The organism is Fervidicola ferrireducens (assembly GCF_001562425.1).
GTDB lineage: Bacteria > Bacillota > Thermosediminibacteria > Thermosediminibacterales > Thermosediminibacteraceae > Fervidicola > Fervidicola ferrireducens.
This window is the reverse complement of the sequence record NZ_LOED01000010.1, coordinates 1-57274: the sequence shown is the minus strand read 5'-3', so window position 1 is coordinate 57274 and position 57274 is coordinate 1. Positions and strand designations below refer to the sequence as shown.

Here is a 57274-nt window from a genome sequence, read left to right as displayed (position 1 = left end):
TTCCTTTTTTACTGCTGGCACTGGTTGCAGAAAAAATTACGAGTATAATGCCCAAAATTCGCCGCGGTATGCCTCTTTTCCAGAAAGCAGCGGGAGGCATCCTGATATTGATGGGGGCAATTTTGTTTTTCGGATTACTTTAGCGGAGGTGTGACAATTGCCTTCAAAAAAGAAAAAAGCCCTGCTTTTTCTGGTCCTAGCATTCCTCACCGTTTTCAGCCTTGCAGGGTGTCAGACGCTAAAAGATGAAAACGCAGATACCAAAACCGAAACCAACCCTTATGAAGGCTACCCTGCCCCCGATTTTGAACTGAAAGACTTATCCGGCAAAACGGTCCGCCTTTCGGACTTCAGAGGGAAAACGGTGGTGCTCAACTTCTGGTCGCTCAACTGTTCCTTTTGCCTCGCCGAAATGCCCGACTTCGAAGAATTTTACCGCTCAAAGCCCGAGAACGTGGAGGTCCTTTTGATAAACCTCGATAGAAACGCCGACAAAGTCCAAACTTACATTGAAAACAAGGGATACACCTTTAAGGTTTTACTGGACGAAAAGGCCGAGACCGTCCGGTCCTACCTCATACGGGGGGTCCCCACGACGTTTTTGGTGGGCGAAGACGGAGTAATTAAGTCCCGCGTCGAAGGCCAGGTCACCAGGGAGGTCCTGGACTCGATGGTCCAAAGTGCCTGCGGCACCGAAAACCCCTCTTGACGCTACCTTTGAAGATATCGTCGATATCTAAATTTTCCTTTTCAATTGATCCTGGCGCTTTCAAAACTATTTTTTCTAAAAAATACGATTGAGGAGGGAAATAAGTGAAAAGGTTAAGCATTACCACAAGAATTTTAATAGGCCTTGTACTCGGTATTATCGTCGGCCTCTTTTTCACTTCCTCTCCCGGGACCGCATCAACTTACATCAAGCCCTTCGGGGACCTTTTCCTCAACTTAATCAAAATGATAATAGTGCCCCTGGTGCTCTCATCGCTGGTGGTGGGTGCCGCCAGCACCGGCGATGTAGGAAAACTGGGCCGAATCGGAATCAAGACCCTTGCTTACTATCTTCTGACGACGGCATTTGCCGTAACTTTGGGATTAATATTGGGAAATATTTTAGACCCCGGATTGGGGATGACTTTGCCGCACGATGCCAAGGTGGAAGTGAGCAAAGCCCCCTCTATCGTTGAAACCCTGCTGGGAATCGTCCCCACCAACCCGGTAAAGGCCATGGTGGACGCAAACATGCTGCAGATTATAGTTTTCGCCATATTCATCGGAATAGCCATAACCTTTGTGGGCGAAAAGGGTAAGCCGGTCTTAAACTTCTTCGACAGCCTTGCCGAAATCAGCTACAAAATAGTAGCAATAATCATGGAATACGCGCCCATCGGCGTATTCGCCCTCATAGTGCCGGTAGTAGCTGCAAACGGGCCGGCTGTTCTCCTTCCACTCTTGAAGGTTATTATCACGGTATATCTAGGCTGCGCCCTTCACGCCGGGCTGGTTTACTCGACTCTGGTCTGGTTGTTTGCGCGGATGAGCCCGATTAAATTTTTTAAGGGTGCAGCTCCGGCAATGGTTATGGCCTTTACCACCAGCAGCAGTTCGGCAACCCTTCCCGTCACCATGGAAAGTTCCGAAAAGAACCTGGGGGTTTCTAAATCCATTTGCAGTTTTGTGCTGCCGCTTGGGGCCACCATCAACATGGACGGCACGGCCCTCTACCAGGGGGTTTGCGCCCTTTTCGTGGCCCAGGTGTTCGGGATAGACCTTACGCTTTCCCAGCAGATGGTGATAGTGCTTACCGCCACATTAGCTTCCATAGGAACTGCCGGAGTTCCCGGTGCGGGCCTCATAATGCTGACGATGGTATTGCAGTCGGTAGGACTTCCTCTGGAAGGAATAGCCATCATCGGTGGAATAGACCGCATCCTCGACATGGCGAGAACCTGCATCAACGTCACCGGCGACATTGCTGGGTCCGTGGTGGTGGCCGCAACGGAAGGGGAACTCAAAAAAGAAGTTGCCTGAGAGGAGTTACGTAAGTAAAAACCCCATTCCCTGCCCGGGAATGGGGTTTTATGATTCCTTTTTCCTTTTTGCCGGCTTGCACAGTATCTCGGAAATCCATGTATCGAAAATGCTGGCGGCGTGGGAGGGTCTGATGATTATGGCGGTGTCCGCCCCCGTCCCGGTTCCGCCGACGGCGATTACATCCTCGCCGTAAGGTATCATCCCCGCGTCCAGGGCCATCGTCGCTATCTCAACGCAGACTTTAACTCCCTGGCCGAACATCCTCAAAGTATTGGCTATAATCTCCACCGGATAGACCCCGCCGAACCTCCGGCTGATACCCCTTTCTGCTCCCGAAAGCACGTGGGTGGTGGTGAGGACCTTCACTCCGGAATTTAACAGCCTTTGCCTCAAATCCTCGGGAAACTCCATTTCACCGGGCCTGGAAAATCCGCACACATGGGTGACCACCACCAGATTCACTCCCAAATTTGCCTCGAAGAAAGCCTTAGCGGTGCGGCCTTCCGTGGATGCCACCACCACGTGCCTTATATTCCTTTCTTTTACCGCTTTTTTCACCACGGCAAGGGTATTTTCAGTATTTTCTTCTCCCGGAAAATCCCAGTACATTTACAAAGCCCTCCAATCGTAAAGTGCGTTCACTTCAATTTTATCACAACTCGAATTCTTCGTGCAGTGCGGTTATAGCCCTTTCTGCGTTCTCACTGCGCACAAGACACGATATGGTGGAGTTTGAATCCGAAGTCTGAAGAATCTCTATGTTTTCCCTTTCAAGGGCCTTTACTATTCTTGCCATCACTCCCGGAACCCCCCGCATTCCTACTCCCACTACGGTTACCTTGGTGAGGCTTTTCGTGACCTGCGGAATTATACCAATCTTTTCAAGTTCTTCCACCGTCCTTTTTACCTGATCTTCTTTTATGGTAAACACTTTTAGCCCCGGAAATACGTTGATGAGATCTATGCTGATGCCGGCCTTCGCAAGGGTATCGAATATTTTTTCCTGCTCATCCCGGTCCTGGGAAACCTTTATCACTACCTGCGCAAGATGGGGGATATGTGCTATGCCTGTGACAAGCCTCTCGGAAATCCAGCAGGGCTTGCAGGTGATGAGCGTACCGGGGGAGTCGCAAAAGGTGGACCTGACCCTCAATGGAATGTTGCGCTGCATTGCTATTTCCACCGCCCTGGGGTGTATTACCCTTGCACCGTTGTAGGCCATTTCCGTAACTTCCTGATAAGTAATCGTTTCCAGGATGTGAGCTCCCTTCACTATTTTGGGGTCCGCCGTCATAATTCCTTCCACATCGGTAAAGATATCAACCCACTCCGCTCCGAGGGCCGCACCCAGAGCCGCTGCGGTCGTATCGCTGCCGCCCCTTCCCAGGGTCGTCACATCACCGTTTTCGGTGATACCCTGAAAACCGGCAATAACGGGGATGCATCCCTGCTTAATAGCATCCAGCAATGCATCCGCTTTTACCTCTTTTATCATGGCATTCCCGAAATTGTCGTCGGTTATTATTCCGGCCTGACCTCCTGTAAAAGCTCTGGCTTTATATCCCCTTGCAGCAAGCAGCGACGCGATGAGTGCCGCCGAAATAACCTCGCCGCAGGAGATGAGAAGGTCCTTTTCCCTGCCGGGCGCATATCCTCCCGTCTCATCCAGAAGGGAAAGAAGCGTGTCTGTGGCGTAGGGGTCTCCCTTTCGCCCTATGGCCGACACCACAACCACCGGTGAATATCCTTCTTCTTTCGTCTTTATGATGCGCTCTACCACCAATTTTCTCGCATCGCGAGTGGCCAGCGACGTGCCGCCGAATTTCTGAACCACTATCCTCATTTCAAGCCACCTCTTGTCAGCGTTTTATATAAGATTATATTCCACCAGGCATTCGGCTATTTTTACCGCATTGTAAGCCGCACCCCTTCGCAGGTTGTCGGCCACAATCCAGAGGTTAAGGCCGCAGGGAACGGTAAAATCTTCCCTTATCCTGCCGACGAATACCTCATCTTTGCCCGAAAGGTAGGCGGGCATCGGATATATTTTGTTTTTCGGATCGTCCATGACCACCACTCCGGGAGCTTTGGCAAGAATGGCCCGGGCTTCTTCAGCTGTAATTTTCTCGCAAGTTTCTATGTTCACCGATTCCGAATGGCAGTTAAAAACGGGGACTCTCACCGTGGTAGCCGTAACGGCTATGCTGTCATCGCCCATTATCTTTTTAGTTTCTCTCACCATCTTCCATTCTTCCAGGCTGTAACCGGAATCGTCGAACACGTCGATGTGCGGAAGAAGGTTGAATGCTATTATATGGGGATAAACCTCCGGGCTGGGGCTCAGGCCTTCCAGAACCTGCTTGGTCTGGAGTTTCAGCTCTTCTATGGCTTCGAGTCCCGTTCCGGAAACCGCCTGGTATGTGGAAACCACAACCCGCTTTATCCGGGCTCTATCGTGAATCGGCTTTAAAACCATCACCATCTGGATTGTGGAACAATTTGGATTGGCTATTATGCCCTTGTGCTTTTTAAGGTCCTGGGGATTTACTTCGGGAACTACCAGGGGGACCTCCGGCTCCATTCGAAAGGCGTTGCTGTTATCTATCACCACAGCACCTCTTTTTACGGCTTCCGGTGCCAGATTCAGGCTTATGTCCTTTCCGGCCGAAAAAAGGGCTATATCGATTCCCTCAAAGGCTGAAGGTTTTGCTTCTTCAACTTCATAGGTCTTTCCCGAAAACTCTATTCTCTGTCCTGCCGACCGGGATGACGCAAGGGGCAAAATGTCTTTCACGGGGAAATTCCTCTCCTCTAGAATTTTCAGCATAGTTCGTCCCACCGCGCCGGTAGCACCCACTACAGCTACATTGTAGGTTTTCATTTTGCATTCCTCCTTGAATCTAATTTCGTTACTTTGATGAACAGCGCTGCTCATCACATTGATTAATATTAAGAGTATTGTATTTTAAATAAAAAATAGTGTCAATATACATTTTATGCTCCGCCTCAACTGACTGATATCATGATGACGACAATTTGTTCAAATTGTCTTCTATATACGTACATTTGTTGTTTGTATGTGAACATTTATGGTTTTACTATATTCTACACAAAATCTGAAATTCCTTTTGTCTAAATTTTTTTATTTTCTTCCTGGGCAAAAAAATTAGACCCGCCCTTCAAAGCCGGATCTACCAACCTCATAAGGGGAAAACTCCGGATTTCTTTTAAACATATAATAAGATATAATAAATACTACAGCAACATACGGAAGGTGATGAAAATGATTCCACTAAGGGATAACATCGAAAGCAGGCGACCGCCTCTCGTAACGGTCCTGCTCATAATCTTAAATTCACTGGTCTTTTACATCTCCGCCGGAAACCACCCCGTGGTTTTCGCAAAAATCTTATACAAATACGGGCTCATACCGGCCAAAATAACCAAACTATTCGTAACCGGGGCTGCGCTTTCCTTAGACGACCTTTATCCATTCATCACGAGCACCTTTCTACACGGCAATTTGTGGCATCTTATAAGCAACATGTGGATTCTGTGGCTTTTCGGCGACAATGTGGAGGACCGAATGGGTCATGTAAGGTTTTTGATATTTTATCTCATCAGCGGGATCATCGCCGGTATCACCCACCTTGTCTTCAACCCCCTCCTGCCCGTCCCGGTGGTGGGTGCCTCCGGAGCTATCGCCGGTGTAATGGGTGCGTACTTCGTGCTTTTCCCGACGGCCAGGATAATAACATTGATCCCCACCTTTTTTATATTGCCCTTATTCGTTCACATCCCTGCCGTCGTTTACCTTTTCCTCTGGTTTTTGACCCAGCTCTATTACGGCACCGCATACTCCGTGATAGGAGGCACGGCGGTTTCCGGAGTTGCCTGGTGGGCGCATATAGGCGGGTTTGTCGGCGGCGTGATCTTGAACAGGTTCTTTATAAGAAAACGATATTAGGCGATTCCTAACATTTATACAGGTGGCAGGCCACCTTGTGCCCCGGTGCGCTTTCCAAAAGTTCCGGTTCTTCATGCCTGCATATATCCATCACATAGCGGCATCTTGTCCAAAACCGGCATCCTTCCGGCGGATTGATGGGACTCGGCACGTCACCCTCCAGGAGTATCTTTTCCCTTTTCCTTTTGGGGTCGGGGATGGGAATCGCGGAAATAAGCGCCTGGGTGTAGGGATGAAGCGGATTTTTATAAATTTCCTCGCTATCCGCTATCTCTACTAACTTCCCGAGGTACATCACCCCCACCCTGTGGGATATGTGTTTTACCACATTAAGCCCGTGGGCGATGAAAAGATAGGACACGCCCAGCCTTTCCTGAAGGTCCTCCAGTAGATTTAATATCTGGCTCTGGATTGAAACATCCAGGGCCGAGACTGGCTCGTCGCAAACAATAAGGTCCGGGTTCGTGGCCAAGGCCCTTGCTATGCCTATCCTCTGCCGCTGTCCCCCCGAAAACTCGTGGGGGAACCTTTTTATATGCTGGGGAGAAAGTCCCACCATCTTTAAAAGTTCCCCAACCCTGTCCTCCAGTTCCCTCCCCCGGGCGATACCGTGAAAGGTGAGGGCCTCGCCTATTATTTCCTTGACGGTCAGCCTCGGATTTAGGGAACTGTAGGGGTCCTGGAAGATGACCTGCATCCTGGGCCTGAGTTTCCTCATGCTCTCCCTGTCGAATTTCATAATATCCTTTCCTTCAAAGAATATGCGACCTTTTGTCGGTTCCGTAAGCCGGAGCATGCATCTGGCGGTGGTGGTTTTGCCGCATCCGCTTTCCCCCACAAGGCCTAAAGTTTCGCTCCTTTTTATGGAAAAACTCACTCCGTCCACGGCCTTGACGTAACCTGCCACTTTCTGCAATATACCGACTTTCACGGGATACCACTTGACGAGGTCCTGCACTTCAATTACGACCTGCTCTTTCAATCGCCAGCACCTCCTCGGGGAAAGACCCTCTCATGAAGCACCTGACCTTTCGGTTTCCTTCAACTTCCACAAGGGAAGGCATCTTTTCCCCGCAGATTTTTTTGGCCTCAAAGCACCTCGGGTGAAAGCGGCAGCCGGAGGGAAAATTAAGGGGGTTGGGGACGTTGCCTTCTATAACGTGGAGCCTGGATTTTTTTCCTTCAAGTTTGGGGATGGACTTCAAAAGCCCGGCGGTGTATGGGTGAAGCGGATTTTCAAAGATGTCCTCGCACGGCGATTCCTCCACCACCTGCCCCGCGTACATCACCACGACCCTTTTTGCCATTTCAGCGATAACTCCAAGGTCGTGGGTTATCATGAGCACGCTCATACCCACCTTTTCTTTTAACCTTTCGATGAGGTCCAGTATCTGGGCCTGGATTGTCACATCCAGCGCGGTGGTAGGCTCATCGGCGATTAAAAGCTTCGGACTGCAGGACAGGGCCATGGCGATCATTACCCTCTGGCGCATGCCTCCCGAAAGCTGATGGGGATATTCCCAGTATCTTTTTTCGGGATTCGGTATGCCCACCAATCTTAGCATTTCTATAGCCCTTTCCCTGGCCTCTTTTTTCGAAAGCTTCTGGTGTAAAACGATCGCTTCGGAGATCTGGTGACCTATCGTAAAAACCGGATTCAAGGAAGTCATGGGTTCCTGAAACACCATGGAAATAAGGTTGCCTCTAATCCTTCTCATTTCGGCTTCGGACTTTGAAAGCAAATCCTCCCCTTCGAAAAGTATCTTTCCAGATGTGATTTTAGCAGGAGGGGAGGGAAGAAGACGCATTACGCTCAGTGCCGTGACGGATTTGCCGCAGCCCGACTCCCCGACCACTCCCAGAGTTTCTTCCTTTTCTATGTCGAAAGACACCCTTTCCACCGCATTAACCGTCCCGTCTTCTGTGAAAAATTTTACCGTAAGGTCTTTAATTTCTAAAAGTTTCCTTTTTCCCACACAATCACTCCCATCAGGGGATTACCCTTCTAGCCCCCAGATACTTTTGGTCCAGTACCGGCGAGTATTCGGGATCTTTTGGGTCAAAGCTGTTAACTGCTACACCCGAATTGCCCGAATGAATGAATTTCATATCACCAATGTAAATTCCCACATGGGAAGGCCCCGGCTTGTAGGTTTCGAAAAACACTAAATCCCCCGGCTTTAGGTCCTCTCTCTTCGATACCGGCTCCCCCTGCGAAAACTGCATATCTGCATCTCTCTTCAAAAAATACCCGCCCATTTTAAAACAAAACTGGGTGAAACCGGAACAGTCAAAGCCGTAAGAAGTGGTACCTCCCCAAAGATAGGGAAGGCCAATGTACTCTCTTGCTACGGAAATCACATAATCCGCTCCCTTTTTCCTGGAAAAAACTTCTTCTCTAGAAGAAAATACCTGTACATCCCTAGCCCTTACGTAGACGTCTCCGCCTCCGGGCACCATGAGCCGCGCAAAGTCCCCTTCTTCAGTTATAAAAGGCAGCACGGAGCCCCGCACTAGGTCCTCTCCGAAAACCCTTCCCCCTTCCGCGCTTGAAAGAGGAGCAGTTTTTTTAGCCGTTATCAGTGCAAATTTCCCTGAAAGGTAGTTCGAAAGGGAATCTTTGTCGACCATCCACAGTTTGCCGCCCTCCGCCCATCCCAAGTATCCGTCCTCCATTTTTGCAAGGTACCAGCCGTCCTTTTCGTCCAAAAGCTTCAATATATCTCCCATCCGGGCCTGGGTGACCGTATTTTTCCCATCCGCCGACCCCGGTTTTACCCCCAGATTCATCACAGGTACCTTCACAACCGCATATACCCTTTCACCCATGGTTTCGGGCGGCAATAGTTCTATATTATCCTCCACCGTGACCCCTCTTATTCCGGAAAGCCTTGATAAAAGCTCGTTCTTTAGTTGACCGTCGCTTGCCCTGCCCTCGACTTTCAACCGGCCTCCGCTTACGACCAAGGTAACCTCGTAAACCGTTTCCCTTGAGTCTACTTTAAATTCCCTCCGGATTTCCTCCACGATTTTTTCCGCCTCTTGAAGCACCTGTTCATCGTTCAAAACCCTTTCACCGCTCAATTTTCCACCACACCCCCCTGCAATAAGCATTGCTGATATAAATACGAGCATGAGAAGAACTTTTCCTTTCATAACAACCCGCCTTTTAACGCTTTAACCTGGGGTCCAAAGCGTCGCGAAGGCCGTCCCCCAGTAGATTGAAGGCGAACACAGTCACCATTATTGCGATACCCGGCCATACTGAGTACCAGGGATTTGAAAGCATGTACGCCCTGGCGGCGTAAATCATGTTGCCCCAGCTGGGAGTTGGAGGCTGTACCCCGAGCCCCAGGAAGGACAAAGTGGCTTCTGAAAGTATGGCCCCGGGAATCCCCATAGTGACGGATACGATGATGGGCCCCATGCAGTTCGGCAGAATGTGCCTCAATATTATCCTGGCATCGGAAAGCCCTTGAGCCCGGGCGGCCTCCACGTATTCCATCTCCCTGAGGTAGAGCACTTGGCTACGGACCAGTCTTGCCACCCCCGCCCAACCTATCAACGCAAGGGCGATGAAGATGTTGTAAATACTTGGGCCTAAAGCGAACATTACCCCGATATAAAAGAGCAGCTCCGGAAAAGCAAAAAGGATATCGGCAGTTCGCATGACCAGCATATCCATCATGCCGCCGTAATAGCCCGCCAGCGCGCCCATGGTGACCCCGATTACCGTGACAATGGCCTGGGATATTATGCCCACGCTCAGAGAAATCCTCGTTCCGTAAATTACTCTGGAAAGTATGTCCCTGCCAAATTCGTCGGAGCCTAGGATATAAACGCCGTTTTTGCAGATGGCCGATGGGGCACCCGGAGGTTTGAGCCTGTTGGGAAGGTCGGTCTTTATCGGGTCGGCCGGAGAAATTACCGGCGCCATAACGGCAACAATGATTAAAACTATTATCACCACGAGGCCGGCGACGGCGGGCCTGTTTTTCTTAAGACGGCGCCACGCATCGCCCCAAAGGGAGGCACTTTTTGAATGCAAAGTTTTGTCCATTGTCCTTCCCCCTCACTGCAGCCTGACCCTCGGGTCCAAAAAAGCGTAAGATATATCCACAATAAGGTTTCCGATTACGAAGACCACCGCCGTAAAAAGCACGATACCCTGCACTAGAGGAAAATCCCTGTTGGACAAAGCCCAGATAGAAAGGCGACCGAGGCCTGGGATTGCAAAAATGGTTTCGGTGAGCAAAGAACCGGTCAAAAGCCCGCTTATCTGCATGCCTATTATCGTAACCACGGGTATCATGGCATTTTTCAGGGCGTGGCCGAAGATAACAGCTCTTTCCGCCAATCCCTTGGCCCTCGCGGTCCTTATAAAGTCCTGCCTTATAACCTCCAGAAAGGCACTCCTGGTGTAACGGGCTATAGATGCGGCGAACCTGATTCCCAGCACCACCGCCGGCAAAATCATGTGCTTCGGCGATGAATACCCGGATATGGGAAGCCATTTCAGCTGAAGGCCGAATACGAGCTGAGCCACCACCGCAACCCAAAAAATCGGGGCGCTGATTCCGGCAAGGGCCGTTATCATCGCGGCATGGTCAAAAAATGAGTACTGCTTTACTGCCGAAATTATCCCTACGGTAATACCTAAAACTATCGCAACGAAAGCCGAAGAGAGGGCCAGCTTCACCGTCGTTGGAAAGGTATCCATTATCATTTGCGTCACCGGCTGGCCGGTCTTAAAAGATTTTCCCAGGTCTCCTCTTAACGCATTAAACAAAAACCGGCCGAACTGGACGTAAAGCGGGTCGTTGAGCCCCAGCTGCTCCCTTACCTTTTCCAGGGTAAGGGGGTCCACGTGTTTTCCCATCATCTCCAAAACCGGATCGCCGGGGACGACATTCAAAAGGATAAAGGTGATGAGGGATACTCCAACCAGCACAGGCAAGGCCATGATGAGCCTTCGCACGATATAACCTGCCAAGTTTGCACCTCCTCTTTAAAAGCAGGGGAAAGATGGGATTTCCTCATCTTTCCCCGCTTTTTGCCCTTTACAAGAACTTACATTCTATTCCTTGTAAGCGTAGGTGTAGATGTTGACCCCCGTGGGGTGCAGAATGATGTTTTTCACGTTCTTTTGGGTGGCAAGCAAGTTCTTTAAATGGAAAAGCGGTACTATCGCTACGTCTTCCCTGATTATGGTGTCTTCTATTTTCCTGTAAAGCTCATTCCTCTTTTCCATGTCCACTTCGTAGCGCGCCTTTTCCAAAAGGTCCTGGATTTCTTTGTTTTTATAACCTGAAGACATCTGGTTGGTCCTGGCAAAGAAAGTATAAAGGTAATTGTCGGGGTCGGGAATGTCCGCCCACCAGTTGCCGTAGGATGCCGGTATCTTTCCTTCACTCCTTGCTTGTCTGAATGCAGCACTTTCCATGATGGTTATTTCAAGGTCAAGCCCGACCTCCTTCAACATAGCCTGGATTGCCACGTTCGCGTCGCTTATCCGTTCGCCGCCCCACTGCCACGCCTGGAGTTTTCCGACATTTCCCAACTCTTTTACAAGTTTTTTAGCTTCCTCAGGATTGTACTCGTAAGCTGGTCCCGTCCCCTGCTCGTAGGCCCCTGGGATTCCCGGGGTAACAAAACTCTTGGCCACGGTACCCCTCGGACCGTATAAGGCTTCAACCAATTTTTCCTTGTCTATGGCCATAGCCACCGCTTTCCTCAATCGCACATCGGACCACATGGGGTCGCTCAGGTTCATGATGAAGTAATAGGTGTTGAGGGCAACGCCTTCTAAAATTTCGTACTTACCCGAATCCTTTATCCTCTGATATTCGTTGACGGGTATGAGGCATACGTCAAGGGTCCCGTTTTCGAATTCCATGAGCGCCGTGGTGGCATCGGGAACGATTCTGTAATGGATGCCTTCAAGGCGCGGCAGGCCCTCTTCGAAATAATACGGGTTTTTCTCCAGCACTATTTCGGTGTTCGGAACGTAGCTTTTCAGTTTGAAAGGCCCGGTTCCAACGGGATTCAACCTCCAGTTGTCTCCGGCGGCTTTCACCAGTTTTTCCGAGTATATCGAAGCCGCCGGTACGGCGAGATTGTGCAGGAAGGGCGCGTAGGGCTTTTCCAAAATAATCTGGAATTTATAGTCGTCTATCTTTTTGAAGCCTTCAATGGAGCTTGCTTTGCCTTCCATAAAAGCTTTTGCACCCAAAATGGGCTCGAAGAGCCACTTGCTCATCCCTTTTCCTTTGGGGTCGAGCATGCGCTCGATGGTGAACTTCACGTCATCGGCCACAAGCTCCGTGGTGCCGTCGTGGAACTTTATCCCCTTTTTCAGTTCGAAAGTGTAAGTCTTCCCGTCGGGCGAAATTTCCGGCATCTTGGCGAGAAGCTCCGGTTCGAGTTCCAAGGTATCGCCCTTGTACCTCAAAAGTGTGCTGTAAATATGGCGTGCCAGGTGGTACGACACTATGAGCGTGCTTTCCTGCACGTCAAAACCATTGGGGTCGCTTTCAAAATAGTCGTTCAAAATCCCCCCGCTTTTTTCTCCTCCGGCACCTTCTTGGGGCGTTGACTGGTTCTTAGGACCGGAACAGCCGGCCAAAACTGCCGTTATCATCAACACCACCAGCAAAAAAGCGAGGACCTTCTTTTTCATCCTGGAAATCCTCCTTCCAAACCCTTTAAATATTTTGGTTTTCTGGTAAATAATATTCATCTTTCAACTTCCCTATGCCGAGCCCTTCACCGCCGGTAAATAAGATTTCCGGACCGCGGTACACTATCCCCCGGGCACATAAGCCCGGGCATGGGGTGCGGCACATGCATTTCCCGATGCCCATGGGGAAAGTCTCGCAAGCGATAAAAACAGGGCTTCCGTTTTTAACGGAAGCCCGATTCGTTTACCGTATCCATGCCCTCCGCTGCATTATATGAGCTCCGGACCAGCGGGCCCGACGCCACGTATTTGAATCCAAGATCGTAGCCGATCTTTCGGTACCTCTCGAACTGTTCCGGTGTAACGTATTCCACCACCGCTATGTGGCTTGAGGAAGGCCTGAGGTATTGGCCTATCGTCATCATATCGCAGCCAACGCCAATTAGGTCCTTCATAAGGCCGATTACTTCTTCTTCGGTTTCCCCCAGCCCCACCATTATTCCTGACTTGGTGTAGATCGCTGGATCGAGCTCCTTGACCTTTTTCAAAAGGAACAGCGACCTTTCGTAATCGGCCATAGGTCTTACCGCTGGGTAAAGCCTGGGTACTGTCTCAAGATTGTGATTTATAACATCGGGTTTGGATTCAACCACCGTCCTTATAGCCCCTTCATCTCCCCGGAAGTCGGACACAAGCACTTCTACTGTAAGGCCAGGGATCTTCTTGAGTTCCCTAACGGTCCTTGCAAAATGCGATGCGCCACCATCGGGTAGGTCATCCCTGGTCACACAAGTTACCACCGCATGCCTCAACTTCAGGGCTCTGGCAGCTTCGGCAACTCTCCTGGGCTCATCCTCATCGAGGGGGGCAGGATGCCCTTTTTCAACCGCACAGAACCTGCAATTTCTCGTGCAGATATTCCCCATTATCATGAAGGTGGCGGTTCTTCGGGAAAAACACTCTCCCATATTGGGACAGTGGGCGCTCTGACACACGGTGTTTAGTTTTACCGTTTTTAAAAATTCCTCCATATGCTTCAATTCCGCCGGGTTTACCTTGACTTTCAGCCATTCGGGTTTTTTCATTTTTCCAATCCTCCCGCCATTGATTCAAGCCTGTTTTGGTCGATTTCTTCAAACCTCACGCCGAACACTTCCTCGAATTTACCGATCAACCTCTCTCTCACCTTTTCCAGATCTTCTTTAATCCCCAGCTTTTCCAGGGATGTTACGCCGAATTCCTTTATTCCGCAGGGGAATATCCTGCCGAAATACGTAAGGTCGGTGTTGACGTTGAAAGCGATGCCGTGCCATGTCACCCAGCGCCTAACGGCGATGCCTATCGCGCATATCTTCTCATCGCCCACCCAAACGCCGGTGTACTTCGGCTTCCTACCTGCCATTACTCCGTAATCGGCCAGCAGCCTTATCACGGCCTCTTCCAATCTGTCCACAAAAAGGTGGACATCTTTCTCCCACTTATTCAGGTTCACCACGGGATAGGCCACTATCTGCCCCGGCCCGTGAAAGGTAATATTGCCGCCCCGCTCTACCTCATACACTTCAGCAATCTTCTTAAGCTCCTCCAGCGGCACCAGCAGGTTTTCGTAACCGCCGGCCCTGCCTATGGTGTAAACCGGCGGGTGCTGCAGGGTTATCAGGATCATGTCGGCAAGCCCCGACTTTACGGCTTCCACGGCTTTGAGCTGGAGCTCCTTGCCTTTTAAATATGGCACAAGTCCCAGTTTTAATAACCTAGCATTCATTTTTTTTCACTTCCAAAATTCGAAAATTATATTTTATCGATAACGCCATAGAGGACTCTTACGAATTTATCCCTTACCTTCTCGGATACTTCAAGGACCTCCCCGTGGGACAGGGGTTTATCCAGGATCCCGGCTGCCATATTGGTGATGCATGAAATCCCCAGGACCCTTATTCTCATCTGCCGGGCTGCGATGACCTCTGGAACAGTAGACATGCCCACCGCATCGGCCCCTATTGTTCGGAGCATCCTTATCTCAGCTGGCGTCTCGTAGGAGGGGCCTTTCATGAAGGCGTACACCCCTTCCTTGTATTCTAGGCCGGCCTCTTTGAACACCAGCCTTGCTTTTTCCCTAAGCTCCGCATCATAGGCGAAAGTCATATCAAAGAACCTGGGCCCTAGTTCGGGGATTTCTTCCCCAGCCGCCGGGTTTTCCCCCGTCATGTTTATATGGTCCTTAATCACCATTAGGTCTCCCGGGCTCAAATTTTCCGATATTCCCCCTGCAGCATTGGTCACTATCAGAACCTTTATGCCCAGAAGCCCCATTACCCTTACACCGAATACCACCTTCTCCACCGGATAACCTTCGTAAAGGTGAAACCTGCCCTGCATCACCGCCACGGTCCTTTCGCTTACCCTGCCGAAGACCAAATTCCCCTTGTGCCCTTTTACCGTAGAGACCGGAAATCCTGGTATTTTGGCATAAGGTATCACCACCCTTTCCTCCAGCCCGTCGGCAAAATCCCCAAGGCCGCTGCCGAGTATAACGCCGATTTCGGGCTGCAACATCACGCGGGATTTTATGTATTCGGCTGACTTTTTGAGTTCACCGTAGTAACTCATAAGTTATTCACCTCCGCTTCTCAAGCCCAGCCAACAGCCAACCAGCCGAGCTCGAACCTGAGCTATTTTCCCTGCTTTTTTCAAGAAGCGCCTATTCCCAGCAGGCGGTATTTAAGCACCTGTTTCCCATATGAAAATCCGATCTATCCCGTTAGCTCAAAACTCCGCCTCCTCAATATTTGACTCAGTATCGGCTATTTCAAAATCTTAAGGTATATAGGAATCAGCAATAATTTTCCCCTTAAAACTCCTTCCGTTGGGGAGCTTTTCGCACCCCAGGAGGTCGGCTACGGTCTGGCCGATATCCGAAAATGTCGAAAGGATGCCTAGATTCACTCCCTTTTTAATCCCGTCTCCGGCAACTAAAACTGGCACGTATTCCCTAGAATGGTCGGTGCTCGGCGTTGTCGGGTCGCAGCCGTGGTCCGCCGTCAGGATGAGCACATCGTCGCTTTTGAGTTTCTCCATAATCTCCGGCAGCCTTCCGTCGAAGTCCTGAAGAGCCCTGGCGTACCCCTGCGGGTCGTTCCTGTGGCCGTAAAGCATGTCATAGTCAACGAGGTTTGCTATGACAAGTCCCCGCTCCATCTCGTCCATGGCCTGGAGCACCTTGTCAACTCCGTCCATGTTCCCTTCGGTGTGGTATTCCTTTGTAATCCCCTGCCCCGCAAATATGTCCCATATCTTCCCCACGGCGAAAACATCCATCCCGGCTTTTTTCACCTTGTCGAGCAGGGTTTCCTGCGGCGGTTTCAGAGAAAAATCCCTGCGGTTGTAGGTCCTCACAAAGTTTCCGGGAGTGCCGACGAAAGGCCTTGCTATGACCCTGGATACCGCATGGTCGCCCTTTAATATTTCCCGGGCAATCATGCACATTTCGTACAGCTTTTCAAGCGGTATAACCTCTTCGTGGGCGGCTATCTGGAAAACCGAGTCGGCGGAAGTGTAAACGATGGGATACCCGGTCTTCATATGCTCCTCGCCGAGCTCGTTTATTATCTGCGTACCGGAAGCCGGCCTGTTACCTAATGTCTTTGTGCCTATCCTCCGTTCGAATTCTTCCATCACTTCGGGAGGAAATCCGTGGGGATAAACGGGGAAGGGTTTTTCCAAGATTATCCCCGCAATTTCCCAGTGGCCTGTGGTGGTGTCCTTTCCGGCGGACCTTTCCGCCGCCTTGCCGTACGAGGCCTCCGGTTCTGCCACTGGCGGCACTCCCTCAATCTCGATTATATTTCCCAGGCCCATTTTTTGCAGATTAGGCAGATCCAGTCCTCCGACAGCTCTTGCCGTATTGGCCAAGGTATTGCTGCCTTCGTCGCCGTATAAGGCAGCGTCGGGAAGCTCTCCGGCTCCGACGCTGTCCAGCACTATAAGTATCGCCCTTTTTACCGCCATCTTCCATCCCCCGCTTTTCAAAACTCCTCCATATTTTCTGCAGTAATCCTCGCCCATATTAGCTTTCTCTTTTCCACCTTTTCAGGAGAAAGCCGGAAAGCTTTCCGCACTTCCTCCAATGCCCATCCGAGCTTTTCTTCATCGTTGGCGTATACCACCGCAAGGGGTTTTCCTCTTTCCACCCGGTCTCCGACTTTGCCACCGAGCCATATCCCCACCGAATGGTCTATTTTGTCGTCCTTTTTCTGGCGGCCGGCGCCGAGTTTCATGGCAGTAAGTCCGAGTCTTAAAGCGTCTATGCTTTCTATCCAGCCTTCCTCTCGGGGCATTACCTCGTGCCGGAATCTAGCCTGGGGAAGCAGCGAATAATCTTCCGCTACTTCCGGGTCGCCTCCCTGCCTTTTTATTATTTCCTTGAACTTTTCAATAGCTTTTCCGCTTTTTATGCTTTCGTTGAGTTTTTCTTTGGCCCTTTCTCTATCGGTTTCAATTCCCGAAAGCACCATCATCTCCGCGCCGAATTCCAGCGAAAGGTTCAAAAGGTCCTCGTGTCCCCGGCCTTTCAAGGTTTCCGCCGCTTCTATGATTTCCAGGGCATTTCCAATGGCCATCCCGAGGGGCTGGTCCATGTCCGTAACGTACGCCACCGTAGGCTTTCCAGCGAGATTCCCTATTTTCACCATGGTCCTTGCAAGTTCCACGGCATCCTCGTATTTTTTCATAAAGGCGCCTTTGCCGAATTTTACATCAAGGATTATCTTATCCGCACCGCCTGCTATTTTCTTGCTCATGATGGAAGATGCAATGAGCGGTATGGAATCCACGGTAGCTGTCACATCCCTGAGGGCATAGAGCTTTTTGTCCGCCGGGACCAGGTCTTTCGACTGACCGCCGATGGCTGCACCCACTTCGTTTACCATCTCAACAAATTCTTCTTTTGAAAATTCAGTCCTGAATCCCGGTATCGACTCCAGCTTATCTATGGTCCCGCCGGTGTGGCCGAGGCCCCGTCCGGAAAGCTTCGCTACTTTTACCCCGACCGACGCGGCAAGGGGAATCAGCACCAGGGTGGTGGTGTCGGCTATCCCGCCGCTGGAGTGCTTATCCACCTTTATTCCTTCTACGGCCGAAAGGTCCACCATTTCCCCGGACCGGGCCATCGAAAGGGTAAGTTCAGTCACTTCCTCCTCGTCCATACCCCTAAAGTACACCGCCATCAAAAAGGCGGCCATCTGATAGTCGGGAATTTCTCCTTTTACGTACCCTTCCACCAGGTAGCGGATTTCTTCTTTTGAAAGTTTTCCTCCGTTTCGCTTTTTTTCAATAAGTTCTGGGACGAAAAACATAGGGGCTCCCTCCCTTCAAAATCAGAGTTTAAAGCCGTACGGCAGGAGTTCCCCTGGGCCTGTGCGCATCACTTTCGAACCATCCCTGTTGGAAAGTATAACGAGAGCGTCGGGCGAAAGTTCCATCATTACCTGACGGCAGGCGCCGCAGGGCGAAACCGGCTCATCCACGTCCGCCGCCACCGCCAGGGCAATTATATCCCTCTTCCCCTCGGAGTACGCCTTAAAGAGCGCCACCCGCTCGGCGCACACAGTAAGCCCAAAGGAAGCGTTTTCTATGTTGCAGCCCGTAAATTCCGTGCCGTCGGAAGTTAAAACGCACGCCCCCACCTTGAATCCGGAATAGGGAGCGTAGGCGTTTTCCATGGCTTTTACAGCCTTTTTTATCAAAAGCTTTTCATCCACCGCAAAAAACCTCCTATTTTCTCCTGCGAACAATGTAAAACCTGAATTTTTCAGGCGAAAAGAAATTGGAGGAATAAAAAATGGGATTGTCATTTTCATCGTAGTGGAGTTGTTCTAAAAGCAGAACCACGGCTGACCTGGATTTCATGTTCAGCTTTTTATGCACGCCGGCCACCTTTGCCTCCACCGGCAGTATGTCCGAGACGGCGTAGGATATATATATGCCGAGGTCTTCCTGGAGGTAATCGAAAAGCGATTCCTTTTCCAGCTTGAACTCTCCTTTTACGAACCTGGCGGGTATCCGGTCTATGCAAAAGAGCACCGGAACTCCGTCGGCGGTCCTGACCCTTTCAACCCTGTAGATTTCTTCTTCCTGGGAAATACCCATCATGGCAGCTTCTTTTTCGCTAGGCCGGACCTTTTTTATGACTACATCGGTGGTACCGGGTTTCATGCCCTGCCTTTCGATGAGCTTGGTTATACTGGCGAGTTCCTCCATCCCGCTTTTTATGAATGGTATTTTGGAAACGAAGGTTCCAACGCCGTGGTACCTTTTTATCAACCCCTCGTCCTCCAGGATGCGGAAGGCTTCCCGGAGGGTTGCCCGGCTTACGCCGAGCGTCCTTGAAAATTCTATTTCGGAGGGAAGTTTTTCGCCTTCCTTCAATTCTCCGTTTAATATCATTTCTTTGATTTTTTTAACGGCAATTTCGTATCTCGTGGGAACACATTTATCCTCCATTTTATTTCAACCCCCTCTCGTAAGGGACTCCGCTCGCCGCAGGGCCGGTGGATTTTTTGACAACACCGGTCAGCACCAGGAGTGTCAATACGTAGGGGATCATTTTTACGAATTGGTATGGTACCACTCCCCCTTCTACCACTCGGAAGCTCAATGCCTCGGAAAAACCGAAAAGCAGTGAGGCCCAAAGCACTCCTTTCGGTTCCCAGTTGCCGAAAATCATGGCTGCCAGTGCGATAAATCCCTGTCCCTGGGTCATCCCCTCCACATACATACCCGTGTGCTCGAGGGCCAAGTACGCACCGGAAAGGCCTGACAGAATGCCGCTCAAAAGCACGCCGGCATATTTCATTTTGAAAACATTAATGCCCAAGGTATCAGCCGCCAGGGGATTTTCCCCCACAGACCGGAGTCTGAGGCCGAACACCGTCCGGTTTATGACAAAACTCGAGATTGGGACTAAAACCAAAGCCAGTATTATAACGGGGGATACGTCAGTAACTAGTGGCTTCAGAAACTCTATGCCGGAAAGCACTGGTATGTTTATCTTGGGGAGGCCTGATACGTGGGGGCTAGTGGTAGCCATATTAAATATGGCCAAGCTCAAGAAACGAGTACTCCCGTACGCCAGTATGTTTATGGCCACACCGCTCACCACCTGGTCTACGCGAAAGGTAACCGTGTTTATCGCGTGAATCAATGCCATGAACATGCCCGCAGCCATCGCAAGGAGCAAGCCGAAATACGGACCGTAATAATACGCTCCAAGAGCGCCCCAGAAGGAACCCACTATCATCATACCTTCCAGGCCTATATTGACCACACCGGATCTTTCTGTAAAAACAGCCCCGAGGGCGGTAAGCAGGATGGGCACCGCCATCCTCAAGCTGGAGGCGAGGAGTTCTCCGAAGAACATACCATCATCTCCTCCTTTTTCTCAAGACGCTTAATGTAATCGTTCATGAGTTTCGCAATCACCACTATAGACATTATCATCAAGGCCTGTAGGATTGATACCATTTCCCTGGGCACGCCCATCAATGTTTGAATCCCTTCGGCACCTCTTTTCAGGAAACCGAAGAGTATTGCAGAAAAGATTATGCCCAAAGGGTGGTTTTGCGCAATTAGCGCTACAGCAATCCCGTCAAACCCATAGTTCCGGGGGAAATCCATATCCATGTATCCGAAATAGCTCAAAAGGTCCGAGAGCCCCACCAGACCGGCCAGGGCCCCACTCAACAAAAAACCAATTACATATACCCGCTCGGGCTCGATCCCCGCCGTTCTAGCCGCCTCCCGGTTCTGCCCCACCGCTCTCAACTCAAAACCGAAAGGAGTATACATTAAAAGATAATATACCAGTGCCGCTGTCAAAATTCCCAGTGGAAAAAGCCAGTTCAGGTACACGTGCCTCGGGAGCTGTAAGCCGAAAAGTCCAAGAAAGCCGTGAAGTTTCGGCATCATGGCCGACGGACTCAGCTTAGGCGTCCTTGCTAAGATGCTGCCTAGCCCCTGTATCAGCTTCTGGGATTTGTCGATAAATACATCGGCAATAAGGTAGTGGATAAGGGAGTAGGAAATGTAGTTCAGCATTATCGTACTTATTACCTCATGAACCCCCCTTTTTACCTTGAGGAAGATCGGTATAAAGGACCACAGCATTCCACCAAGGGCCCCGCACAGAATGACGAGAGGAAGGTGTATGACCGCCGGCAATCCCTTTATGGAAAATCCAGCCAGGGCTGCCAAAAAGGCCCCTATAAGGTACTGGCCTTCTACACCTATGTTAAAAAGCCCCATTCGGAATCCTATGGAAACGGCAAGGCCTGAAAAGATTAGCGGCGTCGCGTTATAAAGCATTATGGCGACACTGTCCAGCCTGCTCAAGCTGAATTTAAACATGGTATAAAAGACCTGCAATGGACTTTTGCCGATGGCGAGAATCACAATAGAGCTCATGAGTGCCGAAAGTACTATTGCCAGAACCGGCGCCAGTACCCTAAGTAAAATTATATAATATCCTTTCTTCATTTTCCTTCACCCGCCTTTACATCTCCCCCCAGCATGTACACTCCTATATCTTCCGAGGTCACTTCTTCTGGCCTGAACTCCGCCGTTATCTTGCCGTTGTACATTACGCCCACCCTGTCGGCGATAGATAGCACCTCTTCCAGATCGGCGGAAATGAGTAGGATTGCCCTGCCCTTTTTGCGCATTTTCAAAAGCTCCCTATGCACGAATTCGGCAGCCCCTACGTCAAGCCCCCTGGTGGGCTGAGAAGCTACTATTACCTTCGGTTCCCGAGAAAGTTCCCGACCTAGTATAACCTTCTGCTGATTGCCGCCGGACAGACCTTCAATAGGCTGCTCGATGGAACTCAGCCTGACCCCATATTCTTCGACCTTATTTTTGGTAAACCTCCGAATAGCTTTAAGATTCAGGGATTTTCCTTTCAAAAATTCCTTCTTAGTGTGGTACCCCAGTATCATATTTTCCCACACCTTCATCGGCAACACGAGACCTTGCCGGTGTCTATCTTCGGGAATGAAGGCAACCCCCAGATCCCTTATCTCCTTTATTGAAAGCCCGGTAATATCCCTTCCACATGCCTTTATCCTTCCAGATGAAGCTTCCCGCAAACCGATTATTGCCTCAGCCAGCTCTTTCTGGCCGTTCCCTTCAATGCCGGCTATACCGTAAATTTCCCCACCCCGAATTTCCAGAGAAACGCCGTTTACCACAGGTTTTCCTGAGCTTTCTTTCACAACCAGATCCTTTATAGAAAGGAGCACATCGCCTGCATTGACCGGTTCTTTATCCAACTTCATCATGACAGGCTTGCCTACCATCATCCGCGCTAGGTCTTCCTTGGTCACCCGAGACGGCAGAACGGTGCCCTCTACCCGGCCGCGCCTCAAGACGGTTATGCGGTCGGCGATTTCTAGCACTTCATCCAGTTTATGGCTGATGAAAATAATAGTTTTCCCCTCACTCTTCAATCTCCGCAGGTTGTTAAAAAGTTCTTTCACTTCCTGGGGTGCCAGCACCGCTGTGGGTTCATCCAGCACGAGAATGTCAGCGCCTCTATAAAGAACCTTCAATATTTCAACCCTTTGCGCCTGGCCCACCGATATTTCTTCCACCCGGGCATCCAGATTCAGGGAAAAATTATAAAGGGATAGCAGTTCTTCTACCGCCTTGCGACATTTTTTTTCATCCAGGGCAATTCCCAGCCTCTTCTCGGCGCCTAAGATTATGTTTTCTAGCACCGTAAAACGATCGACCAGCATAAAATGCTGATGGACCATGCCTATCTTGAGCTCTATCGCCCGGCCGGGAGAAGTTATCCTCTCTTTTTTCCCGAAAATGTAAATCTCACCTTCATCGGGCTGGTAGATCCCGGCAAGGATTTTCATAAGAGTGCTCTTCCCCGCACCGTTTTCGCCCACAATGGCATGAATTTCTCCTTTTTCAACTTCCAGATCTATCCTGTCATTAGCCACAATTCCCGGAAAGCGCTTGGTTATTCCCCTCAAAACAACAGCCTTATCCAACGTAACACCTCCGTTCGGGGATTGCAAAGAGGGGGTGACACGGTCAATGCCACCCCCGCGGCTATTATTTAAAGTTACTCTTCAGAAATTCATTGTACTCAGTTTTGTCTACCGGCACCTTGATTTCACCTTTTATTATTTTCTCCTTTATTTCCTCCAATTTGGGCTTAATGTCGGCTATGAGCTCTTTGTTGTAATCATTCTCCGCATAGCCTACACCATCCTCAGCAAGGCCAAACACCTTGTACCCGCCCTTGAAGTTACCTTCCACCATAGACTTGATGGTCTCATATACTGCTACGTCAACCCTCTTAAGCATGCTGGTAAGTATATACGGTCTTTGCTCTTCAGTGGCACTCAGAGACTGGTCGGAATCTACCCCTATAGCAAATTTCTTCTCGGCTGCAGCAGCTTCTATAACGCCCACACCCGAAGCTCCCGATGCATGGTATACCACGTCGGCGCCTTTCTTAAACTGATTGAGGGCCAACTCCTTGCCTTTCACCGGATCTTTAAAAGCGTCTCCTGTAGTTCCTATGTAATCGGAATAAATTTCAATATTCGGATTGACGTACTTGGCACCTGCCATGTAGCCCACTTCAAACCTCTCAATAAGAGGCGACTTCATGCCGCCCACAAACCCGATCTTGCCGGTTTTGGACTTCATCGCCGCTGCGGCTCCTACAAGGAAGGATCCCTCATGCTCTTTAAAGAGTAGGCACGCCACGTTGGAATTCTCGTCAAGGCCGTCAATCGCGCCGTCGATAAGGGCGAATTTTACATCCGGAAATTCCTGGGACACTTTCTGGATGTGTTCTGTAAAAAGAAATCCCACGCCGAAGATCAGGTCAAAGCCGTTTTCCGCAAGGAGCCTCAGGAGCTGCTCCCGGTCCTGACCGCCCGCCGAGGGCTCCCTGTATTCCACTTCGATCTTGTCGGCAAAGTCCTTTGCCGCCCTTTCCAGCCCGGCGTAGGCACTGTCGTTGAAGGAAAGGTCTCCGCGTCCGCCCACATCAAAGACGAGCCCGACCTTCAGTTTCTCTTCACCGGACGGTTGTTGCCCCTGCTGGTTTTGTTGCTGCTGGCCTTTATTACCGGAGCAACCCGCCAGTACGGCCGCCATAAGCACCAGCACAAGGGCTATTGCTAAAATCTTTCGGCCGTTCATTAAAACCCCTCCCAAAAGGAATTGTATAGTTTGACGTTCGATAAAACCTTTGTATTTTTAACCTATCAAGCCCCCTTCACTTTCATGATGTCTGACATCTGACCATTGATATTTTATAATTTTCTGTACAGTTTGTCAAGTGAAAATAAAAAAGGCCGGCTTGTGCCGGTCCAAGAAACCATAAACGACTAACTTTCCATATAGTTTTTTGCAAGCCTTACGTACTCTTCGGCGTTCTTTTTTATGGCTTCTAACTGTTCTTTAGTAAGCTCTCTAATAACCTTCGCCGGAACCCCTAAAGCAAGACAGTTAGGCGGAATCTCCTTCCCCTCGGGCACCAAAGAGCCGGCACCCACCAGTGCCCCTTCGCCTATTACCGCACCGTCGAGTACTATGGCTCCCATGCCTATTAGGGCGTTGTCCTTGACCGTGCAGCCGTGCAAAACGGCGCTGTGGCCCACGGTTACGTTATCCCCTACCGTGACCGGATGCGTTTCCGTGACGTGGATTACTGTGCCATCCTGAATATTGGAATTTGCCCCTATCTTTATGCCGTTTATGTCCCCCCTTATGACAGCCCTGTGCCACACGCTTGAATTCTCTCCGATAGTAACGTCCCCAATGACATCGGCGGTCGGAGCAATAAAACAGCTTTTGTGGATGTTGGGTTTTTTACCTTTGAATTCCTGAATCAACTTCGAAAATCCCCTTTCCCGCTAAGATTTTATTAAAAATTAATTGCTATTCCTCAAATATCTCTCTTAAATTCACAAAAAATCCTTCTAAAACTTTAGACTCAATTACATCTCCATCCGAGTGAATTTCCGGTGCTTCATATTCCTTCCTCTCGTTGAGCCTGTAAATCATTGCGGTCTTATTTTCGGGATTAACTATCCAGTATTCCTTCACACCGTGCCTTTCATACAAATTAAGCTTCTTTATGTAATCCATCGATGCGGATGAACTCGATACTATTTCCACTATCAAGTCAGGGGGCCCCTTACATCCTCTTTTATCCAGCTTGGATTCGTCACATACTACAAGGATATCGGGCTGCACTACGGTTTTTACATCCTCGTCTTTCTCATCTCCTTCGGGCAGCCTTACATCGAAAGGTGCACTGAATACTTCGCACTGCTTGCCTTCAAGGAAAAGATCAAACCTCACCAACAACTTTCTAAGTACTCTTTGATGTTGTACAGATGGCGAAGGACTCATGTCGTAAGCAATACCCTCTATCAATTGCCATCTTCCATCATCGGTCCAGGATAAATAATCCTTGTAAGTATATTTGTCTTTCTTTGTGCTTTCGGATTTCATAAAAACACCTCTTAAATGTGATTAACGTCATACATATTTTATCACAAAATGATAAAATATAGAAAAGCACAACATTAGAAATTTTTTTGGGGGTGATTCTATGGAGAAAACCGGAAAATTTATCAGGAACATACCTCACTCGGAAATTTGCAACATAGTTGACCTAGTAGAATACAGAGAAGGCAGGGTGGAAAGCCGAACCCTTGCACAGGGAAAAAACTTGAGCGTAACGATTTTCTCTTTTGACAAAGGCGAAGAAATCAGCGCCCATTCCTCGCCGGGAGATGCGTTAGTTCAGATTCTAGACGGAGAAGCGGAAATAACTATAGGCCAGGAAAAATTTCGTCTAAAAGCCGGCCAGATGATAGTGATGCCCGCAGGTATCCCTCACGCCCTTTATGCGGTGGAAAGATTCAAGATGCTCCTCGTCGTGGTATTCCAGCCTTAAGGAGGTTTTATTATGTCAGAACTCATCCAGAATCGAGAGTTCAGGATGAAAGCGCTCAAAGAACTCATCATGGACCTTCACCGGGGAAAGAGCGTGGACGAGGTAAAGCAAAGGTTCAGGGAAATCATAAAGGACGTCTCCGCCGAAGAAGTGTCCGCCATGGAACAGGCCCTCATCCAGGAGGGTATGCCCGTGGAAGAGGTCCAGAGGCTCTGCGACGTCCATGCTGCCATATTTAAGGAAGCATTGGAGCAAAAGCCCGAACCTAAAGCCATCCCAGGCCACCCGCTCAATACCTTCTTTAAAGAAAACCGGGCCATAGAGGAATTGATAGAAAAGGAGATAAATCCGCTTCTCGAAGAGCTAAAAAATTCTCAGCCTGACGCAGAGAAAAATACAGCACTGAAGCTTTTGGAAAAGGTGAACCTTCTTTTTGACGTGGAAAAACATTACAAGAGAAAAGAGGAACTCCTTTTCCCCTATCTTGAAAAATACGGCATATACGGACCTTCCAAGGTAATGTGGGGCGTTGATGACGAAATAAGGGAAGACCTCAGACGGCTGAGGGACATGCTGTATAATTACAGTTCCGGGGCTAAAGGTCAAGTGGTGGAGAAAACAATGGAGCTTGCCACTAAAATCAAGGAAATGATATTCAAAGAGGAAAAGATCCTCCTCCCCACCGCCGAGCAGAAACTCACCGAAGACGAATGGTATCAAATTTACAAATCCGAAGATGAAATAGGCTACTGCCTGGTGGAACCCGAGGCTGAGTGGAAGCCTGCAAGGGTAGACCTGGAAAAAGCGGGAGAAGCCATCGCCGATGATACCACCAAGGGATTCATAAAATTCCCCACCGGAATGCTTACTCCGAAGGAAATCGAATTAATCTTCAACCACCTTCCCGTGGACATTACTTTTGTGGACAAGAACGACACCGTAAGATATTTTTCCGCAACAAAAGACAGAATATTTACTAGGCCCAAAACCGTCATCGGCAGAAAAGTTCAAAACTGCCATCCGCCGGCAAGTTACCCCGTCGTCGAAAAAATCCTGAAAAACTTCAAAGAAGGCAAAAAAGACGTAGAGGAATTCTGGATAAATTTGAAGGGCAAATTAATTTACATCCGGTATTTTGCCGTGAGGGACGAAGAAAAAAATTACGTTGGAACTCTCGAAGTAACCCAAGAAATAGGACGCATAAAGGAGCTTCAGGGCGAAAAAAGGCTTTTGGAGGAATAAAAATCCGCCCCTTATGGGGGCGGATTTTTTACGCCCTTTCGAAAAACAGGGCCAGCGTCCCCGGCCCCGCGTGGGCCCCTATCACGGGCCCGATCCAGGAAATCACGACATCTTTGGGATTAAATCTTTGCCTTATCTCCCTTTCGAGTTCCCTTGCCCCTTCTTCGTCGTCGGCGTGGCTTATCCCCACTACCTGGTCTTCCAGGTTTTTAGCTCTTTCCCCCATTATATCCAGCATCCTCTTTAGAGCGTTTCTTTTCCCCCTCACTTTTTCAAGGGGCTCGATACCCCCGTCTACAAAATGTAAGACCGGTTTTATGTTCAAAAGTCCTCCGACGAAGGCCTGGGCGGTAGAAAGCCTGCCTCCTCTCTTGAGGTGTTCAAGGGAATCCACCGTAAATATGTGTTCCAACCGGTGGGCATAAGATTCGGCAGCCTTTGCAATCTCTTCTGGTGGATGACCTTCGATGGCCATCCTGGCCGCCTTCATTACAACCAATCCAAGACCGAGGCTGGCGCACTTTGAATCAATGACTATCACTTTATCAGGTTCCGGCATGTTGCTTTTAGCCACCAGTGCAGCTTCGTAGCTTTTCGTGAGTTTCGAAGAAAGGCCTATAACTATGGGAGTCTTGCCTTGTTCCAAACATTCCTTAAAGCAGTCCATGAACCTTGCCGCATTTACCTGGGAAGTGGTGGGCAATATCTTACCCTTTCGCATTAAATCGTAAAACTCCTTGATGTCAAGATGGGAAATATCCTTCTTTGGGTCGTCCTTCAACGCCACCGGCATTTCAAGAACTTTAACCGGCAGGTCTTTTAAAGCCCCTTCCGGAAAATCGCAGGAACTGTCGGTTATTATCACGCTGCTTGCCATTATTTTCCTCCTTTCTTCCAAAAATTAGTTCTGTTTACCCTCTTAAGTCCGTCTATCCCGTCCCTTATAGTCCCAAATTCGTAACCTTCACCCTTCAGATACTCTATTATCCATGGCAGTATTTCCAGGGTGCTCCTTTTGGAATCCAGGTCGTGCATCAAAAGCACCACCGGGTTTTTCCCTTTCGTCGTCCGCCGGACAGCTTCCATCATCTGTGCTTTAGAAAGAGGAGGCTTTAAAGCATCGCCTGCAGAAGCGTTCCAGTCTATATAGACGTAACCCTCTTTTTTAAGCCGCTCGGCGATTTTTTCCATTATATCCTTTCCGCCAAACCTCCTGCTAACCAGGTTGTCGGAACCGCCGGGAAAGCGGATTATTTTGGGCCTCACGCCCGTTGCCTCGTAAATCATTTCCTCCTGCTTTTTAAGGTCCGCCATGAAGTTTTCCACCGAAGAATAGATTATCTCGTATCGGTGGCTGTAGGTATGGTTCCCCAGGGCATGACCTTCTTCGTGAATCATCCTCAGCATTTGTTCAAAATTCTTTTTTTTCCATCCGTTCACAAAAAAGGTGGCCTTAACGTTGTACTGCCTTAGTATTTCCAGTATCTCCGGAGTATTAGAACTGGGCCCGTCATCAAAGGTAAGATATGCCACCTTTCCTTTTTTGACCCCACCTACTGGGGATACTTTCTTTCCGAGAAGTCTCTTTGCCAGCAGATTATTTAATTCTCCCGTGTAATCTCCGTTTCCCCGATATAAATTTTCGCCACCGGGCACAACTTCCCCTCCGCCGGGTTCGGAACCGTACACTTCTTTCTCCACTTGAGAAAGATGTCCGTTGGTATAAAAAGCCAATGCGGTGCCGAATACCAGGCCGAAAATCGCCGTCAAAACAAATAACAACAAAAGACCCCGATTGTCTCCTCGCCCCATCAAATTATCAGCTTCTTTCTTAAAAACATTTCTCTTAAAAAAAGCTTATCAATCCGGCATGGGTTTGTAAACAGGTTTATTCTACAAGTTCCCTGTATATCTCCCCCACCTTTTTCTTCAATACCGGATGGACAAAATCGGGGTCTATTTCGGCAATCGGGCCCATCACGAAAGTTCTATTGTGGGCGTCGGGATGGGGCACCTCCAGGCGCTCTTCCCTTATTACCCTGTCCTCGTAAAATATGAGGTCGAGGTCTATGTTGCGGGGCCCCCAGCGAATTTTTCTTTCACGCCCCATCTCCTTTTCTATATCAAGCAGCACATCCAAAAGTTCCAGGGGCGAAAGCTCGGTTTCCACAAGGCAGGCGGCGTTTAAAAATTTTTCCTGCTCTTTATACCCATAAGGCTCCGTTTCGATGACTGAAGACATCTTGATGATTTTTATGCCCCGCCGCCTCATCCTTTCCACCGCTTCGGCGATGTTCTTTTTCCTGTCCCCCAGGTTGCTCCCAAGGGCTATGAACGCCCTCGGCATTTTACCGCCTCCACGATGTCTAAGACCCGCCGGTTTTCCTTTACGTCGTGCACCCTCACTATGTCCACGCCGCTTAACGCGCATAAAGCCGTAACCGCAAGGGTTCCTTCCAGCCTTTCTTCGGGAGGCAAATCCCCCAGAGCCTTCCCGATAAAGGTCTTCCTCGACGCCCCAATAAGCAGCGGCTTTTTGAAGCTCTTGAACTCTTTCAGCCGGCTTAAGATTTCCAGGTTGTGCTCGTAATTCTTCCCAAAACCTATTCCGGGGTCCAGGATGATGCTCTCGGGTCTTACTCCGGAAGAAACGGCGAATTCCATCCTCTCGCAAAAGTATTCGGCTATTTCTCTCACCACATCGTCGTAATGGGGATTTTTCTGCATATCCTTGGGCGTCCCTTTTATGTGCATGAGCACCAGGGGAGCCTTATATTCGGCCACCACCTTTACCAGATTTTCGTCAAACTGCAGGCCGCTGATGTCGTTAATTATGTCCGCACCGGCGTCCAGCGCCTCTTTCGCCACTTTGGCCCTGTAAGTGTCAACGGATATGGGAATTTGCGGGAACTCTTGCCGGATAGCCTTTACGGCCGGAACCACTCTTTTTAACTCTTCCTCCTCCCCTACGGGCTCCGAACCCGGACGGGTGGAAAGACCGCCTATATCTAAGATGTCGGCTCCGTTTTCAATCATATCGGAAGCGGCCTGCAGGGCCTGTTTTAAGTCTTCCTTTCTCGAACCTGCAAAAAAGGAGTCCGGAGTGACGTTTATTATACCCATCAGCCGGGTGCGCTCGAAAGTTATCCTTCGTCCCCAGGGGCTTTCGACGTGGTCAGGCTTTTTCTTTTCGAGGTAATCTTTCAGCTTTTTCCTAACCTCCTGCAAGCCGAAGTAATTCGCTCTATCCAGCTTTTTAAGTAAAGCCTCATACTGCTTTTTTGTCCCCATCAAGATCACGTCCGACCTTTCTACCTTGCAGTCCACGGCGTTTTTGTGAACCACCGCATCCCCGCCGAGGGACAGCATTTCCTGCTTTATTACGTTGGCCCCCGGCGATATCACGCCGAAAACTTTAAGCAAGATGACATCCGCTTTCTTTTCGAAAATGGGAAAGGATGCGGGATGGGCCCCCACCCTCTCCATTTCGGCTCTCAAATACTCACGCGAAATCTCCATCAGCACCGTGCAGCCACCCCTTTTCCACGCACGCAAAGGCATCGTGATTGTGGATACTCTCGAAACTTGTAACCTGCACTTTATACCATTCTATCCTCTCGTCCTTTTCCAGCTCCAAGGCCGCGTCCCGAGTCACATCCTCCACGAATTTTGCGTTGCTGTACGCCATTTCCGTCACGAACTTTTCATCGGGCCTTTTAAGGAGGGTGTATATGGGACAGCTGGCGCTCTTTTCGGCTATTTCTGAAAGGTCTTCAAACCATATCATCTTTTTTGATCTAACGTAAATCTCCACCACCGCCCGCTGATTGTGCGCCCCGTTTTCGCTGATTTCCTTAGAACACGGACACAGGGTATGCACCGGAACCTTCACTCCCATGGTTATGGTGGACTTAATGCCGCTTTCGGCCTCTACCAGGGCTTGTATTTTCAAGGGCGAGGAAAGCCGGGAAACCGGCGATTCTTTCCACAGAAAATACGGAAAGCACATCTTGAGGTAACTTTTTTCAGCCTGCAGCTTTTCCTTTATTTCGGAGAGAATTTCCAGAAGGGCAGCCGGGCTCAGCATTTCAAGGTTGTTTAACACTTCCACGAACCTGCTCATGTGGGTTCCCCGCACGTCATGCCTCAAATCGACGGAAAGGCTTATCTTCGCAACCGTGTACTGATGGCCCCTAGCCTTGTCCAGCACCTTTAACGGCCACTCTATGTTTTTTACCCCGACCTTTTTGAGAGGGACCCGCCTTTCGTCCCTTTCACTTTGAACGTCCTTCAAGGCTTTCACCCCTGTAGACGACTCCACTCGTTGCGGTCTCCCAGACCTGCACCTCGTAAAGCCGACAGTTTTCCCTTCTCACGCTTTTTTCAAGCTGCTCCCACACCCAAACGGCTATGTTCTCCGCTGAAGGCTGCTTTATAATGTCGTTTATGTAGGAATGGTCGAGTTTTTTCAATACCTTTTCATTCACAATCTCCTTCAGCTCCAAAAAATCCATTATCATTCCTTCCCGGTCCGGAACTCCATCCAGCACCACCACCAGCCTGTAGGTGTGGCCGTGAAGCTTTTCGCACTTGCCCTTATAGCTCACCAGGTTGTGGGCCGCGTCAAATTTGAACTCCTTTATCAAAAACAACTTCTCATCCCATCCTCTGTTAAGATTTTGTTAGCTTTTTTCACGGAAGTACTGCCGGTTTTTTTCATAAAATTTTGTTATCAATCCCTCATCCAGCAGGTAACCGATGTAAGCCATTACCGTGAGGTTCATCAGGTAATACTGGGTCATGGTGGTTATCTCTATTTGAAACCTTTCGCAAACCCCTTTGAGCACTTCCTCCGCCGTACGGGGCTCTTTTAAAAGACAAGTGATATACTCGATTGTATCTCTAATCCTTTGCCGGTTTGTTTCCACCACCGGCTTTATGTCATCCACAGGGGCCCCGTGGGCGGGGACGAAAAAAGAAGCAGAGGTTTTTTCCAAAAGTTCCAAAGTCGCCAGGGCCTTTTCGATATGGGCGTTCAGCGGTATACCGTGCTTTTCTATGTATTCAGGCGCTATCACAGCATCGGCACAAAAGAGAACGCTGTCTACCTTTATTCCAATCTGGCCCAGCGTGTGCCCGGAAAGGTCCACTACTTCCACTTCGATTCCCTCGATATTATGCGACCCCGGCTCCAAAACCCCGTCCACTTTGACCTGCGGCGCAAAAAGGAATTTGTTCCTCAAAGGAGCAGGCGGATAGGCTCCGGAAAAAAGGTAAAGCGGCTCCCATACCGGAAATTCCAGGGCGGTCTTTTCAAAGGCGCTCGAGTACACCTTCGCTCCCGTGGCCTTTACGAGGTAGGGTGCTCCGCCGCTGTGGTCGGCGTGGGCGTGGGTTATTGCTATCCCCTTGAGCTTAAAGCCGCTTTCTTCTATAATCCTTCTTGCCTTTCGGGAAACGCTGTCGTCGATGCCGGCGTCCAAGAGCAGCGCGCTGCCGTCATCAGCCACGATAAGCCCCATGTTTACCGCACCGTCGATATAGTAGACGTTATCTTTTATCTTGTTGAGCTTCAAGTTCTCACCTTCTACGCTAATCTTTTTTAGCTCTTGAGCCCCAGGAATACTATGCCCGTTTTCTTTCCCATTCCCAGGCAGTCTTTATTATAAATCCCAGGTCATCGTACCGGGGCTTCCAGCCCAGTCTTCCCCGAATCTTTTTCGAGTCGGCCACCAGCTCCGGCGGATCTCCAGGCCTGCGGGGCGCGTACTCCACCGTAAAGTCCACTCCCGTCACTTTTTTTGCCTCGTCCACGACTTCCTTCACCGAATAGCCTCTGCCGTAACCGCAGTTAAAGGTGTCACTTTCCCCGCCCGACAAAAGGTAATCCAAGGCGAGCAGATGGGCATCCGCCAGGTCCATCACGTGGATGTAATCCCTGATACAGGTGCCGTCCCGGGTGGGGTAGTCGGTGCCGTATATGTAAAGCCTGTCCCGCTTTCCGCAGGCAGTCCTCACGCACATGGTTATGAGGTGGGTGGCATCGGGTTTCGTCTCCCCTATTTGCCCTTCGGGGTCAGCGCCGGCCACGTTGAAGTACCTGAGCGATACGTACCTGAAGTCCTCAGCCGTCGAAAGATCGCGCAGCACTGCTTCCACGGCAGCCTTGCTCCTTCCGTAAGGGTTTACAGGGTTCAAGGGGTAATCTTCCGTAATGGGCATCTTGTCCGGCTCGCCGTAGACCGCCGCCGTTGAGGAAAAAATAAATTTTTTTACGCCGCACTGCCTCATGGCTTTCAGTATGTTTATCGCTCCGCAAGTGTTGTTTTCATAATATAAAAGCGGCTTTTTGACCGACTCCGGCACTACGATCTTCGCCGCAAAGTGCATCACCGCATCGGGTTTGAAATTTTCCATTGCATCCTTCAAGGTCTTATAGTCCAAAATGTCGCCCTCCACCAGCTTGCCCCACAGCACGGCCTTTCTGCTGCCGGTCGAAAGGTTGTCGTAGACCAAAACTTCATGGCCCCTTTCGCCAAGAAGCTTTACCACGTGGCTTCCAATGTAGCCCGCTCCTCCGGTCACAAAAACCCTTGCCATCAACTTTTCTCCTCTCCTAGTATATTTTTCACGTTTCTTCCAGGAAATTACAAAAATTCAGTAATTCTTCTTCGGTAGCTTTAATAAGCTCATCAATATTTTCCACCAGCTTTTCTATTCTTTCAGCCTTAAAGTTATGCGCGTAAACATTTCTCACAATATGGCGAAAGGCTCTGTACTCGTCTAATTTTTGCTTTAACTCCTGGGAAATAACCGCAGGTCGGATTTTGGGTATTTCAGTAGCCATCTGCCTTAGCAGTTCTTGATGCCAGTTGCCCCCAGCAGGCTTGACCTCATCTATATTCTCCGCTATAAGTTCAAAAACCCTTTCAAGGCCGCCGTAGAAATCGTGGAGGTTCAAAGCCACACTATCTAGATAAAGGGGATCTGAGGATTCCTTAGCTCGATTCCATGCTTTTTTTGCTCTATCGATACATGTTTTAATCTCTGAAATTTCCTGTTTTATACGTCCGGATAGTGTTAAATACTTGCTATTCATAACTCCTTTCCTTCCTTAATAATTTTTTCTTTCAATGAATCTGAGCAGTTCTCTAGATCAACTATATCAATTTTAAATTCTTTGCTTAAAAAGCTAACTTCTGCAACTGCTTTAAAAAACCCTTTGTCATCAAGGCCCAAGACGGCTATATCTACGTCAGACCATTTATTAAAAAATTCTTTGTTGATTAGCGAACCAAAAACCATAACCTTCTCAGCTTTATATTTGGAATATAATAACCCTGCAGCTTTTTCTGCAACCTCCCAAGCCCTTTTATACCTTTCCTCAAGGGCCTCTTTTTCTTTAAAAAGTTTTTCCCTTAAGCCTTTTTTGTACTTCTCGAGTTCCTCCGAAGATATTTCTTTGACCGTTCTATCCATTCTTCCACCTCGAATCCATCATACCAGGTTTAGTATTTCTTGTCAAAATTATCTTTCTTATTCTCGAGCAATTAAAAAGTCAGAAAAAGGATCATGAGAGCGGTAGTTTTCTTTAGCTTTTATAATATCACTGTTGGCGTAGCAGTAGCGGCAGCCGTGCGGACATGTGTTGTAAACCCCTATATCCACGCTCTTGTAGCAACCGCAGCCCGGCCTTGTGGGGTTTAAAGGCGCCTTTATGTCGCAGGAGTAAAGTTCGTTTATGGCGTTTACGTCTACGCAGCTTCCCTTTCGGACGTAATCGCCTACAAGGTAATCGTTGCAGCAACTGTACACTGTAATTCCGTATTCTCTTGCTATGCTCCCCAATCTGTTTGCGAATTCTTTTTTTTCCTCATCATCCCAAGGTATAAGGCTAATACCCTTTTGCTTTTCTAGCAAATTGAAGTTCTTTTTTACCTTGCCGTACAAAGTGGCAAAACTTATATAGCACCGCCGGGTGTAGCCCTGAAGCCTGCGGGCCAGGTATGTGAAATTCTTTAGATAAAACTCTGGTCCGGTGGCACTGGTAATCACTATGGGGTCAAACCTCCACTGTATGTGACCGGGCGAAAACATGCGGGATATTTCAATAAACTGTCTTATGGCTTCGTCGGCCGCAATAACGTGGTCTTCAAGTATGCCGGAAAGCCCAGTTATGGTGAACAAGAAATACAGGCGGTATTTATCTTTCAGCTCATCGAGGTATGGAATCAAAGGACCAAAATTTTTGCTCCAGAATACCACAGCATCCACATCTTCCGATTTTAGCGATATTTCCCTTTTTAATCCGTTGAAGGGGTTATAAACTACAACCTTTCCTTTTCTGACCTTGTCCATGAACCACCGGGTGTAATAGGCCGGGATGTCGGTCCTCCTGCTGGCCGATATTATCATTTTCATCACCATTTTAATTTTACATAAAAAAACCGACCCATTAAAGGCCGGTTCTTCAATAACCATGGATTCACACCATTTCCGAATAAACAATCACACCGCCCACCGCCGCCTTTTTCACCTCACCTACCAGTTCGCTCAAATTCTTGAATAACCTCGCTTTGCAAGCTTTAAGCACCATAGGAAGGCTCAAACCCGTCACCATGTCAACGTTCAAATGTTTTAATTCCGAACCTATCAACTCAATGCAGATGTTACACGGAATTTCTCCGAACACATCTATAAGTATCAATACCCCATCATCCCCGTACACCCTGAAAACCGCCTCTTTTACCCGGAGCTTAAAGTTTTCCTTACTTTCTCCAGGATGAAGGCCCACCGACTCCACACACTGCTGAGTTCCAAGGAGGAACTCCAGTGTCCTATGTAGTTCAATAGCTGTGTTGTAATGGGAAATCATTACTATGCCGACCATCGGATCAACTCCATTAAAAAGCACAAACTTGACATGTCGAGTATTAATTTGTAACATATTTAAGTAGCCGATCAAACATAGGCAACGGTATTATTATAGACAATATGTCTTAAGTAGTCAATGTGTCTTTTTACGCTCATTTTGACGGATTGGGGGAGTATATGATAAACAGCATTGGTAAAAAAATAGACTTAATAAAGGGAGACCTTTCCTACGTGGAACTTGCAAACCGGATTTACGAAAAAACCGGTTATAAAATACACCACACAACCTTACAAAAGTACGCTACGGGAAAACGGGAACCTTCCAAAAAGGCCCTCAAAATACTCGCCGCCTACACCGGAAAGCCTTTGAGCTGGTTTTTGGAAGAAGAAGCCGACAGGATAAGCGGTGACTACGTCGTAAGGGAAGGCAGCGAGATAATGTACGAATACCACGATGTTGTAAAAAAAGCCAAGGCAAAGAAAATTCCGCCCTCCAGTCTGGAGCTTTTTATAAAAGCGGTAGAGGAAGCTCGAAAGGAGGAAAATTAAGGCCGCCATCTAAAATGGCGGCCTTATAATTTTACTCTATTTTCCAGCGTTCCTATCCCTTCGATTATAACCTCCAGGACATCCCCAGGCTCTACGGGGCCAACGCCCGCGGGCGTCCCGGTAAGGATAACGTCACCGGGAAACAATGTCATTACTGAGGATATAAATGAGATGATCTCAGGTACCTTGAATATTAAATTCTCTGTATTGGATTTTTGCTTTATAACGCCGTTCTGCTTAAGCTCGATATTGAGGCTTGAAGGGTCCAGCTCCGTCTCAAGCCAAGGGCCTAGCGGACAAAAAGTATCGAAGGACTTGCTCCTAGTCCACTGTCCGTCCTTTTGCTGAAGGTCCCGGGCCGTCACGTCGTTAGCGCATGTGTATCCGAAAACAAACTCCAAGGCCTTTTCCCTGGAAACTTTATACGCCTTTTTCCCCATTACCACCGCGAGTTCCGCCTCGTAATCCACCCTTCGGGATACATCCGGCATGACTATCGCCTCCCCTGGCCCTATAATGCTGGAAGGAGGCTTCATAAAAAGCACGGGCTCTTCAGGCAGGGCCACTCCCATTTCCTTTGCGTGGTCGGCGTAGTTTAACCCCAGGCAGATGATCTTTGAAGGCTCAACCGGTGCAACAAGCTTTACGTCCGCCAGCAAAAGCGGCTCTCCCTCTTTGACAATTCCGTAATACGGCGGCCCGGCCAGGGGCTGGACTTTTTCGTCTTCCAGTATGCCCCAAGTTGTTTTTCCCCCGTACGAAAACCTGCAAAAACGCATTCCATCACCTGGTTATCTAAACTGTATAAACTTGATAAAAACATACAGTTTAGATAGCTGGGCTATTTATAGTCCGCCCTTTCAGAGAGTGCTCATTCCCAGCAGGCGGTATTTAAGCACTCCCATAGCCCCTGCCCCAAGAAGTTCTCTTTTTTATAGAAACTATTATATATCACTCATTTCTAGGATCAAGATATATTTACCATGGTATTACATACACTATGAGTAATCTTATGTTTACAATATGTAATTTATTCTTTACTTTTTTGTCTACATTGTGTTACAATATACTAAAAAAGAAAGATTGGAGGATCGTTATGGACAGAAGGCGATTTTCTATATTGGTTGCCTTGATAAGTGCCGCTGTCGGTGCAGCCACAGGCTTCTTAGTAGCAAGCGATAAGGCTTCTTATGCAGCGGTATTTCCCGTCGTAGGCACATTGCTCGTATACCTGCTCAGGTCAAAAGTAAGTGATGTAATAGAAGATGAAATGATCGAGAAGTATGCAGGGAAGGCCTCCAAAAAGACCATCGACGTATTTGGAATCTCGATGACGATCCTGGGCTTAATCTTTCTGGGATATAAAAGGGTCCATCCGGAACTGGAGATAGCAGGTTTCACCTTGCTCTATTCCGTTTGCTTTATGCTGGTTTTTTATTCTTTCTTATATTACTTTTATACCAAGAATCTTGCGGGAGAAGACGGCGATGATAAAAAATAAAATAAAAGTTTTCAGGGCTATGCACGACATGACCCAGGAAGACCTGGCCAAAAAACTAGGTGTAACCAGACAAACGGTTATAGCACTGGAAAAGGGGAAATACTACCCTTCTCTGGAACTTGCTTTTAAAATAGCGAGGGTATTCGGTGTTGGAATAGAAGATGTGTTTATTTATGAAGAAAACTTTTAGAACACAGAGTCTGTCCTTGTGCTCATCCGCATTTTTTGATAGAATTTTCTTAGAAAATGACTGGAGGGGCTGACTTGAATAAAATATTGCGACTTACTTTCCTCATGCTTTTTACGATCGTAGTCCTGACTGAAGGCACGAATACTCCTTCCTTTGCTCAGGAAAGGACCATTTCGATCGTTGTCGACGGGCTTCCGCTCAACTTTGACGTTCCCCCAATTATCAAAGATGGGCGAACCCTAGTCCCCTTTCGCGCCGTATCCGAAGCATTGAACGTTCCGGTATCTTGGGATGAAAAATCAAGAACAGTTACGGCAAGCGACGGCATCACCCGCATACTGCTTCGCATAGGTGATAAAACGGCATACCGCAACAACGCGCCGGTCGCTCTGGACGTCCCACCGATGATTATGAACGGAAGGACGCTAATACCCCTTCGTTTTTTCAGCGAAGCCTTCGGCTGCAACGTAGAGTGGGATAATGCATCATACACGGTAAGGATAGTTTCCCCCAGGAGAAAAATGGCGGTCATCGGCTTTTACGCTCTCGGCGACAGCAGAACCAGCAGCTGGACCAACCTTTTCGGAAAGCCTTACCCTGAGCACTCAAAGGGAAACACCGATGCCATAAGCGAACTTGCACTTGGGTGGTACAGCCTTGACAAAGGCGGAAACCTTCTAACACAAAGCAATACCGGGTGGCAAAGACCTGCCGGCTGGGAAGATGTGCTAAAAGTCGCATCGCTTTATAACCTGCGAACGGAAATGGTAATCCATGCCACCGACAGCAGCGGAGACATTACGGAACTTCTTTCTTCAAAAGAAGCCATGGAAAAGCTAGCCGAAGCTATCGCGGAAGAATCCAAGCTCTATTCTGGCGTAAACCTGGACCTGGAAGGGCTTGGGTTAAACGAAAGCGGGGAAAACCTTTTGAAAACCCGCCAAAACTTTACCAGTTTTGTCCGGATCCTTTCCGAAAAACTAGACCCTTCAAAGACCCTGACGCTCACGCTTCACGCTCCCAACAGCGCCTATAAGGGATACGACTACAAAACCCTGGGCGCCATAGCCGACCGCATTATAATAATGGCGTACGACTACGGCAGTTCGCCTGAGCTGGTGGACAAGGTACTGCAGGCGATAGAAATGGCAAAAGCCGAGGTGCCGCCGGAAAAACTAATGCTTGGCATATCCATACCAAGAGAGACTGCACAAAGCCTGCTTACGAAAATCGGCATCGCAAAGCGTTACAACCTTTCGGGCATCGCCCTTTGGCGGCTGGGACTCATTACAAAGGACCAGTGGGAAGTTTTGAGGAAAGCCGTGGAGCCGGTAAATTATCAAAACGGGAATTGACATATGCGACGAATTCGCAACGGTCACTTACGAAAAAACAGAACATTGAGAAACACATCAAAACTATGATATAATTTACGACAAACGAAAATACCAAGGGGTTGTCTTGATTGCGTCAGGAAGTGTTAGACTGGCTTGAAAGCTCCGAATACGACTTTGAGACCGCAAAGGCCATGTTTAAAGCCGGAAGATACAATTACTGCATATTTATGTGCCATCAGGCGGTCGAAAAACTTTTAAAGGCGCTCGTAATTTTTCTAAAAAAAGAGTTTCCGCCTAAAACTCACAATTTAATTACCTTGCTGGAGATGATAGATCAAGCCCCTAACAAAGAGATGGAGACGATAATTTTAAAGTTAAATCCCCATTATATGGTTTCAAGATACCCAGACGCTGCCGGAGGCCCTAGCCATAAAATGTACAACGACGAAATCGCGCGGGAGTTTTTAAAGGAAACCGAGAGGGTATTGCAATGGTTAAGGCAAAAAATGAAATAATGGAGATTATCAGCGACTATACAGGAAAACTCCGGAAATACATTAAAATAAACAGGGTCATTTTATTTGGTTCGTACGCGAAAGGCGATGCCTTAAAAGAAAGTGACGTCGACCTGGCGATAGTTTCTGAAGACTTTGGGAAAATGAGCTTCTTTGAACGGCTGGAGTTGCTGTATAAATGCTGGAATTACGATGTAGGCGCCGATTTGCTGGGATACACCCCTGAAGAATTCGAAGAACTGGCAAATAAAATAAGTTTTGTAGCGGAAATATTAAAGACGGGAATCGACGTCACTTCGAACAATGAAAAGGAGGGCGCTTAATATTGTACAACGACAAAGTGCTCGACCACCTGTCTAATCCGAGAAACGCGGGGGAAATCCCCGATGCCGATGGAATAGGCCATGCTGGAAATCCGGTAGATGGAGACTCTATAACGATTTACATAAAAGTGAAAGACGGCATCATAGACGACATAAAATTCAAAACCTTCGGCTGCGGTGCGGCCATCGCAGCGAGCAGCATGCTGACCGTTCTTGCAAAAGGCAAAACCATCGAAGAAGCCTTAAAAATAACCAACGAGCAGGTAGCCGAGGCTTTAGACGGCCTTCCGCCCCAGAAGCTCAATTGTTCCAACATAGCCGCCGATGCCCTTCACGACGCCATAAGGGATTATAAGAATAGAAAAAAAATAAGCCGCACTTAAAGGCCGGCTATTTTTGGCTCTAGCGAAGCACTTCATAAAGCGGCTTTCCCACCTGCAAAATTCCCCACTCATTTATCTCCAAGAGGTGAACGTTCGGATCGTGGCCGCACATTCGGCATCCGTCTATTCTTATCGTCCTCAAAACCTCCCCAGGCTTTCTATTGTACATGGTAGCTGCCGCCTTGGAGTTCAGCACGATTTTTGATAAAACAATCGTGCAGTCCACTATATGGGGCACCGCGTAGCCTCCCGCCGCTTCCGATGATATTTCCTCATGGCTGCTTCGCTTTTGCGAAATAAATATGGCGGTCTGGTAATGTTTTTTCATAGTTTCGTAGAGCTTTCTTACAATACTCCTCGCCAGCATTTCCTTGCCTTCGTACAGTCCAGTGATAGAATCTATTACAGTGGAATTTATTTTTTCCTTCTCGATAGTTTTTGAAAGAAAGGCGCACAAATCGCCCACATTTTCTCTAAGTTCCGGATGCGCCGTAACATCTACTATGAATATTCTCTCCTTTATCACCTCCCAATCCACCTTCAATGCCTGAGAACGCTGCCTGAAGCTCAAGGCCAAAAATGGAGCCGGTACTTCTACCGTCACGTACAGGACGTTGTAGCCACAAGAAGCCTGGGTTATGGAGAATTGTTCGCCTATGAGGGACTTTCCCGTATCCGGCACTCCCGTGAGATGAATTACTGCTGCGGAAGGAAATCCGTTTAAGGGCAACCGCTTCACTTCCTCACCTTCAACCCGAAATGTGAAAAACAATTCGTCCAGTCCCGGCACGCCCGATGGAATTCCAAAGAGCTTGGGGACCCTGTCCGAAAATCCGGAAAGAGGAAGTGCGCAAGGCGATTTGCCGCTTTCCTTCATCTCCACCACGCTCCAGCATGATCTTTCTTAACAAGAATATACCACACCAACTTTCAATTTTAAATATAAATCGGCCGCCGTAATTTTAGCCCTGGTGATCTCCGCCTAAATGTCCACTTTATTAAATGCTCCTTCATCGCAAGTAAATTATTGACATGAAAAAATACATCTGTTATTATCTATTTAAAACTTTGAAAACCAAATATCTTTGAAACTCTTCTTATCAAGAGCGGTGGAGGGACTGGCCCAATGAAACCCGGCAACCCGCATCGTACAAGATGCGAAGGTGCCAATTCCTGCAGGACGAAATGTCCTGAGAGATAAGAAGAGGCGGAAAAGCATGCCTCTTCTTATCGGAAGAGGCTTTTTTGTTGCCTCTTACTGAACTTTGCACCGAGAAGGAGTGATTTTGATTCGCCGGCGATTCTCCCTTCAGCAATAAAATCGCTTTAAAACTCAATACAATCGGCCGCCCTCTGGGTATATGCACCTCAGCAGGCACCATCGGCCATTCATAGAGCTTCGGCAAAGCCGATGCAGCAGTAATAGTAGCGGAAAATTCAACCCTTGCTGATGCGGTAGCAACTGCCACGGGCAATCGTGTTAAGTCCCCGAATGATATGAAGGACGCTTTAGAATTTGCCCTGAGCATAGAAGGAGTCATAGGAGCCTTGATAATCATTGGCGAACACTTAGGCGCAAAAGGTGACATCGAAATCGAAAAAATTTAAAGGAGGAAAAATCTTGAAGTCCAGCGAATTAATAGAGTTGCTCAAGGAGAAAATTTTGATATTTGACGGTGCTATGGGAACAATGCTCTTTAAAAATGGTCTTTCCCCGGGCTCATGTCCCGAATTGCTAAATATTGAATTCCCTAATGCCGTAGAAAACGTCCACAGGCTTTACATCAATGCAGGGGCTGAGGTTATTGAAACTAACACGTTCGGAGCGAATCGAATCAAGCTTTCCGCCTTTGGTATTGCCGATAAGGTAAAAGAATTGAATTACAGGGCAGTCGAAATCGCCCGAAAAGCCGCGGGAACAAAGGTTCTAGTTGCCGGATCCATAGGTCCTACCGGAAAGCTCATCTTTCCCCTTGGCGACCTTTCTTTTGACGAAGCTTACGCCGCTTTTAAAGAGCAGGCTGGTTACCTCCTGGAAGCGGGTGCAGACCTGATAATAATAGAAACCATGTCCGACCTTCAGGAAATGAGGGCTGCCCTCCTCGCGGTTAAGGAATTCGGCGATATCCCAGTTATATGCCAGATGACGTACGAAAAAAACGGAAGGACCATCACAGGCAGCGATCCGGAAACCGCAGCGAGGGTCCTTTCTGCCATGGGCGCCACGGTAGTCGGCTTAAACTGCAGTTTGGGCCCGGAAGAAGCAATAGAAATCATAAAAAAGATGGCCAGGGCAGGAGGCGTATACCTTTCTGCCCAGCCCAATGCCGGACTGCCCGATACAAAAGGCGGTGTCGAATCCTATGCAGTCACACCCGAATATATGGCCAAATATGCAAGGGAGATGGTCCGCCTGGGCGTTTCTGTGGTAGGCGGATGCTGCGGCACCACGCCGGAACACATAAAGGCTATTTCCGAAGCCGTATCGGATCTTCGCCCGCCCTTGCGCTTTCCTGACAGAAGGTGTTTTTTAGCATGCCGCACTCGCACCCTTTACATAGAAGGAAGAGGTCCTACGCCTTTCGTCGGAGAACGAATAAATCCAACAGCGAGAAAAAAGCTCGCAGAATCGATTAAAAATGGCGACTTCGGTCCTGTAATAAAGGAAGCCGAAGAACAGGTGAGGGCCGGCGCTTCTATTCTCGACGTAAACGTAGGGGTGCCGGGAATTGATGAAGCATCCGCAATGGCAAAGGCGGTGGAATCCATCCAGCGAACGGTTGATGTTCCCCTTTCCATAGATAGCTCCAACCCCGAAGCTATCGAAGCAGGCCTTAAATACTTTTGCGGCAGGGCTATAATAAATTCGGTAGACGGTTCTAAGGATAAGCTCGAGAAAATACTCCCCCTTGCCCGGCGCTACGGCGCTGCCTTAATAGGGCTTACGCTGGACGAAAGCGGAATTCCGGAAAGTGCCGAAAAGCGCCTGAAGGTCGCCCAAAAAATCGTCGAATACGCGGAAAAATACGGCATCGACCGCAACTTTATCTTCATCGATTGCCTCTGTCTTGCAGCCGGTGTCCATCAAAACCAGGCAATTGAAACTTTAAAAGCCATCAGCCTGATAAAAAAAGAACTTGGCGTGAAAACGGTACTCGGGATAAGCAATATATCCCACGGCCTTCCCTTCCGGAAGACTTTAAACGCAGCATTTCTTTCCATGGCTATAAAAGAAGGCCTGGACCTTCCGATAATAGACCCTCTGAGCCCTGAAGTAATAGGTGCCTTAAGGGCTTCCGATCTCTTGACCGACCGCGATGAGAGGGGCGAATATTACGTTTTCTCCGGGCGAGTAGAAAAAACTTCCGAGAAAACCTTGAAGGACGCGGTTATTAACGGCAATGCGGAAAACATAAAAGATCTGGCGGATTTGGCCTTAAAAGCCGGACATAGTCCGCTCGATGTCATAAACGAGATGGTCATACCTGCTCTAGAAGAAGTGGGCAAAAAGTACGAAACGGGCGAATTCTTCCTCCCCCAGCTCATCGCAGCAGCCGAGGCTGCCGAGATGGCCTTTTCCCATCTTCGCCCACTCATCAGCTCGGAAAAACAAAAATCCCACGGCACGGTAGTTTTAGCCACCGTCCGCGGGGACATTCACGACATAGGTAAGAATATCGTGAAATTGATGCTCTCAAACAATGGTTTTAACGTAATAGACCTCGGAGTGGATGTACCGGAAGAGAAAATTATAGAAGCAGCAATAGAAAGCAATGCCGACATAATAGGATTGAGCGCATTGATGACGACGACGATGGTCAGGATGAAGGACGTGGTGGACCTTGCAAAATCCCGGGGCATACCTTCCAAAATAATTGTGGGCGGTGCTGTTGTCACCGAGGAATTTGCAAAGATGATAGGGGCAGACGGTTACGCTCCCGATGCGGTTTCAGCAGTAAATCTGGTCAAAAAGCTGGTTAAGCTTTCACACTAAAACCTATTTTTTCAAAAGCTTCTTTTATGCGCTTCATGGTAGCCGGAGGCGGTGCGCTATAGTCCAACATTTTGTATTCCCTTGAAAGCCTTGCGTACTTTTCACTCACATCGTGGAAGGGCAAAAGTTCTATTTGCCTTATGTCTTTTAACGAAGATGCGAATTCCACAAGGCCTTTTACATTTTCATCAGTATCGGTAATACCTGGAACTACGGGAAGGCGAAGGAGCACGTCCTTGCCCCTTCCCTTTTCATCGAGAACTCGCAGGTTTTCCTTTATTGGCCCGTTGGAGACTCCTGTATATTTTTTATGCTCTTCTTCTCCTGCAAGTTTCAGGTCAAAAAGGAAATAATCCACATACTCCATAATTTCCTCAAAAACATCCCGGGGCGCAAAGCCCGAAGTATCAAGAGCGGTGTGGAAGCCGTGTTCCTTGCACTTTTTTAGAGCTTCCTTCAGAAAATGCGGCTGCGAGAGGGGTTCTCCCCCTGAAAAAGTAACGCCGCCGCCGGATTTGTCGTAAAATAGCACGTCCCTTTCCAGTTCTTTTATAAGCTCATCTACATTTATCACCCTCCCGACGAGCCTCATCGCATTCGTCGGACAGGCGTCGGCACATATACCGCACCCTATGCACAGGCTTCTTTCAATTCTGGGAAAGCCGCGTTCATTTTCAAAAAAAATTGCCCCGGCCGGGCATACCCCGGCGCAGGTCCTGCACCTCATGCATTTGTACTCCAAAAACATTATCTCATTTTTGGGCAATATGCCTTCCGGATTGTGGCACCACCAGCACCTGAGCGGACAGCCTTTCATAAAGACGGTGGTCCTTATTCCCGGCCCGTCGTGCACCGCAAAGCGCTTAATATCGAATATCAACCCGTTGTACGTCATTTAAATGCCTCCTTGTGGCATCAAATAAGCTAAATCTCCTTGTGTTCGGTCCTCGCTATTATCTCCTCCTGCAGTCCTTTCGGCAAATTCACGAAGTAGTCGCTGTATCCCGCCACCCTCACCATCAGGTCCTGGAAATCCGCTGGGCGTTTTTGGGCCTCTCTTAGAAGCTCCGCACTCACCACGTTGAACTGCACGTGGTGCCCGCCCATGTTGAAGAACGTTCTTATCAGGCTTGCGAGATTCTTCAGGTTTTCCTCGCCCTCCAAAAGGTCCGGCGTGAGCTTTTGGTTTAAAAGCGCCCCTCCGGTCTTATCCCAATCGCACTTCGCAACGGACCTGAAGACTGCCGCTATTCCTCTTCTGTCGCTTCCCTGCACTGGAGATATGCCCTCGGACACCGGAAAACCGGCTTTTCTGCCGTCCGGCGTGGCACCGGTGACCTTGCCGAAATATACGTGGGCCGTCGTGGGCAGGAAATACGCCCTTCTCGAAGCCCTCCTCACCGGCGTCGGCGGATAGCTTTCTATTATCCCGACTACCTCATCCACCAGTCTTTTCGCTATCTCGTCGGCGTAATCGTCGTCCTCCCCGTACCTTGGGGTCTTATTCAATATCCTCTGTCTCAAAATCTCGTATTTCCCTTCGAAATTCTGCCTCAATGCCCCTAAAAATTCTTCCATGCTCGTCGTCTTTTCATCGAAGACGTGGTACTTTAGCGAGCTCAAACTGAAAGCCACGGTGCCGAGCCCCACGAGCTGCACGTACTGCGTGTTGTACCTCGTCCCACCGGAATTGTAGTCCTTTGCTTTTTTCACGCAGTCATCTATCCAAAGCGACAGGAACGGCACGGGAAGCTGCCTCGAGTATATTTCCTCTATGATGTCGTTCCCCTTCATCTTTATGTCCATGAAATGCTTTACCTGTTTCATGAAAGCCTGCCACAGCTCTTCGTAGGATTTGAAGTTAGCCGGATCTCCGGTTTCGATCCCCAGCTTTTTGCCGGTCTGCGGGTCTATTCCGTTGTTCAGGGTAATTTCCAGAATCTTAGGCAGGTTGAAGTAGCCCGTGAGTATATAGGCTTCTTTGCCGAAAGAGCCCGTCTCAACGCACCCGCTGACTCCGGCCGTCCTCGCATCCTCCAAAGTCTTTCCTTGTCTTAACATCTTCACTATTACGCCGTCGAAGTTGAAAAACGGTGGTTCGCCAAACCCGGGTGCCACGACTTGCAGCGCCTTTATCAATATCCTGTCCGGGTTCTTGTTGCTGACGAGCAGCGCAGTGTTCGGCTGAAGCGTCCTCATTTCATCCAGTACTTCCAAGAGCAGGTAGGACACTTCGTTTACTCCGTCGGAGCCGTCCTTTTTAAGGCCCCCTATATTTATCTTCGTAAAATCGTTGTACGTGAAACTTTCTTCCGCCGTCACTCCCACCTTAGGAACCGCCGGCTGGTTGTTTACCTTTACCCAGAAAGCCTCCAAAAGTTCCTTAGCTTTCTCCCTAGTGAGCCTTCCTTCCTTTACATCCTTTTCGTAGAAGGGATACAGGTGCTGGTCGAATCTGCCCGGGTTGAAGGAATCCCAGGGATTGGTCTCATAGACCACTCCAACGTGAACGAACCAGTAGTGCTGCAGGGCTTCCCAGAAGGTCTCCGGCGCATGAGCGGGAACCTTGCGGCAGATTCTCGCCATTTCTTCAAGCTCTTTTTTGCGCTCGGGATTTTCTTCCTCTTGGGCCATTTTTTCCAATTTTTCTGCATAGCGCTGGGCGTATATCAAAATGGCATCAGCTGCAATGTCCATAGCCTTCAATTCTTCCATCTTTTCCTTATAATCCGGATCATCGGGGTTGAGTTCCTGCATACTCTTTTTTATCTCCTCTTTTATGTCGAGAACCCCTTTTTCAAAAATTCTCTCCCCACCAGCGGTATGTCCCGGAGCCCGCTGCTCCATGAATTCGGTCCATATCCCCGCTTCATAGGCATCGATCCATTCCTGCGGAAGGCTTGCAAAAAGTTCTTCCCTCACCGTCTTGCCCTTCCAGAAGGGAATTATCTCCTCTTCGTAAAGCTTTTTCGTCTCTTCATCCACTTTGTAGGGCATGTTTTCTCTGGAATCCAGAATTTCCAGGTCCTGCATGCTATGGGTGCATATTTCGGGATAGGTGGGCACCTCCTGCGGACCGGTTCCCCTGAGCCCCACGATAAGCTGGCCTTCCTCCACCGGCAGGCTCACCCGCTCCATCAAGTACTTGAAGGCCATGGCGCGCTGCACCGGAATGGACTCGTCTTTTGCTATGCCGCTCTTGTAAAATTCCGTTATGATCTTTGCCCTCTCGGCGGAGATTTTAACCTGAGCCTTAACGCTTTCTTCGCGAAGCCTCGCGATCCGCTCATTTATGGGACGGACAGCGGACCTCCTTTTCTGGATTTCTTTTTCAATGGCATCGCAGGGAATAGCCATAATATCCCCTCCTAAAATTTATAATTTTTATCTCTTCCTTTGTTCACCTTTTGCAGCAATATTTGCATAGTATAAGAAGCCACCCAAAAAAATGGAAATCATAATTACCATCCAAATTATAGTCTCATTCATTACTGACCCTCCATAACCTACAATTTTTTCTCGCTAGTCTACGACTTTATCCACTTCGCAAATTTGTCATTCATCAGGTACAACGCCAGCCCGACTATTACGAATTGCATTATTATCGTTCCAACGCTATCTTCCAGGAACGGATTCCACCAGTCAGTGGGATGCCATGTCAACGACCGCCATATCCACCAACCGAATAGCACTGCAAAAAGTACTGGGAACAGCATAATCCGAATATTGTAAGATTTACCTATCGATATATCGCTATCTGGATTTATTAATTCATTTCTAAATTTATCAACACCATATCTATAAACTGCAAAAGCAAACATAACACCGCTAACAAGAAGCGCAACTCCCCATACCCAATCCTGGTTGTTTAAAAACTTTATGTTGGCAGCCGACGGTATCCCAAAGATGAACACGGCAATCGATACAAGAATCGTAGCTTTTTTTCTGTCATAACCGGCATCGATATAATTGCGAACAATTACTTCCGTTTGAGGCAAGAGGGACGTTAAAGCCGCAAACGAAAGTGCTAAGAAAAACAGAGAAGCAATTAAAGCCCCACCTGGCGTCTCAGAAAAAAACTTTGTGAGATATATAAAGGTCAAACCGTAGTTTCCCGCTTTAAGAGTTTCAATTGACGCTGCTTCATTCGGCGAAAAGGCAAATACTAACGGCAAAACGGCCAGAGCTCCAGACATTGCCCCAAGCATGTCCCCGAAAACTACCATATGAGTATTAGCTACAACATCTTCATTCTCTTTTGTGTATACAGCATATGTTAGCATCTCACCCCATCCAGCCCCTGTAGACCATGATGCTTGTGCGAAAGCGTTTAACCAAACAGCGGGAGATGCCAAAGCAGCCCAATTCGGAACAAATAGATATTTAAGACCTAATGTTGCTCCCGGTTTCGTTAGACCCCAAATTGCCGTTATAATTAATGATATAAAAAGAGTAGGTATCATAACTTTATTAGCTTTCTCTAATCCACCTTGTACCCCTTTATAAATGATTATTCCGGCAATAGCAACAGCAATAAAATCCCACAAAATTCCTTTTATCGGATCATTTATGACATTATTCCACAAACTCTGGCTATCAAGTCCAGGCTTAAATGTGCCAATTAATGCCATGAAAAAATACCTCAAAGCCCAAGAAAATACCACCGCATAGTAAAACGTAATAGCAGCACATACAAAAGCACACCATGCACCTAACCAAGCGTACTTTTGTCCTACAAAATCCCTAAAAGAACCAACCGTTCCTTTCCTCATTCTCTTTCCAATAGCTATTTCAGTCATCATGAGAGGTATAGCCCACATAAGATTCGCTACAAGATAAGCAATAAGAAAAGATCCTCCATCATATAATCCTGCCATCCTGGGAAATCTCCATATATTCCCCGTTCCAACGGCCATTCCCAATGAAGCAAGAATGAATCCTAAACGACTTCCCCATTGTTCTCTTTTTTCGCTCACAATACCATACCTCCTTACCGTAATTATATTACTATGAATTCATTAAATTTTATATAATTCATCCCTCCTCTATATTTACCGTAAATTTATGTTTTTCCTTAATGTGATTTATGATTTGCTATTTTCATATATTTTTCAATTTGCAAATAGTGTGCCAACTGATTATTGCTCAATAATACTCAAAAAAACTTTAAAAAAGTAGTAGAAATAACTAGAAAAAAATTTAGCGTCCCTTTTTTGAGACGCTAAATCTCACATTTTTGACACTTTAAATGTAAAGTAATTCTTTTTTGTCAGCAATTTTTTATTGAGTCCATATTTTTTTACTTTGTTATGAAGGGTTTGCTTAGGTACCTTCAGTAGTCTCGCTGCTTCAGCGTAATTGCCATTTGCCGCCATTATCGCTTTCTGAATCAGGTTCTTTTCAAAATTGTTCACTGCTTCATTTAACGGCGGGAATCCAGCTTGAAGATCGACTCCGGCACAACATCCATCATCACCTGTCACTAAATCGCCAAAACTCCGCGGCAGATCCTTTAGTTCTATAATTTCCCCTTCGATGAAATTCATGGCATTTTCTATTATAGATTTTAACTCCCTTACATTGCCAGGCCACCGGTAATTCATGAAAAGCTCCATAACCTCCCGGGAAACACCCTTTACGCTTTTGCCCAACAATTTATTATATTGTTTTATAAAGTGCTCTACGAGAAGAGGAATATCTTCCTTCCTTTCTCTAAGCGGCGGAACCGTAAGTGAAATTACATTCAACCTGTAATACAAATCTTCCCTCAACAGCTTTTTCTCTACTGCCTTTTGTGGTGGTTCATTGGTAGATGCAATTATCCTCACATCCACAACAGTAGTCTTTATGCCTCCTATCCGCCTTATGACCCCATCCTGCAGAACGCGAAGGAGTTTTGCCTGCAATTCTATATCCATGGAATTTATCTCATCTAAAAACAGCGTCCCACCGTTGGCAAGTTCGAAAAGCCCCGGGCGGTCCTTTGCGCCGGTAAAACTTCCGGCAGTCGTCCCAAAAAGGATCCCTTCCAGCAACGTCTTCGGTAAGGCAGCGCAGTTTTGGGCAATAAACGGCTTATTCCTTCTTGTCAGGCTGGCATTGTGTATAGCCTGAACGAGAAGCTCCTTTCCCGTTCCAGTTTCGCCGTAAACAAGAATGGGCGATGGACTATCAGCAACTTTCCTAGCCTTTTCTATCAATTCCCTGATTGCCGGGCTTTTACCTATTATATCATCAAAGGTGTAAATGGCCTTGCAATCGCTGTAACTTTTTTCACAAGAAGCCTTCTTGTAAAGCTCCTTTTGAAGGGAGATAATCCTTTCAGAAAGATCCCTTAATGTAGAGAACTCCCTGTAAAGTTCAAACGCTCCCACTATTTTCCCGTTTTGTATTAGCGGCATCGTCGATGTCACAGTGGTTACCTTTTCTCCCTTGTAATTCAAGTAGGTCTGGACATAATCTATTAGTGGCTTCCCCGTTCTCAAGACGTAGTAAAAAGTACTTGTCTCGGGAGTCAAATCCGGAAATATCTCTAATATATTCTTACCCACCGCATCCTTCGGATCTATCCCCGCTATCTGGGTGACCGGCTCATTGTAAAACACAACATTAGCATTAGTATCTACAACGAGAATGCCCTGTTTTAAATGAACCAGCATGGATTCAAAAAGAAACTTGTAATCAAATCGGGTCATGCAGATCACCTCCCTCCTCCACAACCCGATAAAAACATTCTATACTATCCTTATTGCTTGCCTTTACACAATTTTACTATTATATTGACTTATTGTAAATTGCCAAAAAATAAAGCGGCCTAAAAAAGGCCGCATCAATAATACTCAACATTTACCCTTTTGCCCCATTTTTTAAGAATCCGGGCTATCTCTTCAACCACCTTAACCTTATCGCGGGATATCTCAAGAAAAAAATCTTTTTCGTGCGCCGGATTCACAGCTTTCCCTACCAAAAAATTTACGTGGGTCGCCTGGTTTATCAAAATATCAACCAAAAGCGATGCTCCATCCTTTTTTCTCTTTATATCCCTTAGCAGGGGTATAGTAAAATTATTCGCATTTGCGAGGTTTCTCAGCTTTTCCAGGCACTTCGTAAGGGTTATCAGCCCTTCCGTCACCAGATCTATCCCCTCTATTTGTGCCGTGGGGGGATCGAAGGATCGGCGTATTCCAGCTTAGTCACTATCTCCCTTCCGGTCTCCCTTGATACTATGTTGGCGGTGGTACCTCCGCATACTACCTTCTTCCCGCTGCTTTCTAAAAGCTTTCGCACCACCTCTTTGTCTTTTGATTTATCCTCCGGCGGGCCTACCAACAACGTCACCAATTCCGAATTCCTCACGCCTACGCCCACTACAGTCGCATCATCGCCGGGAGCACCAAAATAAAGGTGATCCGAGGTTTCTATGAGCCTTTCCACCATTTCAGCTACCGAATATCTTTTTCTCGCCATCCGCTCCAGATATTCAGCCACATTTTCCCACTGCCATCCCAGGTTCAAAAGACCCCCGACACCGGCGTGAATTATTCCATCGCTCACGAGGAAAATCCTATCTCCCGGGAGGGCGGTAAAATCGCACTCGTAAATCCTCTTTTCTTCTACGTAAAATTCCCGGCGCGGCATTTCGATGACCTTTCCGTTTCTGATATATATGGCCGGCGGGTTATCGAATTCAAAAAGCTTTCCCTTCCCCTCATCGCTGATTTCCAGTATAGAAAAGGTGCTGTACGCCAGCTTTCTCACCCTGCATACGGGGAGCGTATTAGCTATAGTCCTCACCACTTCTTCTATCGAGGCCTTCTCTTTTAACATGGTGGAGGCAATTCTCACTGTAAGCGTTGAAAGTATATTGGCCTTTACTCCGCTCCCCAACCCATCGGCCATAACAGCGATTATGCTGTCTTCTGACTGAACCACCTCTACGCTATCGCCACAAAGCTCCTCGCCCTTTTTATTTAAACTTTTTGCAAAAACTTCTGTAAACACTTTCACGGCTCTTTTCCCCCGCTCTTTACGAGCTCAATTAGCCTGAGCAAAAGAACTTTGCTTTCCGCAGTAGTCTCGCCCAAAAGGCCGGCGATTTCCTGAGCCACCCTCATTTGCTTATTTATCACTTCCTGGGCTTTCTTCACCGTTTCCTCCCTCACCCTCTCAAGTTCCTTTCTTTGTCTTTCCTGCTCGCTGATATCCTGCATAATGACGAGAGCCAGCTGTGCATCTTCTATATACAAAATGCTCTCGAGCACCGTCATAAAATCGCGGGGGTAATTTTCCTTCTTGCTGGAAAGGGAGGATTTGTTGACAAGGACCCACCCCACATCCCCGTCGTCCATAAAGTCCGAAAGAGGCCTTCCCAAAACTTCTTCCTTTTCTACACCCAGCATTCTTTCACCGGCCCTGTTTATTTCCCTCACCTTCAAATCCTTATCCACCAAAATTACGGCATTGGGAGTATTGTCTATTATGAGATTAGCAAGGGATTCGGCCCTGGATCTCATATAGGGAATGCACATGTCGACTTCTGCCATTCCTCTAAAAACCGCCGCCGCTTTTTCCCTGCAAGAAGAATATCCGCACGCACCGCAATTTAGCTCCTTTTCTGGCGAAGTCTTACCTATTTTATATAGGATCTTCTTAATGTCCTCTTCAGTGGGCTCTGCAATATTTGGAACCTTGCGCTCGAAGGTCCGGCCAAGGTCAATCTCGAAAAGATAATCTCTTATTTTTGAGTTCTCCACTCTCCGGTTTTCTCTGATGAAAGAAAGTAGCTTTGCCCTTCTTTCGTAAAGCGAATTTTCCCGCGGCATCATGGGACCGCCCAAACACCCTCCGCTGCAGGCCATCATTTCGAGAATTTTGGCATTTACCTTGCCTTTTTCAATTGCATCTAACAGCTCCTTGCACTCTTCTATACCATCCGCCACTAAAACTTCTTCCGAAAGAAAATCCCCTTTTATGTGCGAGGTCTTCAAAAGGCCTCCAGGCAGCGGGTAATTTCTGGCCTCAAAAGGTTCAAGGGTGCTTTCTTTCGCGTATACGTCTACCAATGTGGAAGCTTTGTTCTCTTCACTCAACCATTCCTTCAGCTCCTGGAAGGTTAACACCGCATCCATGTCTCCAGAAACGCTACAGTCCCTTGCTTCGGCCTTTTTTGCGACGCATGGCCCTATAAAAACTACCTTTACGTCTTTTCCGAACCTTTTCTTTAAAAATCGGGCATGGGCCACCATCGGCGAAACCAGGGGAGCCAAGTTTTTCATGAGCGCCGGATGGTACTTCTCGACCAGGTTCTTTACCACGGGACAGGCCGTCGTTATGACAGGGTAAACATCGCTTGTTTCCGCTACTTTTCTGAACTCGCTGGAAACGAGTTCGGCCCCCACCGCCGTTTCTTCCGCACCGCAAAAACCCAGATTCTTTAGCATCGTATACATTTCGTAAGGGCTTTTTACATCAAAGGCCGCCGGATAGGACGGAGCAATGGAAGCGATAACCCTTTCTTTTGATTTAATAAAATCCTTCACGATTTCAAGCTCGCTTTTTACCTTCTTCGCATTTTGCGGGCACTCGATGACGCATCTTCCGCAAAACACGCAAAGGTCCTCCACTACCTCCGCCTGGCCACCGGAAATCTTCACGGCCTTTACCGGGCAGTGCCTCACGCACCTGTAACAATTTTTACAGTTGGCCCTCGATACGCTTATTACTTGCAAATCACATCATCCTTCAAAATATTATTTTTTATTTCTTCCACCAAATTCGCCACATCCTTAGGAGAGATGGACGAATAATAATTTTCCCCCAGCTTTACCGTGACGCCTTCTCCGCATCTTCCCAGGCAAAAACCGGCCTTCAGCCTTACTTTATCTTCCAGCCCGTAAACTGAAAGGATCCTTTCGAACTCCTTAATAACCTCGTATGCACCTTTTAAATGGCATGAACTTCCCACGCAAACCGTTATTTCAAACATAATGATACACCTTCTTTTTGACGATTTAAGTATTGTTATATTTTTAACAAATATTTTCAAAAAAATTAACGTCCACCTTAATTATACAACAAAACCACGATATAATGAAAGGAATTCGTGAAATTCCGTAGAACTGATAACTATACAGCACTGTGTAAAAGGGTACGCTTAGCTAAAATCCTGACGGAATTAGAAGGAGGCTGATGAGATGAAGAAAAATATTCTGGGGAAAACCGGAATAGAAGTGACGGAACTTTGCTTTGGAGCCCTTCCAATGGGGCCTCTGCAAAAAAATATGGACCTTGAGTCTTCCACGGAAGTGGTAGCATACGCCCTTAAAAAAGGCATAAACTTCGTGGATACTGCCCAGATGTACAGGACTTACGATCCAATCAGGGAAGCGGTAAAGCTCACCGGAATAAACCCCGTAATTTCAACCAAATCAACTGCGTCATCATACGAAGAAATGGAAAGGGCCATCGATGAAGCCTTAAAATCCCTTGACAGAAACTACATAGATATCTTTTTCATGCATGCAGCAAGGGTAGACGGGGATGTCTTTGAAGTGAGAAAAGGAGCCTTAAAATGCTTGATGGACTATAAAGCCCGGGGATATATAAAGGCTGTCGGAATTTCTACCCACAATGTAAAAGTGGTAGAACTTTCATCATACCGGGACGACCTGGACGTAATATTCCCCTTAATAAACTTCAAGGGCATAGGTATATTGGGAGGCAGCGTTGATGATATGAAACTGTCTATCGAAAAAGCTTTCAAATCCGGCAAAGGCATCCTGATAATGAAGGTTCTGGGCGGCGGCGCGCTTTTGAAGGATTATAAAAAAGCCATGGACTTTATAAGAAACATGAAATGTTACCATTCAATTGCCATTGGAATGGTGAGCAAGGAGGAAGTGGATTTTAACGTAAATTACTTTAACGGAATTTACGAAGAAGAAAAACTGCCCGCTTTCTCGGAAGAACAAAAGAAGTTTATGGTTATGGAATTCTTATGCAAGGGCTGCAAATCCTGCGTAGAAGCTTGTCCAAATTTTGCCATAGATTACGACGAAGAAAAGAAAAAAGCCCGGATAAACGAGGGAAGGTGCCTTACCTGCGGTTACTGCACCGCCTCCTGTCCGGAATTTGCAATAAGGGCGGTATGAAAAGGAAATAATACTTTGTTGAACGAATAATTTATGTGTATTATAATACACATCAGGAGGTGTATGCGATGCGGACGAACATCGTTATTGATGAAAACCTCATTAAAGAGGCCTTAAAACTTAGCGGGTTAAAAACTAAAAAAGAAGTAGTCAATCTAGCTTTAAAAGAATTTGTAGAAAACAGAAAAAGAAAAAATTTACTTGAGTTAAAAGGCAAAATAAAGTTTGACGTGGATTATGACTACAAAAAAATGAGGGAAAGTAAATGATTTTAGTCGATACATCCGTTTTAATAGCTTTTTTTAAGGGTGTAGAAAATGAAAAGGTAAATAAATTTGTTGAAGTAATAAAGAACAACATCCCTTTTGGAATTAACAACTTCATCTACCAGGAAATACTGCAAGGGGCCAAAACGGAAAAGGAATTTAATTTACTCAGAGAATACCTTGGAACTCAAAAATTCTACGATCTAAAGCACGGAATAAAATCTTACGAGAATGCCGCAAAACTATATTTAAAGTGCAGAAAGAAGGGAATCACTATTCGTAGTACTATCGATTTGCTCATAGCACAGACAGCTATTGAAAACAATCTCTACTTGCTGCATGACGACAGAGATTTCTCACTACTCGCACAAGTTGATAATAGATTAAAAGAATACTGAGATTACTATTAATAGAGTGGGGAGGCGGCTAACCTCCCCACATCACCGGACATGCGTGTCCGTATTACTTAATCATAAATTCACAAGTTCCTCCACTGGAACGTAATCTTCGTCATAGCCGAAATACTTCGGCCCGAAAGTTTTGATTCCCATTTCTGTCCTCATCTTCTCATCCGCAGGCACTACCACTATGGTTCCCCGATAGCCATATTTTACAATATCGGTCCTTATGGGCTCTCCGGTTTCCGAATCGAGGATGAGTATCAAATCAGGCATCGTCACGGTTATGGAAGATTCCCTCGGGAACCCGTTTACTATGAATGCCACATCGGTGGAAGTCCCGCCTATATCCATCACCACGCCGCTATCTATGCCCGAGAGGTAAACCGCGCCCCTTACGCTGGCCGCCGGTCCTACCAATAGTTGCCTTATTTTTTAATCAATGCTATACTTAAAGTATGAAACCTGAACTCGAGGAACATTACCCTTTACGCAAAGCTGCAGAGATACTGGGCGTCCACCCGATAACCCTACGCCGGCCGTCGTCTACGCGCGCGTTTCATCGGCCAAACAGGCCGGAGCGGGGAACCTGGAGCGCCAGAGGCAATGTCTGGAAGAGTACTGCCGCTCCAGGGGCTACGATATAGTGGCGGTAATCGCAGAGCAGGGTTCGGGGTTGAACGAAAAGCGCAAAGTACTCGCAAGGCTTTTCAGGATGGCCCGTGAATGAAAATGGGCAAAGAGTTCCGAAAAAAAGTGAGGGAGGCCATGTGGGATGCAGCAAAAAGTGAATAAGCCTACCGACATGATGACCATACCAGGCAGAATATACCCCGACCAGGACGCACAGGAAAGGCTGGTCTCCTTCATGCGACGTTTCCAGG

The 57274-nt window shown here is 47.8% G+C and carries 63 protein-coding genes and 1 riboswitch (1 of these 64 cut by a window edge); of the genes, 18 read left to right on the top strand and 45 right to left on the bottom strand.

Annotated elements, in window-relative coordinates:
* The 3 genes from AN618_RS05465 to AN618_RS05455 form a co-directional block, all read left to right on the top strand.
* Positions 1 to 143, top strand: partial view of a cytochrome c biogenesis CcdA family protein gene (locus AN618_RS05465; RefSeq protein WP_066352983.1) — the 3' portion only. Its footprint begins 526 nt before the window's first position; only the last 143 of its 669 coding nucleotides appear in the window; its start codon lies off the left edge, out of view; its stop codon occupies positions 141 to 143.
* Positions 144 to 157: 14 nt separating this feature from the next.
* Positions 158 to 709 (top strand): TlpA family protein disulfide reductase, encoded by a 552-nt coding sequence (locus AN618_RS05460; protein ID WP_066352982.1) that lies wholly within the window; start codon positions 158 to 160, stop codon positions 707 to 709.
* A gap of 104 nt (positions 710 to 813) precedes the next feature.
* Entirely contained in the window at positions 814 to 2028 is a 1215-nt protein-coding gene (locus AN618_RS05455) for a dicarboxylate/amino acid:cation symporter (protein ID WP_066352980.1), read from the top strand.
* Positions 2029 to 2076: 48 nt separating this feature from the next.
* On the opposite strand, the gene AN618_RS05450 is transcribed toward AN618_RS05455, so the two are convergent.
* From AN618_RS05450 to AN618_RS05440, 3 genes are read right to left on the bottom strand one after another with little or no spacing between them, the layout of a single operon-like run.
* Positions 2077 to 2640, bottom strand: coding sequence for a pyruvate kinase alpha/beta domain-containing protein (locus tag AN618_RS05450; protein ID WP_066352979.1), 564 nt, complete (start codon positions 2638 to 2640; stop codon positions 2077 to 2079).
* A gap of 43 nt (positions 2641 to 2683) precedes the next feature.
* Positions 2684 to 3874 (bottom strand): aspartate kinase, encoded by a 1191-nt coding sequence (gene dapG / locus AN618_RS05445; protein ID WP_066352978.1) that lies wholly within the window; start codon positions 3872 to 3874, stop codon positions 2684 to 2686.
* Between the two features lie 24 nt (positions 3875 to 3898).
* Positions 3899 to 4912, bottom strand: a complete 1014-nt coding sequence (locus AN618_RS05440; RefSeq protein ID WP_066352977.1) for an aspartate-semialdehyde dehydrogenase — start codon at positions 4910 to 4912, stop codon at positions 3899 to 3901.
* 402 nt (positions 4913 to 5314) lie between these two features.
* Here AN618_RS05440 and AN618_RS05435 point away from each other — a divergent pair, with 402 nt between their 5' ends.
* A complete protein-coding gene (locus AN618_RS05435) occupies positions 5315 to 5998 on the top strand; it encodes a rhomboid family intramembrane serine protease (RefSeq protein ID WP_066352976.1) in 684 nt (227 codons plus the stop codon).
* 7 nt (positions 5999 to 6005) lie between these two features.
* Here the strand turns inward: AN618_RS05435 and AN618_RS05430 are convergent, their stop codons facing one another.
* From AN618_RS05430 to AN618_RS05340, 19 genes are all read right to left on the bottom strand, one after another.
* Positions 6006 to 6980 carry an ABC transporter ATP-binding protein gene (locus AN618_RS05430; RefSeq protein WP_066352974.1) on the bottom strand — a complete coding sequence of 325 codons (975 nt, stop codon included), beginning with the start codon at positions 6978 to 6980 and terminating at the stop codon, positions 6006 to 6008.
* Positions 6958 to 7974, bottom strand: coding sequence for an ABC transporter ATP-binding protein (locus tag AN618_RS05425; protein ID WP_066352973.1), 1017 nt, complete (start codon positions 7972 to 7974; stop codon positions 6958 to 6960). The genes AN618_RS05430 and AN618_RS05425 overlap by 23 nt, the downstream gene beginning before the upstream one ends.
* A gap of 13 nt (positions 7975 to 7987) precedes the next feature.
* Positions 7988 to 9154 carry a C40 family peptidase gene (locus AN618_RS05420; protein WP_066352972.1) on the bottom strand — a complete coding sequence of 389 codons (1167 nt, stop codon included), beginning with the start codon at positions 9152 to 9154 and terminating at the stop codon, positions 7988 to 7990.
* A gap of 13 nt (positions 9155 to 9167) precedes the next feature.
* A complete protein-coding gene (locus AN618_RS05415) occupies positions 9168 to 10058 on the bottom strand; it encodes an ABC transporter permease (RefSeq protein WP_066352970.1) in 891 nt (296 codons plus the stop codon).
* A gap of 12 nt (positions 10059 to 10070) precedes the next feature.
* Entirely contained in the window at positions 10071 to 10991 is a 921-nt protein-coding gene (locus AN618_RS05410) for an ABC transporter permease (protein WP_187694886.1), read from the bottom strand.
* A gap of 84 nt (positions 10992 to 11075) precedes the next feature.
* On the bottom strand, positions 11076 to 12677 hold the full coding sequence (locus tag AN618_RS05405) for an ABC transporter substrate-binding protein (protein ID WP_066352969.1): 1602 nt from the start codon (positions 12675 to 12677) through the stop codon (positions 11076 to 11078).
* A 224-nt stretch (positions 12678 to 12901) separates the two neighbouring features.
* Complete coding sequence (lipA, locus tag AN618_RS05400) at positions 12902 to 13762, bottom strand: lipoyl synthase (protein WP_066352967.1); 861 nt, start codon at positions 13760 to 13762, stop codon at positions 12902 to 12904.
* Complete coding sequence (gene lipB, locus AN618_RS05395) at positions 13759 to 14442, bottom strand: lipoyl(octanoyl) transferase LipB (RefSeq protein WP_066352965.1); 684 nt, start codon at positions 14440 to 14442, stop codon at positions 13759 to 13761. The genes lipA and lipB overlap by 4 nt, the downstream gene beginning before the upstream one ends.
* A 26-nt stretch (positions 14443 to 14468) precedes the next feature.
* Positions 14469 to 15287, bottom strand: coding sequence for a purine-nucleoside phosphorylase (locus tag AN618_RS05390; protein WP_066352963.1), 819 nt, complete (start codon positions 15285 to 15287; stop codon positions 14469 to 14471).
* 207 nt (positions 15288 to 15494) lie between these two features.
* Positions 15495 to 16685, bottom strand: a complete 1191-nt coding sequence (locus AN618_RS05385; protein WP_066353000.1) for a phosphopentomutase — start codon at positions 16683 to 16685, stop codon at positions 15495 to 15497.
* Between the two features lie 17 nt (positions 16686 to 16702).
* Positions 16703 to 18031 (bottom strand): pyrimidine-nucleoside phosphorylase, encoded by a 1329-nt coding sequence (locus AN618_RS05380; RefSeq protein WP_066352961.1) that lies wholly within the window; start codon positions 18029 to 18031, stop codon positions 16703 to 16705.
* Between the two features lie 21 nt (positions 18032 to 18052).
* Entirely contained in the window at positions 18053 to 18436 is a 384-nt protein-coding gene (locus AN618_RS05375; protein ID WP_066352959.1) for a cytidine deaminase, read from the bottom strand.
* Between the two features lie 13 nt (positions 18437 to 18449).
* Positions 18450 to 19178 carry a GntR family transcriptional regulator gene (locus tag AN618_RS05370; protein WP_066352958.1) on the bottom strand — a complete coding sequence of 243 codons (729 nt, stop codon included), beginning with the start codon at positions 19176 to 19178 and terminating at the stop codon, positions 18450 to 18452.
* A 1-nt stretch (position 19179) separates the two neighbouring features.
* Positions 19180 to 20094, bottom strand: coding sequence for an ABC transporter permease (locus AN618_RS05365; protein WP_066352957.1), 915 nt, complete (start codon positions 20092 to 20094; stop codon positions 19180 to 19182).
* Positions 20061 to 21209 carry an ABC transporter permease gene (locus AN618_RS05360; RefSeq protein WP_066352955.1) on the bottom strand — a complete coding sequence of 383 codons (1149 nt, stop codon included), beginning with the start codon at positions 21207 to 21209 and terminating at the stop codon, positions 20061 to 20063. Before AN618_RS05360 ends, AN618_RS05365 begins: the two co-directional genes overlap by 34 nt.
* Entirely contained in the window at positions 21206 to 22732 is a 1527-nt protein-coding gene (locus AN618_RS05355; protein WP_066352954.1) for an ABC transporter ATP-binding protein, read from the bottom strand. The genes AN618_RS05360 and AN618_RS05355 overlap by 4 nt, the downstream gene beginning before the upstream one ends.
* Before the next feature lie 64 nt (positions 22733 to 22796).
* Positions 22797 to 23900, bottom strand: a complete 1104-nt coding sequence (locus tag AN618_RS05350) for a BMP family lipoprotein (RefSeq protein ID WP_066352953.1) — start codon at positions 23898 to 23900, stop codon at positions 22797 to 22799.
* 188 nt (positions 23901 to 24088) lie between these two features.
* Positions 24089 to 24595 (bottom strand): gamma carbonic anhydrase family protein, encoded by a 507-nt coding sequence (locus AN618_RS05345; protein ID WP_066352952.1) that lies wholly within the window; start codon positions 24593 to 24595, stop codon positions 24089 to 24091.
* Positions 24596 to 24641: 46 nt separating this feature from the next.
* Complete coding sequence (locus tag AN618_RS05340) at positions 24642 to 25220, bottom strand: Uma2 family endonuclease (RefSeq protein WP_066352949.1); 579 nt, start codon at positions 25218 to 25220, stop codon at positions 24642 to 24644.
* 100 nt (positions 25221 to 25320) lie between these two features.
* Here AN618_RS05340 and AN618_RS05335 point away from each other — a divergent pair, with 100 nt between their 5' ends.
* Both AN618_RS05335 and AN618_RS05330 read left to right on the top strand, forming a co-directional pair.
* A complete protein-coding gene (locus AN618_RS05335; protein ID WP_066352947.1) occupies positions 25321 to 25668 on the top strand; it encodes a cupin domain-containing protein in 348 nt (115 codons plus the stop codon).
* Positions 25669 to 25680: 12 nt separating this feature from the next.
* A complete protein-coding gene (locus AN618_RS05330; protein ID WP_066352945.1) occupies positions 25681 to 26910 on the top strand; it encodes a DUF438 domain-containing protein in 1230 nt (409 codons plus the stop codon).
* 28 nt (positions 26911 to 26938) lie between these two features.
* On the opposite strand, the gene AN618_RS05325 is transcribed toward AN618_RS05330, so the two are convergent.
* From AN618_RS05325 to AN618_RS05270, 12 genes are all read right to left on the bottom strand, one after another.
* Positions 26939 to 27787 carry a DegV family protein gene (locus AN618_RS05325; protein WP_066352943.1) on the bottom strand — a complete coding sequence of 283 codons (849 nt, stop codon included), beginning with the start codon at positions 27785 to 27787 and terminating at the stop codon, positions 26939 to 26941.
* Entirely contained in the window at positions 27787 to 28680 is an 894-nt protein-coding gene (locus AN618_RS05320; protein WP_187694885.1) for a polysaccharide deacetylase family protein, read from the bottom strand. Before AN618_RS05320 ends, AN618_RS05325 begins: the two co-directional genes overlap by 1 nt.
* Positions 28681 to 28798: 118 nt before the next feature.
* Positions 28799 to 29257 (bottom strand): 2-amino-4-hydroxy-6-hydroxymethyldihydropteridine diphosphokinase, encoded by a 459-nt coding sequence (gene folK / locus AN618_RS05315; protein WP_066352938.1) that lies wholly within the window; start codon positions 29255 to 29257, stop codon positions 28799 to 28801.
* Positions 29239 to 30435: a dihydropteroate synthase gene (gene folP / locus AN618_RS05310; RefSeq protein ID WP_083515064.1), complete on the bottom strand. Its 1197-nt coding sequence runs from the start codon at positions 30433 to 30435 to the stop codon at positions 29239 to 29241. The genes folK and folP overlap by 19 nt, the downstream gene beginning before the upstream one ends.
* Positions 30413 to 31204, bottom strand: coding sequence for a GTP cyclohydrolase FolE2 (folE2, locus tag AN618_RS05305; RefSeq protein WP_066352936.1), 792 nt, complete (start codon positions 31202 to 31204; stop codon positions 30413 to 30415). The genes folP and folE2 overlap by 23 nt, the downstream gene beginning before the upstream one ends.
* Positions 31185 to 31562, bottom strand: coding sequence for a 6-carboxytetrahydropterin synthase QueD (gene queD / locus AN618_RS05300; RefSeq protein WP_066352935.1), 378 nt, complete (start codon positions 31560 to 31562; stop codon positions 31185 to 31187). The genes folE2 and queD overlap by 20 nt, the downstream gene beginning before the upstream one ends.
* Positions 31563 to 31592: 30 nt before the next feature.
* Positions 31593 to 32486 (bottom strand): MBL fold metallo-hydrolase, encoded by an 894-nt coding sequence (locus tag AN618_RS05295; RefSeq protein WP_066352933.1) that lies wholly within the window; start codon positions 32484 to 32486, stop codon positions 31593 to 31595.
* 49 nt (positions 32487 to 32535) lie between these two features.
* A complete protein-coding gene (galE, locus tag AN618_RS05290) occupies positions 32536 to 33510 on the bottom strand; it encodes a UDP-glucose 4-epimerase GalE (protein WP_066352931.1) in 975 nt (324 codons plus the stop codon).
* A gap of 28 nt (positions 33511 to 33538) precedes the next feature.
* Positions 33539 to 34009 (bottom strand): ribonuclease toxin HepT-like protein, encoded by a 471-nt coding sequence (locus AN618_RS05285; protein ID WP_066352929.1) that lies wholly within the window; start codon positions 34007 to 34009, stop codon positions 33539 to 33541.
* A complete protein-coding gene (locus AN618_RS05280; protein ID WP_187694884.1) occupies positions 34006 to 34389 on the bottom strand; it encodes a nucleotidyltransferase family protein in 384 nt (127 codons plus the stop codon). Before AN618_RS05280 ends, AN618_RS05285 begins: the two co-directional genes overlap by 4 nt.
* A gap of 57 nt (positions 34390 to 34446) precedes the next feature.
* A complete protein-coding gene (locus AN618_RS05275; RefSeq protein WP_187694883.1) occupies positions 34447 to 35337 on the bottom strand; it encodes a DUF1848 domain-containing protein in 891 nt (296 codons plus the stop codon).
* A 58-nt stretch (positions 35338 to 35395) separates the two neighbouring features.
* Positions 35396 to 35800 (bottom strand): PTS sugar transporter subunit IIA, encoded by a 405-nt coding sequence (locus AN618_RS05270; RefSeq protein WP_066352928.1) that lies wholly within the window; start codon positions 35798 to 35800, stop codon positions 35396 to 35398.
* 161 nt (positions 35801 to 35961) lie between these two features.
* Between AN618_RS05270 and AN618_RS05265 the strand changes: the two genes are divergently transcribed.
* A complete protein-coding gene (locus AN618_RS05265) occupies positions 35962 to 36333 on the top strand; it encodes a helix-turn-helix domain-containing protein (RefSeq protein WP_066352927.1) in 372 nt (123 codons plus the stop codon).
* A 23-nt stretch (positions 36334 to 36356) separates the two neighbouring features.
* On the opposite strand, the gene AN618_RS05260 is transcribed toward AN618_RS05265, so the two are convergent.
* Complete coding sequence (locus tag AN618_RS05260; RefSeq protein ID WP_066352925.1) at positions 36357 to 37112, bottom strand: fumarylacetoacetate hydrolase family protein; 756 nt, start codon at positions 37110 to 37112, stop codon at positions 36357 to 36359.
* A gap of 317 nt (positions 37113 to 37429) precedes the next feature.
* Between AN618_RS05260 and AN618_RS05255 the strand changes: the two genes are divergently transcribed.
* The 6 genes from AN618_RS05255 (at position 37430) to nifU (ending at position 40582) form a co-directional block, all read left to right on the top strand.
* Positions 37430 to 37834: a DUF2178 domain-containing protein gene (locus tag AN618_RS05255; RefSeq protein WP_066352923.1), complete on the top strand. Its 405-nt coding sequence runs from the start codon at positions 37430 to 37432 to the stop codon at positions 37832 to 37834.
* Positions 37821 to 38024: a helix-turn-helix transcriptional regulator gene (locus AN618_RS05250; protein WP_157081635.1), complete on the top strand. Its 204-nt coding sequence runs from the start codon at positions 37821 to 37823 to the stop codon at positions 38022 to 38024. The genes AN618_RS05255 and AN618_RS05250 overlap by 14 nt, the downstream gene beginning before the upstream one ends.
* A gap of 56 nt (positions 38025 to 38080) precedes the next feature.
* On the top strand, positions 38081 to 39379 hold the full coding sequence (locus AN618_RS05245; protein WP_066352918.1) for a stalk domain-containing protein: 1299 nt from the start codon (positions 38081 to 38083) through the stop codon (positions 39377 to 39379).
* Positions 39380 to 39489: 110 nt separating this feature from the next.
* On the top strand, positions 39490 to 39876 hold the full coding sequence (locus tag AN618_RS05240) for a HEPN domain-containing protein (RefSeq protein ID WP_066352917.1): 387 nt from the start codon (positions 39490 to 39492) through the stop codon (positions 39874 to 39876).
* On the top strand, positions 39852 to 40199 hold the full coding sequence (locus tag AN618_RS05235; protein ID WP_066352915.1) for a nucleotidyltransferase domain-containing protein: 348 nt from the start codon (positions 39852 to 39854) through the stop codon (positions 40197 to 40199). Before AN618_RS05240 ends, AN618_RS05235 begins: the two co-directional genes overlap by 25 nt.
* Before the next feature lie 2 nt (positions 40200 to 40201).
* Positions 40202 to 40582, top strand: coding sequence for a Fe-S cluster assembly scaffold protein NifU (gene nifU, locus AN618_RS05230; protein WP_066352910.1), 381 nt, complete (start codon positions 40202 to 40204; stop codon positions 40580 to 40582).
* Between the two features lie 19 nt (positions 40583 to 40601).
* Here nifU and AN618_RS05225 read toward each other — a convergent pair whose 3' ends face one another.
* Positions 40602 to 41459 (bottom strand): KaiC domain-containing protein, encoded by an 858-nt coding sequence (locus AN618_RS05225; protein ID WP_066352908.1) that lies wholly within the window; start codon positions 41457 to 41459, stop codon positions 40602 to 40604.
* A 217-nt stretch (positions 41460 to 41676) separates the two neighbouring features.
* A riboswitch (SAM riboswitch) is annotated at positions 41677 to 41786 on the top strand.
* A 417-nt stretch (positions 41787 to 42203) separates the two neighbouring features.
* Between AN618_RS05225 and AN618_RS05220 the strand changes: the two genes are divergently transcribed.
* The gene (locus AN618_RS05220) at positions 42204 to 44576 is read left to right on the top strand and encodes a homocysteine S-methyltransferase family protein (RefSeq protein ID WP_066352903.1); all 2373 of its coding nucleotides are present in this window, start codon (positions 42204 to 42206) and stop codon (positions 44574 to 44576) included.
* On the opposite strand, the gene AN618_RS05215 is transcribed toward AN618_RS05220, so the two are convergent.
* The 8 genes from AN618_RS05215 to AN618_RS05185 all read right to left on the bottom strand — a co-directional run bounded on the left by AN618_RS05215 (position 44560) and on the right by AN618_RS05185 (position 54561).
* Positions 44560 to 45471: a glycyl-radical enzyme activating protein gene (locus AN618_RS05215; RefSeq protein WP_066352902.1), complete on the bottom strand. Its 912-nt coding sequence runs from the start codon at positions 45469 to 45471 to the stop codon at positions 44560 to 44562. The genes AN618_RS05220 and AN618_RS05215 overlap by 17 nt on opposite strands.
* 29 nt (positions 45472 to 45500) lie before the next feature.
* Positions 45501 to 47933 carry a trans-4-hydroxy-L-proline dehydratase gene (gene hypD / locus AN618_RS05210; RefSeq protein WP_066352899.1) on the bottom strand — a complete coding sequence of 811 codons (2433 nt, stop codon included), beginning with the start codon at positions 47931 to 47933 and terminating at the stop codon, positions 45501 to 45503.
* A 170-nt stretch (positions 47934 to 48103) separates the two neighbouring features.
* A complete protein-coding gene (locus AN618_RS05205; RefSeq protein WP_066352897.1) occupies positions 48104 to 49552 on the bottom strand; it encodes a sodium-dependent transporter in 1449 nt (482 codons plus the stop codon).
* A 252-nt stretch (positions 49553 to 49804) separates the two neighbouring features.
* Complete coding sequence (locus AN618_RS05200; protein WP_066352895.1) at positions 49805 to 51271, bottom strand: sigma-54 interaction domain-containing protein; 1467 nt, start codon at positions 51269 to 51271, stop codon at positions 49805 to 49807.
* Positions 51272 to 51405: 134 nt separating this feature from the next.
* On the bottom strand, positions 51406 to 51708 hold the full coding sequence (locus tag AN618_RS13490) for a hypothetical protein (protein WP_222926336.1): 303 nt from the start codon (positions 51706 to 51708) through the stop codon (positions 51406 to 51408).
* A 14-nt stretch (positions 51709 to 51722) separates the two neighbouring features.
* Positions 51723 to 52583 (bottom strand): PP2C family protein-serine/threonine phosphatase, encoded by an 861-nt coding sequence (locus tag AN618_RS05195; protein ID WP_222926334.1) that lies wholly within the window; start codon positions 52581 to 52583, stop codon positions 51723 to 51725.
* The gene (locus AN618_RS05190; RefSeq protein WP_066352894.1) at positions 52580 to 54304 is read right to left on the bottom strand and encodes a [Fe-Fe] hydrogenase large subunit C-terminal domain-containing protein; all 1725 of its coding nucleotides are present in this window, start codon (positions 54302 to 54304) and stop codon (positions 52580 to 52582) included. Before AN618_RS05190 ends, AN618_RS05195 begins: the two co-directional genes overlap by 4 nt.
* Positions 54295 to 54561, bottom strand: a complete 267-nt coding sequence (locus AN618_RS05185) for a (2Fe-2S) ferredoxin domain-containing protein (RefSeq protein ID WP_066352991.1) — start codon at positions 54559 to 54561, stop codon at positions 54295 to 54297. The genes AN618_RS05190 and AN618_RS05185 overlap by 10 nt, the downstream gene beginning before the upstream one ends.
* Positions 54562 to 54769: 208 nt before the next feature.
* On the opposite strand from AN618_RS05185, the gene AN618_RS05180 reads away from it, so the two are divergent.
* The 3 genes from AN618_RS05180 to vapC all read left to right on the top strand — a co-directional run bounded on the left by AN618_RS05180 (position 54770) and on the right by vapC (position 56390).
* On the top strand, positions 54770 to 55726 hold the full coding sequence (locus AN618_RS05180) for an aldo/keto reductase (RefSeq protein ID WP_066352892.1): 957 nt from the start codon (positions 54770 to 54772) through the stop codon (positions 55724 to 55726).
* Positions 55727 to 55794: 68 nt separating this feature from the next.
* The gene (locus AN618_RS05175; protein WP_066352890.1) at positions 55795 to 55995 is read left to right on the top strand and encodes a type II toxin-antitoxin system VapB family antitoxin; all 201 of its coding nucleotides are present in this window, start codon (positions 55795 to 55797) and stop codon (positions 55993 to 55995) included.
* A complete protein-coding gene (gene vapC, locus AN618_RS05170; RefSeq protein WP_066352888.1) occupies positions 55992 to 56390 on the top strand; it encodes a type II toxin-antitoxin system VapC family toxin in 399 nt (132 codons plus the stop codon). The genes AN618_RS05175 and vapC overlap by 4 nt, the downstream gene beginning before the upstream one ends.
* Before the next feature lie 72 nt (positions 56391 to 56462).
* Here the strand turns inward: vapC and AN618_RS13485 are convergent, their stop codons facing one another.
* The gene (locus AN618_RS13485; RefSeq protein ID WP_066352886.1) at positions 56463 to 56810 is read right to left on the bottom strand and encodes an S-methyl thiohydantoin desulfurase domain-containing protein; all 348 of its coding nucleotides are present in this window, start codon (positions 56808 to 56810) and stop codon (positions 56463 to 56465) included.
* 169 nt (positions 56811 to 56979) lie between these two features.
* On the opposite strand from AN618_RS13485, the gene AN618_RS14140 reads away from it, so the two are divergent.
* A complete protein-coding gene (locus AN618_RS14140) occupies positions 56980 to 57120 on the top strand; it encodes a recombinase family protein (protein ID WP_425402672.1) in 141 nt (46 codons plus the stop codon).
* Positions 57121 to 57274 lie beyond the last annotated feature (154 nt).

Excerpts from the sequence above, each read along its gene's own strand:
- AN618_RS05280 (WP_187694884.1), bottom strand. The coding sequence starts at position 34,389 with ATGGATAGAACGGTCAAAGAAATATCTTCGGAGGAACTCGAGAAGTAC.
- AN618_RS05440 (WP_066352977.1), bottom strand. The coding sequence starts at position 4,912 with ATGAAAACCTACAATGTAGCTGTAGTGGGTGCTACCGGCGCGGTGGGA.
- AN618_RS05380 (WP_066352961.1), bottom strand. The coding sequence starts at position 18,031 with ATGTTTTTCGTCCCAGAACTTATTGAAAAAAAGCGAAACGGAGGAAAA.
- AN618_RS05260 (WP_066352925.1), bottom strand. The coding sequence starts at position 37,112 with ATGCGTTTTTGCAGGTTTTCGTACGGGGGAAAAACAACTTGGGGCATA.
- AN618_RS05200 (WP_066352895.1), bottom strand. The coding sequence starts at position 51,271 with ATGACCCGATTTGATTACAAGTTTCTTTTTGAATCCATGCTGGTTCAT.
- AN618_RS05235 (WP_066352915.1), top strand. The coding sequence starts at position 39,852 with ATGGTTAAGGCAAAAAATGAAATAATGGAGATTATCAGCGACTATACA.
- AN618_RS05175 (WP_066352890.1), top strand. The coding sequence starts at position 55,795 with ATGCGGACGAACATCGTTATTGATGAAAACCTCATTAAAGAGGCCTTA.
- lipA (WP_066352967.1), bottom strand. The coding sequence starts at position 13,762 with ATGAAAAAACCCGAATGGCTGAAAGTCAAGGTAAACCCGGCGGAATTG.
- vapC (WP_066352888.1), top strand. The coding sequence starts at position 55,992 with ATGATTTTAGTCGATACATCCGTTTTAATAGCTTTTTTTAAGGGTGTA.
- AN618_RS05450 (WP_066352979.1), bottom strand. The coding sequence starts at position 2,640 with ATGTACTGGGATTTTCCGGGAGAAGAAAATACTGAAAATACCCTTGCC.
- AN618_RS05350 (WP_066352953.1), bottom strand. The coding sequence starts at position 23,900 with ATGAACGGCCGAAAGATTTTAGCAATAGCCCTTGTGCTGGTGCTTATG.
- AN618_RS05405 (WP_066352969.1), bottom strand. The coding sequence starts at position 12,677 with ATGAAAAAGAAGGTCCTCGCTTTTTTGCTGGTGGTGTTGATGATAACG.
- AN618_RS05270 (WP_066352928.1), bottom strand. The coding sequence starts at position 35,800 with ATGGTCGGCATAGTAATGATTTCCCATTACAACACAGCTATTGAACTA.
- AN618_RS05435 (WP_066352976.1), top strand. The coding sequence starts at position 5,315 with ATGATTCCACTAAGGGATAACATCGAAAGCAGGCGACCGCCTCTCGTA.
- AN618_RS05360 (WP_066352955.1), bottom strand. The coding sequence starts at position 21,209 with ATGAAGAAAGGATATTATATAATTTTACTTAGGGTACTGGCGCCGGTT.
- AN618_RS05330 (WP_066352945.1), top strand. The coding sequence starts at position 25,681 with ATGTCAGAACTCATCCAGAATCGAGAGTTCAGGATGAAAGCGCTCAAA.
- lipB (WP_066352965.1), bottom strand. The coding sequence starts at position 14,442 with ATGAATGCTAGGTTATTAAAACTGGGACTTGTGCCATATTTAAAAGGC.
- AN618_RS05420 (WP_066352972.1), bottom strand. The coding sequence starts at position 9,154 with ATGAAAGGAAAAGTTCTTCTCATGCTCGTATTTATATCAGCAATGCTT.
- AN618_RS05215 (WP_066352902.1), bottom strand. The coding sequence starts at position 45,471 with ATGACGTACAACGGGTTGATATTCGATATTAAGCGCTTTGCGGTGCAC.
- AN618_RS05340 (WP_066352949.1), bottom strand. The coding sequence starts at position 25,220 with ATGAAATCCGAAAGCACAAAGAAAGACAAATATACTTACAAGGATTAT.
- AN618_RS05285 (WP_066352929.1), bottom strand. The coding sequence starts at position 34,009 with ATGAATAGCAAGTATTTAACACTATCCGGACGTATAAAACAGGAAATT.
- AN618_RS05325 (WP_066352943.1), bottom strand. The coding sequence starts at position 27,787 with ATGGCAAGCAGCGTGATAATAACCGACAGTTCCTGCGATTTTCCGGAA.
- AN618_RS05180 (WP_066352892.1), top strand. The coding sequence starts at position 54,770 with ATGAAGAAAAATATTCTGGGGAAAACCGGAATAGAAGTGACGGAACTT.
- AN618_RS05365 (WP_066352957.1), bottom strand. The coding sequence starts at position 20,094 with ATGTTCTTCGGAGAACTCCTCGCCTCCAGCTTGAGGATGGCGGTGCCC.
- AN618_RS05245 (WP_066352918.1), top strand. The coding sequence starts at position 38,081 with ATGACTGGAGGGGCTGACTTGAATAAAATATTGCGACTTACTTTCCTC.
- AN618_RS05185 (WP_066352991.1), bottom strand. The coding sequence starts at position 54,561 with ATGTTTGAAATAACGGTTTGCGTGGGAAGTTCATGCCATTTAAAAGGT.
- AN618_RS05415 (WP_066352970.1), bottom strand. The coding sequence starts at position 10,058 with ATGGACAAAACTTTGCATTCAAAAAGTGCCTCCCTTTGGGGCGATGCG.
- AN618_RS05255 (WP_066352923.1), top strand. The coding sequence starts at position 37,430 with ATGGACAGAAGGCGATTTTCTATATTGGTTGCCTTGATAAGTGCCGCT.
- AN618_RS05250 (WP_157081635.1), top strand. The coding sequence starts at position 37,821 with ATGATAAAAAATAAAATAAAAGTTTTCAGGGCTATGCACGACATGACC.
- AN618_RS05225 (WP_066352908.1), bottom strand. The coding sequence starts at position 41,459 with ATGAAGGAAAGCGGCAAATCGCCTTGCGCACTTCCTCTTTCCGGATTT.
- AN618_RS05385 (WP_066353000.1), bottom strand. The coding sequence starts at position 16,685 with ATGGCGGTAAAAAGGGCGATACTTATAGTGCTGGACAGCGTCGGAGCC.
- galE (WP_066352931.1), bottom strand. The coding sequence starts at position 33,510 with ATGGCAAGGGTTTTTGTGACCGGAGGAGCGGGCTACATTGGAAGCCAC.
- AN618_RS05275 (WP_187694883.1), bottom strand. The coding sequence starts at position 35,337 with ATGGTGATGAAAATGATAATATCGGCCAGCAGGAGGACCGACATCCCG.
- AN618_RS05370 (WP_066352958.1), bottom strand. The coding sequence starts at position 19,178 with ATGGAGGATAAATGTGTTCCCACGAGATACGAAATTGCCGTTAAAAAA.
- dapG (WP_066352978.1), bottom strand. The coding sequence starts at position 3,874 with ATGAGGATAGTGGTTCAGAAATTCGGCGGCACGTCGCTGGCCACTCGC.
- AN618_RS05390 (WP_066352963.1), bottom strand. The coding sequence starts at position 15,287 with ATGAGTTACTACGGTGAACTCAAAAAGTCAGCCGAATACATAAAATCC.
- AN618_RS05335 (WP_066352947.1), top strand. The coding sequence starts at position 25,321 with ATGGAGAAAACCGGAAAATTTATCAGGAACATACCTCACTCGGAAATT.
- hypD (WP_066352899.1), bottom strand. The coding sequence starts at position 47,933 with ATGGCTATTCCCTGCGATGCCATTGAAAAAGAAATCCAGAAAAGGAGG.
- folK (WP_066352938.1), bottom strand. The coding sequence starts at position 29,257 with ATGCCGAGGGCGTTCATAGCCCTTGGGAGCAACCTGGGGGACAGGAAA.
- AN618_RS05265 (WP_066352927.1), top strand. The coding sequence starts at position 35,962 with ATGATAAACAGCATTGGTAAAAAAATAGACTTAATAAAGGGAGACCTT.